This window comes from Bradyrhizobium sp. 2TAF36 (genome assembly GCF_052114925.1).
In the GTDB taxonomy this organism is placed as follows: domain Bacteria; phylum Pseudomonadota; class Alphaproteobacteria; order Rhizobiales; family Xanthobacteraceae; genus Bradyrhizobium; species Bradyrhizobium barranii.
This window is the reverse complement of sequence record NZ_JBFRFR010000014.1, coordinates 57,672-110,696: the sequence shown is the minus strand read 5'-3', so window position 1 is coordinate 110,696 and position 53,025 is coordinate 57,672. Positions and strand designations below refer to the sequence as shown.

Genomic DNA, 53,025 nt, shown 5'->3' with positions numbered 1-53,025 from the left:
AAGAACGGCATCAGCCAGCGTTCAAGTTCGTCTTCCCATCCCGGCATGGTCAGCCCTCCAAGAGCCGACCACCCATGAATCATTGAAAAATTGATTCGGGAATCCTATAAAACGCGACAAAATCAAAAATCTGCCAAAGTAGTGCTAGTCTTCATCCGGCTCGCGTACGACCGCCGGTTCGTCGGCTTCATCCTCCTCTTCGTCGCCCTCTTCGTCCTCCTCGTCTTCATCAGGATCTCGGGGCGGCATCGCGGTGCCCATAGCTACGAGCGGCGTCCAGACGGTGGCTGTGATGAAAAATGCTTCGAAATCGTGTTGCCTCATGTTGTTACTCCTCGAAAAGCATGAGCAGTCGAATATTCCTGACCGACGACATCCGGATGTCCAGGGCGCGATCGCCCCTGCGCGACGGCGATCAGATCCACAGCAGTGGCAGGGGCCGGCACCCCACACAACTGGCGGCGTTTACGAGTACTTCATGCCGAGGACGCATCAGGTTCCATATTTACCAACACTTCGCCGGCAGTGATTTCGGGATCCCCAAGATCGAGGTCATGCAGACTTGCTTGAATAAACTCCATTATCCTGGCGTTCGCTGCATTCGCGCTTTCGCGGTCCTCGAATATCATCACGGCGACACCGACGCCGTCGCCCCCATCCAGCACGTAGTAAGATCTGAATCCGGGCGATTGCCTCAGGATCTGACCGACGCCACTCTTGGCGCGACGAGCAGCGTCCGCAACCGAACGAACCTTGGTGTACTTGCGAATGACGATGTACATGAGGTCACCGCGCGTTACAGTTCCCGCCCCACGCATCAAAGCATACCGGGTCCCGGTTGGACCAGAGCGCTGCTTCCCGGACGGCCGCGCGCCTTTCTCCAGCGAGCCAACCTCGCCCCGCAAGCGGGGGCGAGGTGCCGAGGCTCAGGACCCCTCGAACTTGAACGAGACGTTGAGCTTGGCGCGATAGGACTCGACGTTTCCCTTCTCATCCAGTTGCATATCGAGCTTGACGACCTCTGCAATGCGAAGATCCCGGAGAGTTTTTGCAGCTTGCCCGACCGCATTGGCGGCCGCCTTCTCCCATGAGTCGCTGCTGGTACCGATCAGTTCAATGACCTTGTAGACGCTATCAGGCATATCGTCCTCCTGTTCGGTCTGAAGCAGGAAGCAGGTGCTCCCCACCGTTGTGAAATCTAGCATCAGGATGTCGGCGCTGATACGACGCGATACGGTCCCGGACGCCGCCCGGGGGCCCGATAAGGACAAACCGCATTTGGCGGGGATGGCGGCTTTTGGCCCATAGCCGCAGTGCGATCAGGTCGTCCTCAGGCGGTTCTCTAAGGCCTAGACCTGACCACCCGCGCCAGCATCGGAAAATGCTTGTTGCCGCCCGCGAATGGCGGGAACTGGACGAAGTCCGCGCGCATGCGCTTGATCACGTCGGAGCCGAGCGCGTGCGCGAGGGCTTGCGGGCTGTCGAACACCAGCTTGTTGCGCTGCATGTGCTCGACGCGCTGCGACGGCAGCCGGTCGACCCAATCGATCCGGGTGTAGATCTCGATCTGGCGAACATCAGGGAAGGTTCGCATGATCGATGGATGATGCTCGAGATAGTGCAGGTTCCAGGCGTTCATGTCCTCCGCCGGGCCGGGATAGTGCACGAGGTAGCTGCACGGAGTGGTCGTGCCTGGCGGATGTTCGGCGGCATCGACGGGAAACGCGCGTGTCAGCATGACCTGGTGCGTGACGTCCAAGCCGGTGAGGCTCGCTAGTCCGGCCCCCGTCGCGAGACCGGCAAGGATACCGCCGCGATCCATCGCCGCCTCGCAGGCGAGCAGGTCCGGAAACCGGAGTTGAAGCGCAAACACCGGGCCGGAGCCATCGGCCTTGTAGGGATGATCGACCGACTGTTCGAGCGGCGTGAACAGCAAGCCCTCGGTCATGTCAGGGATCGATCCGACCAGCTCCGCCACGGCGTCAACCTCGTCGGGATGAATTCGTCGTTCGCCTGCCGGATCGGAGAATGTCATGAAGAGCGAGATCATGCGGGCGTTGCCTCGGTGCCCTCGCCCACGCTCACATGCGCCATCAGCGCGGCGCGAATGTCATCCGGCCACGGGATCGCATGGTGATCCACCAGCGACGTCGCGGCCAGGATCTGGCGCGCGCGCCAGCGCATGCCGTTCGCGCCGGAGACGACATGCTCCAGATGGAGCGACGATCCGCCGACCCGGCTGATATGCAAGTTGAACGTCAGGCGATCRCCGAACATCGACGGCCGGGAAAAGTCGCAGGACAGATGCACCGTGGGTGTCCCGATCTTCCGGACCGTGATCAGCTCCGGCCATGGAAATCCAATTCTCGCCCAGAAGTCTTCGACGACCCCGTTGAGGATGTTCAGGTAAGACGGGAAGTACGCGATCCCAGAAGGATCGCAGTCTCCGAATCTGAGCTCGCGATCGAACGAGAACGTCGTCATCAGATCGCGACGACCGGATGCCTGATGACACCGACCCCGTCGACCCCCGCTTCCACCACGTCACCCGGCCACAGCCATTCCTGGGGAGTCCTGCCGGCGCCGACGCCTTCCGGCGTTCCGGTCGCGATGATGTCGCCCGGCTCGAGTGTCATGCCCGACGAAATGTCGGAAATTAAAACCGGGATGTCGAAGATCATGTATTTGGTATTAGAGTCCTGCTTCATGACCCCGTTCTTCGTCAGCCACAGCCGGAGGTCATGCGGGTCGGGGATCTCGTCCGCGGTCACGATGCAGGGGCCGAACGGCGCATAGGTGTCCATGCCCTTGGAGAAGATCCACTGGCCGGCGCGGCGATTGTCGCGCGCRGAGATGTCGATCATGACCGAATAGCCGAAGACGTGGTCCATCGCCTTGTCGGTCGCGATGCGGGTTGCGGTCTTGCCGATGATGACGGCGAGCTCGACTTCCCAGTCGAGCTGCTGCGTCATCTTCGCATTGTGCTGGATAGCGCCGCCGGGGCCGATCACCGACGTCGGCGGCTTGGAGAAGACGACCGGCTGCTTCGGCAGGTCTTTGTCGGTATCCAGGCTCTTGGCGGACTCCGCCACATGCGCACGGTAGTTCAGCCCGATGCCGAAAATGTTCTTGCGGGGCCGCGGGATGGGCGCCTGCAGCTTCACGTCCTCGAGCGGAACGGCGGAGCCGGCCGGCAAGCGTCCATCGGCATCGTCCAGACGCTCCTTCAGTGCCGGCAGCAGCGTCACGCTGTTGTCGATGAACGACAACATGTCGCTCGGCCATGCAAAGCCATGCGACGCACCGAGGTGCTCGACGTCCACGACCAATCCGTCAACGAGGACCCCGAGGCGGGCACCACTGGAGCCCAAGGTGTAGGTAACAAGGCGCATGAAGCTTTATCCGGCTCTTTCGGTTGAATTCTGTGCGGGGACGTCAGGCCGCGACTGGCTGATGGCCGGCGTTGTCGCCATAGGCCTCTTCCCGGTAGAAGCCGAGACTCTCGATGACGGGCAGATCGTTGAAGCAGAACAGGCAGGCGTCCTCGCTGCCCGAGGCATTGCCGTGCTCATGCCAGGCCCAGGAGGGAACGCAGAAGATGTCGCGCTCCTGCCACTCGAAGCGCTGGCCGGCGATGATCGAATAGCCGCGCCCCTTGGCGACCTGGTAGATGAAGCTGCCGGTATGCCGGTGCGACTTCGTCTTCTCGCCCGGCCGCAGAAGCTGCATGCTCGCGCCGATCGTCTGCATCACGTGTCCGCCGGAGATCGGATTGACGTAGTTCATGAGAATGCCGTCATAGGGCGAACCGTCGGTCGCGGCGGCATATTTGCGCAAGGACTCGTAGGTCGGCTCCCACTCGTATTTGAACATCGGGGAATAGCCCTTCGACCATTTCGAATCCGCTGGCCGAAGCCCGGGATTGCCCCAGGTCTTGGTCATGTCGTCCACGGGATAGCCGGAATCTTCCTGCTGCACCTTGGGATGGACCGCGAAAAAATTCGCCTCCAGCGCGTTGACGAGCGGGATGTCCAGGCCATCCTGCCAGATGCAGACCGAGCCGTTGCCTTCGACGCCATGCTCGTGCCAGGTGCCGTTCGGCGTGAGCACGAAATCCCGCGCCCCCAGCGTCATCTTGTGCCCGTCGACGATGGTGTAGGCGCCCGAACCCTCCATGATGAAGCGCAGGGCTGAAGCCGAGTGCGCGTGCGCTGTTGCGACTTCGCCGGGATGCATCACCTGCAATCCCGAATAGAGCCAGCCGACCGCGGCCGACACATCGCGGCGGCCGGGATTGTTGAGATAGATCACCCGTCGCCCCGCCTTCTCCGGCGAGACCAGCTCGACCGAGCGCAGCACGTGCTCGCGCAGATCGTTGTAGCGCCAGAGCACGGGAACGGACGCCGATTGCGGCGCCCACGGCTCGATCTTGTTGGCGACCGTCCACAGCGCGCCGGCTTCGTACTTTTCGAGGTCCTTGTAATAGGCCTTGAGCTCGGGGGTATCTTCGACATTGGCCCGGCCGACGACGTTCTCGCGCATCCTATCCTCCAAGTCCTGTCTCGTGGCGCCGCTTTATCGACGCGCCCAACCACTATTCCGATCTCAGCGGGATCGGCGTGAAGCCCTGCCCCGCGTCATCGCCCTCACCGTCTGCGAGGCCCAGCGGCGCCAGAGGACGTCGGTTGACTCGCAAATCGAAAATATCGAACCGGTTGTAGTGCCCGACGATGTCATGCATCTGCTTCGGCTGGATGCAGCGGTCGAGATCGATGTCGGCGTAGACGATGCCTTCATCGTCGATCAGGGGATCGCCGACCACGCGGCCGTCAGGTCCGATGATGCCGGAGAACGCGCTCGACTTCCGCTGCAGGCGCGCACGCGCGTCGGGGACGACCGTTTCCATCGCCGTGATGATCTCCTCCGACACGGTCGAGCAGGAGACGATCGTAAAAATCTTGCCCTCAAAGGAATGGGCGATCGCGCGCAACTTGATCGCCTCCGCCATGTCGTAGTCGGGCGGCGCGACCGGAAGCGAGATGTAGCTGGCGACATGCACGAGCTCACCCTGACCCAACAGCGCAAAGCGCGCGAGCGTGTTGGTGTTCTCGCCGCAGGCGAGCCCGCCGAGACGCCCGATCTCGGTATCATAGACGCGCAGGCTCGATCCGTCACCGCCGGTCCAGGTCAGCTTCTCCGCCCAGGTCGGCACCAGCTTGCGGTGCTTGCCAAGCACCGCGCCGTCCGGCCCGATGAAAACCAGGGTATTGTAGATCGCGCCCAGCGACACCGGGCTGCGCTCGTTCACGCCGAGCACGACGTAGCATCCGGTGTCGCGCGCGGCTTTCCTGACGACATCGACCTCCGGACCCGGCACCAGCACCGATGCCTTGGCGAGCTTCTCGAACCATGCGCTGCCCGTGACGGGGTCGGTGATCCAGTTCCAGTAGGGATAGCCGGGAACGAACACTTCGGGGAACGCGACGAGCTTCGCGCCATTGGCTGCGGCTTCACGGACCAGTGAAGCCGCCTTGTCCGCTGTCGCGCCCGGGTTGAGATAGACAGGTGAAGCCTGGACGGCGGCGGCTCTAAAGCGAGGCAGCTTCAGCATTGGCCCTACCCTGCCGCTGGCTCATGATCGCCTTGCCGGAGCAGAGGTCCGCAAGCGTGATAGCATGGCGCGGCGTTGACTTACTTCACATGTAAACGTATGCTATCGCATATTTCTGGAGGGTGCAATGGCTGAACGGTCTTTTGCTCGCGAAGTCGAGGATCTCCGGCTCGGCGATGGCGATACGTTCCGCGGCGAAGGCATCCTCGCCATCACCAAGGCACTGCTGCAATCCGGCGTCGCCTATGTCGGCGGCTACCAGGGCTCGCCGATCTCGCACCTGATGGACGTGCTCGCCGACGCCAAGGACGTGCTCGACGATCTCGGCGTCGTGTTCCAGAGCTCCGCCAACGAAGCGGCGGCGGCGGCGATGCTGTCGGCCTCGGTGATGTATCCCCTGCGCGGCGCGGTGGCGTGGAAGTCGACGGTCGGCACCAACGTCGCCTCCGACGCGCTCGCCAATCTCGCCTCGGGCGGCGTCACCGGCGGCACCATGATCATCGTCGGCGAGGACTATGGCGAAGGCTCCTCCATCATGCAGGAGCGGACCCACGCCTTCGCGATGAAATCGCAGATCTGGCTGCTCGATCCCCGTCCCGATCATGAGTGCATCGTCAATCTGATCGAGAAGGGTTTTGAGCTCTCCGAATTCTCCAACACGCCCGTGATGCTCGAGGTTCGTGTCCGCGCCTGTCACATGCACGGCAGCTTCGCCTGCAAGGACAACGTCAAGCCGGCGCACACCATCAAGGACGCCCTCAACAACCCCAGGCGCGACGTCAACCGCATCGTGCTGCCGCCGGCGGCCTATGAGCATGAGCAGGAGAAGATCAAGACGCGGATGCCCGCGGCGATCGGCTTCATCCGGGACCACAAGCTGAATGAATGGATGGGGCCGAAGCAGGGCAAGGTCGGCATCATCATGCAGGGCGGCATGTACAACAACGTGATCCGCGCGCTGCAATATCTCGGGCTGTCGGATGCCTACGGCAACACACAGGTTCCGCTCTACGTCATGAACGTCACCTACCCCGTGATCGACACCGAGGTCGCGGAGTTCTGCGTCGACAAGGACGCCGTCCTGATCGTCGAGGAAGGCCAGCCGGAATATCTGGAGCAGGCGATCAACACCGTGCTGCGGCGCAGGGACATCCAGGCGCGCATCCATGGCAAGGACGTGCTGCCGATGGGCGGCGACTACACCGCGCAGGTCCTGCTCGGGGGCGTCAGGGACTTCCTGGAGAAGACCGAGCCGCGGCTGCTCGGCAACCGGCCGCCGGCGCCGGACGCCGTTCCCGTGCTCAATCACCCCGCGGTCGAGAAGCTGAAGCAGGTTGTGCCGGCGCGCCCGCCCGGGCTCTGCACCGGCTGCCCGGAACGGCCGATCTTCGCCGCCATGAAGCTCGTCGAGGAAGAGCTCGGCCAGCATCATGTCTCGGCCGACATCGGCTGCCATCTGTTCTCGATCCTGCCGCCCTTCAATATCGGCGCGACCACCATGGGCTTTGGCCTTGGCCCGGCCTCGACCTCGGCCTTCAACGTCAAGGCCGACAAACGCTCGATCGCGGTGATGGGCGACGGCGGCTTCTGGCACAACGGACTGACCAGCGGCATCGGCAATGCCGTGTTCAACAAGCACGACGGCGTGTTCGTCATCGTCGACAATTTCTACACCTCGGCGACCGGCGGTCAGGACATCCTGTCCTCGCGCGCGACCAACAAGCGGCGCGACACCAACAATTCGATCGTCAAGGCCGTGAAGGGCATCGGCGGTCAGTGGGTGCGCCAGCTCGACCGCACCTATGACGTCGGCAAGATGCGCGACACGCTGAAGGAGGCGCTGACGACCAAGGAGGAAGGCCCCAAGGTCATCGTCGCGTCCTCCGAATGCATGCTGAACAAGCAGCGCCGCGTGAAGCCGCAGATCAACAAGGCCATCAAGGACGGGTTGCGCACCGTCAAGGAGCGCTTCGGTGTCGACGAGGACGTCTGCACCGGCGACCATGCTTGCATCCGCCTCTCGGGCTGCCCGTCGCTTTCGGTGAAGCAGCTGGACGACCCCTTGCGCGACGATCCCGTTGCCGCGATCGACAATTCCTGCGTCGGCTGCGGCAATTGCGGCGAGGTCTCCGAGGCCGCCGTGCTCTGCCCCTCGTTCTATCGCGCGGACGTCATTCACAATCCGACCGGTTGGGACAGGTTCAAATCCAGGGTTGCGATGGCCGTGATCGGCTGGTTGCAACGGCGGCGTGATCGCCGGCGTCCGGCGCTCGAGGCGTTGGCATGAGAGACGAGACGGTCCGGCTGGCCCTCCCCGCCGCCGGTGAGGCGACCGAGCGGCCGATCTCCATCGCGATCGTCGCGATGGGCGGCCAGGGCGGCGGCGTGTTGACCGACTGGATCGTTCAGCTTGCCGAGAACCATGGCTGGGTCGCGCAATCGACCTCGGTGCCCGGCGTCGCCCAGCGCACCGGCGCCACGATCTACTATATCGAGGCGATGCCGCCGCTCGACGGCCGCAAGCCGATCCTGTCGTTGATGCCGACGCCCGGCGACGTCGACGTGGTGATGGCGGCGGAGTTCATGGAGGCCGGCCGGTCGATCCTGCGCGGCCTCGTGACGCCGGATCGCACCACGCTGATCGCATCCAACCACCGGTCGTTTGCGATCGGCGAGAAGATCGCACCGGGCAACGGCATCGCGGACGGCGGCGCCGTCACCGGCGCCATCGGGGTTGCCGCCAAGTCCGAGATCATCTTCGATCTGAATGCGCTGGCGATCGCGCATGGCAGCGTCATCTCGGCGGCGATGTTCGGCGCGCTCGCGGCGGCCGGTGTGCTGCCGTTCAGCCGCGACAGCTATCTCGACGTGATCCGCGCAGGTGGGAAAGGCGCCAAGGCTAGCGTGGAGACGTTTGAAGCCGCGTTTGACCGGGTCAAGACCGGCGCACCCGAGGTCGCAGCGCCAGCGCCATCAAAGCAGGCCGATCACGTCCCCTCTCCCGCAACGCCCGATCCAGATCTTGCCGGGCTCATCGCAAAACTGAAGCAGGAGCTGCCCGAGCCTGCGCTCACTATGGCCCGCGCCGGCTTGAGGAAGGTCGTCGACTTCCAGGACGTCGCCTATGGCGCCGAGTATCTCGACATTCTCAAGACGTTGCACGCGGCCGACCGAAGCGCCGGCGGTGGTGCGCACGCCTATACCTTCACGGAGACCGCGGCTAAGTACCTCGCCAACGCCATGAGCTATGACGACGTCATCCGCGTGGCCGACCTGAAGACGCGCGCTGGTCGCCGCGCGCGCATCGAGAGCGAGCTCGAGATGTCCGAGGGACAGGTGCTCCAGACCACCGAGTTCATGCATCCGCGCATGGAGGAGGTCATGGGCGTGCTGCCCGCGGGCTTCAGCCGCTGGCTCGGGGCGCGGCCGCGCCTGCTCGGCTGGCTCGATCGCCGCGTCAACCGGGGGCGCAGGGTGCGAACCTACTCGCTGCCCTGGTTCCTGACCCTCTACGTCGTGGCCGGACTACGCGGCCTGCGACGCCGCTCGCTGCGTCACGCCGTCGAGACCGCGCATCGGAACGGATGGCTCAAGGCGGCAACCGATGCGGTCGCCACCAACTACCAGCTCGGTGTCGAGATCCTGCAATGCCGACGCCTCGTGAAAGGCTATTCCGATACCCACAGCCGGGGGCTGTCGAAATTCGACAGGACGCTGGCGGCGATCAAGCTGGTCGAGCGACGCGAGGATGCCGCCGATTGGGCGCGCCGCCTGCGCGAGGCCGCGCTGAAGGACAGCGCAGGCAAGGAGCTCGACGGCGTGATCCAGACCATCAAGACTTTTGCATGATTCCATCGGAGGGGAACGCCGGAGTGGATTGCCGTTCGACCCCCAAGACGTCAGGATCAGGCGACTTGACTACGATACTCAAATTGTTAATCGGAGCGAAAGACCCGCGATAATCCCTCCAATCGACGAGACATCTTGTACTCGATGGTCATGCAATGCCGGCAGCACTCAAAGAGAACATTGTTCCCGTCCCTGGGCAGATCGAAACCCGGCTCTGGCTCCAATTGCTGTCGCTGCATGGCGAGCTGTTCGCGTCGCTGAATTCGATGCTGAACTCCGAGTTCGGCCTGTCGCTCGCAAAATTCGACGTGCTGGCCCAGCTCGATCGCTACCGGGATGGCCTCGCGCTCGGGCAGCTGTCGCAAAATCTGAAAGTCACCGGCGGCAACGTCTCGGGCCTGGTGCAGCGTCTTCTCGCCGACGACCTCATCAGCAGGGAAATGTCGAGCGAGGACCGGCGCTCCTTCATCGTGCGCCTGACGCCGAAGGGCGAGGCGCTGTTCAGGAAGGCAGCCGACGTCCACAAGAAGCATCTCGGCAAACGGCTCGAGAATGTTTCGGCCCGGGAGCTGGACGGTGCGCTGTCCGTGCTGAAATCCCTTTCTTCAAAACTTCATACCGAGAGCAAGAAGCAAAGTCGCAAGAGATAATGGCCAGAGAATCCAAGAGCAGATGGAAGTCGGGTCCGCCGAGGACGCGGGACCAGCTGCAAACCTACATCCCGTATCTGTTCAACCGGCTCGCCAATCGCTGGAATCTCGATCAGAACCGCGACCTGAGCGACCACGGCATCAACAATGTCGTGTTCCGGACTCTGTCGGTCCTGTTCATCTACAAGACCCTCACGGTCAACGAGGTCGCCGTTCTCGCGGTGACCGAGCAGTCGACGGCGAGCCGCATGGTCGAGTCCATGGTGTCATCGGGCCTCGTCAAGCGCGAGATCGCGGAGGAAGACCAGCGCCGCCGCGTCGTGGGTCTGACGGCGGACGGCGAGGCGCTGCTGCGCAAGATCTGGCCGATCATGGCGAGCAACTACGACAAGCTGATCGAAGGCATCGAGCCCGACGACATCGAGGTCTGCGCGCGCGTGCTGGCCAAGATGGTCGAGAACATCCGCCAGAACCAGATCTGATCTTGTTTATTGGAGCATGATCTTTTCGGAAAACCGCTTCACACTTTGCGCTAACGCGGCCCTCCGGGTCCGGATCATGCTCTACGGGCCAAGGCCGACCAGGCTGGTGCCGCCGCAGACATAGAGCACCTGGCCGGTGACGAAATCGGAACGTTCGTCGAGGAAGAAACTGATGGCGTGCGCGACATCCTCGCGCGAGCCGAGCCGCCCGACCGGCACGTTGCGCGCCATCCGCTCCTGCTGCTCGGAGCCCTTGGGAAAGATGCCCCAGAAATTGTCGGTCAGGATCGGCCCTGGCGCCACGACGTTCACGGTGATGCCGCTCGCGGCGAGCTCCAGCGCCCAGGTGCGCGCCATACCGTGCACGCCGGCCTTGGTCGCCGAATAGGCCGACCGCGTCGCCGCGCCCATCGCGGCGCGCGAGCTGACGAACACGATGCGCCCGAAGCGGCGCGCACGCATCCCCTCCAGCGCCGCCTGGGTCAGCAGCATCGGCGCGCCCAGGTGCAGCTGCGCCAGCATCAAAATATCTTCCGGCTTCGCATCGGGCAACAGGTTCGGCAGGATCACGCCGGCATTGTGCACGAGGCGATCAACGGCGTGATCACGGCAGATCTTCTGCGCGATCGCGCGCGTCTCCTCGATATTGGAGAGATCAGCGCGATAGGCCGCGAGCAGATCATGCGTCCAGTCCGGCTTCTCCAGCCCGACCGAGACCACGCGCTGCCCGCTCTCGACGAGCTTTTTCGCCAGCGCCTCGCCGATCCCCGAATTGCCGCCGGTGATGAGTGTCGTACGGATCTCGCTCATGATCAAACCTGCCGCCGCTTGAGGTCGCGAAGGTCGAAGAACGCACCGTCAGACATCAGCCTGGCGACGAAATCCTTCAGGCCGCCGCGCTGGATCTTCTCGGTCGCAGTCAACGGCAGGCTGTCGACGAAACAGATCCAGCCCGGCGCCTTGTAATAGGCCATCTGCTCCAGGCTCCAGCGCACGATCTCCTCGGCCCGCGCGCGGTCCGCACCGGCCTCCTCGGCGATGATGACCGCCGCAACCTCGTCGCCGCGCACCTGATCGGGCGTCGCGGCCACCGCGGCCTGCCGGATCGCGGGATGGCGATTGAGTACGGACTCGACCTCGACTGCGGCAATGTTCTCGCCGGAACGGCGGATCACGTTCTTCTTGCGGTCGACGAAATGGAGGTCGCCGTCCGCATCGCGCGACACGATATCGCCAGTGTGCAGCCACCCACCGTCCCACGCCTCGGCGGTGGCGGCCTCGTTCTTCAGGTACTCGCGGAAGAACCCGTAACGCGGGTCCGCACCTGCCCGCCGCACCAKGAGCTCGCCCGGCGTCCCGACCGGCGCGTCGTTGCCGCTGTCGTCGACGATACGAACGTCGACCTCGGCGGCCGGACGTCCGAAACAGCTCGTGCCGATCTTGCGCGGCTCGATACTGGCGGCGATGACGCCGCCGCTTCCCGTCTCGGTCATCGCCCAGGCCTCCAGCAGCGGAAAGCCGAAGCGCTCCTCGAACGGCGCATGCAGGAGCTTGTCGACGCCGGCGCCGAAGCCGAAGCGCACGGTGTGGGCGCGGTCCTGCTCCGATTGCGGCGCGCTCATCAGCATCGAGGGCATCACGCCGAGATAATGCAGACAGGTCGCGCGGCTGTCGCGCACGGACGCCCACCAGGTACGCGGATGGAAGCGATCGAGCATGGTGAGGCTGCCACCGACCGACAGCATCGCCATCAGCGACACCGCCATCGCGTTCATGTGAAACAGCGGCAGCGGCGTGATCATGCGCTCACAGTCGGGCCTGAGATCGATCAGCCCGCCGACATCGCGATACCAGTTTCCGGAATGCAGGAAATATGTGTTGGTGAGCACGCAGCCCTTGGGCTGTCCCGTGGTTCCAGACGTATAGAGCAGCGCGCATTCGCTCGCCTCGGTTCCGGCGGTCGAAGGCCGCGCACCTCCGAAGGGTACGGGAACGTCGCCCTGATCAGTCACGACCGGGATCGGCCGGCCGGCCTGGCGCGCCGCGGTCTCGACCTCGTCGCGCCGCTCGGCGAGGACGAACGCCGCATTCATCTCGGAATGCGCAATGATGTATTCGAGCTCGCTGAGCCGCAAATCGGGATTGATCGGCACGACGGACACGCCGAGCGCGTTGAGCGCGAACCACAGCTCGACGAACACCGGCCTGTTCTGGAGCAGCAGCCCGACCCTGTGGCCTTCGCCATAGCCCCGGCTTGCAAAAGCCGAGCGCCAGCGCTCGACCCGGTCGAGCATGGCGTGGTAGGAAATCTCGCCTGCCGCGATGCCATAGATATCGGCGGTCTCCGGCAGCACGTTGAGGAAGCCCGCCTCCTYCCGGCGAAGGGCGGTCTCGCGAAAGCGGGCGTAGACTGTGGTCGCAGCGGTCAAGGCGTACTCACATGAAAAGCTGGATGTTGCCGAACGGCGCGTCGAAATTGACGAGATCGACCCGCTTGAGCTTGATCTTCAGGGCATCGCCGACCTCTACGAATTCGTGCGACGCCCAGCCCGAATACCGCTCCAGCAGATCACCGCGGGTCTCGGTGTAGATATAGGACGTCCGTGCCTTGTAGATGCCCGCAGCCGGGTCGCACGCCACGATCCGCGGAGCCTGGAGAAGATGATGGCAACGGCTCTTCGGCTTCTGGCTGAAGGTCCGCTCGCCGGCGAGCCGCTCGACCCGCACCTTCAGGAGCAGCAGATCCTCGTACATCAACGAGGGCTGGAGCACCGGATCCTGCTGCTGCCATTCGAGCGGCATCCAGTAGCGCCCTTCGGGGTGAAACAGATCGAGCCAGGCCTGCCATTGCATCGTGTCGAGCAGCTCGGCTTCCAGATAGATCAAGTCCGTGATGGCCTTCTCGTCGATCATTCCGCGGCCTCGACACGCTTGTCCATGTCCATGGTCATGAATTTCGACCAGGCGTGGAACTGGTTTCGCATCTGTCGCTCGGACGTGCCGTTGATTACGGCCGTGACGTCCTGCTCTTCATGGCTCTCGTAGAGGCGCCGCAGATTGACCCATTGATTGCCGTTGGACTTCAGTCCTTCCTGCGCCCGCTCGTACATTTCGAGATCGTCGTGCCCGACGATCGAGGTCGGCGCATTGATGAAGCGGTTGTACATCAGCGCCCGCTCGTAGAGCTTGTCCGGCGCGCCGACCAGGCGATAGACCCAGCTCTCGACCAGCGTCTTGTCGACCGCGATCGGGATGAAATTGCGCAGGATCTGCACCGCGCCCTTGACCATGATGTTCGGGAAATACACCGTGTTGTGCCTGACCTCGCCGAGGATCTCGTGCGCCCGCTGCTCGCCATAGGCCGCGACCATCTGGCCGAGATAGCCTTCAATGTCCGAATAGTTGGAATGGATGGAGTTGGCGACGCCGGTATGGCCGTGGCCGTTCGGCCAGATCCTGATGCCGCTCTGCTCGTAGAACTCGTACGGGCTCATGAAGGGACCATAGAGCTGCACCGCCATCGGTGTCTCCGTGGAATCGCCCTGCTCGCGCTTCCAGACCTTGACCGCGGTGCCGGCCGAGCTCTCATGCGCCACCATCGGATGGCAGGTGTCGGTCTGGTTCTCGACCAGCATCTTCCAATTGCAGGTGTGCATGTAACGGATCGGCGTCGCCTGGACTGCGAGCTTCCCCTCCGGCGAGCGGTCGACCATGTTGTCGATGGTCGAGAGGCTCTCGCCGAAATAATCCTCGAAGGACACGCCGTCGTCGCTCAGGCGGGCGAAGATGAAATCGCGATAGATCACGACGTTCCTGACCTTCGACAGTCCCTCATTCGCCTGCGTGTCGCCAAAGCCGGTGCCCTCGTAGCCTTTCTTCAGCGGGATCGCGAGCAGCGAGCCGTCGGTCTTGAACGACCAGGCGTGATAGGGGCAGCGGAAGAACTTTCCGGTGTTGCCGCAGGGCTCGGAGGCGATCTTCACGCCCTTGTGCGGACAGCGGTTGTAGAAGACGTGGATGGAGCCGTCGGTGTGGCGGCTCGCCAGCACCGGCTGACGGCCGATATTGGCGGTGATGAAATCGCCGGGCTTTCCCAACTGGCTCGCGTGCCCGACATAAATCCAGCTGTTCGGGAACAGGTGCTCCATCTCGAGCTCGAATATCTCGGGGTCGACATAGACGTCGCGATGCACCTCGGCCTCGCGCACCAGCGCCGCGATCGCGTCGGCATTCTGTCCGTATTTCGCCATGACGTCCCTCGCCTCCCCTAGAGATCCAGCACCAGACGTTCCGACTTCGCGCGTGACACGCAGATCTGCATGACCTTGTTGGACGCCTTCTCGTCGTCGCTGAGGATGATGTCGCGATGGTCGGGTACCCCTTCGATCACGCCGCACTGGCAGATGCCGCAATCGCCGCGCTGGCAGTCGTAGAGCACGTCGAGACCCGCGGCCTCCAGCGCCTGGATGATGGTCTGACCGGCCGCGACGCTGACGACCCGCCCGGTCGATTTGAGCTCGACCTCGAACGGCAAGTCGGGCGAGGACGATTGCTCGGCCTTGAAGAGCTCGTAGTGGATGCGGTCGGCCGGAATGCCCCTGCCGAGCGCAGCCGCCTTCACCGCTTCAATCATGCCGGCCGGACCGCAGGCGTAAATGTGGGCGTTTGCGGCGGCATCGCCGAGCGTCGCTGCAATGTCCAGGCGGGACTCGTCGCTGTCGTAGTGGATGGACAGGCCCTTGGCGCATATCTCCTGCAGGTGCGGCAGGAACGCGAGCAGGCCTTGCGTGCGGCCCGCATAGTGCAAGCGATACGGGCTTCCTCGGGCCGCGAGATTCGCCGCCATCGACAGGATCGGCGTGACGCCGATGCCGCCGGCGAACAGCAGCGCGGGCGCCGCTCCCTCATGCAGATGAAAATTGTTGACCGGCGCACTGGCCTTCACGACATCGCCGATCTTCAGCGCATGCATGAACTGCGAGCCGCCGGTCGATGCCTCCTCGCGCAGCACCCCGAGCGCCAGCGTACTCTCGGGAAGGCCCGGCAAAGCCATCAGCGAGTACGGCCGGTCGCCTCCATTCGGGAGCGCCACGCGGATATGTGCGCCCGCCTGCCATCGCGGCGCGACGCCGTCCTCCACGCCAAGCACGAGGCTCCGTATGAACGGCGTCTCCGCGGCATACGATCTGACCTTGAGCTTGAGCGGATGCGTGTCCATTCAGGCATCTCACGAATTATATGAATTTGCATATTTTTAGACATGTAATAATTAGCTGTCAATCGCCGGCGCGGGCTCAGGCTCGGATGGCAGTCCCAGGCACGTCTCGTTGGTGCAGGGAGGGAGGTTGCCCGCGCCTCAGCAGATGACGGATCACTCCGAAGAACGGCCGGCCGTGCTTTCAATGGACTTTGCTGCCCGTGCACACGCCGCCTTTGAGCGCCCGCCTCGATCCATAATGGGCCGTGGGAAGATTTCAACTCAAGCTATTAATTTTGCTGAGGTATTTTATCACCGACGGCCCGCCGGCGCCGCGTTCAGTGCCCTGGTGACCGCGCAAGAAGACAGCAATCACGCTGCAAGCACAGCAATCGCTCTGGAGCGGGGAAGCATCCACGCCGCTAACGGTTGAGGGGAGCAAATCCAAGACCAAGCCATGTCCCTGTCCCCGAGCGGCACCGCCACACCCGCCTCCATTGTCGAGGCTCAGAAAGCCGTTCTGGGCAATCCACCCAAGGCACGCGCGAGCTTTGCCAAAGGCCGCTGCGTCCGGGGGACCTACATCCCTTCGGATCGGGCCGACGAGGTCACGAAGTCGCGGAGCTTCACAACACCATCGCGCGTGCTGGCGCGCTTCTCGGTGGACGGCGGTCCCCGCGAATCCGAGACCAGGGATCTCACGCCGCGCGGCTTCAGCTTCAGGCTCGGCAACGACGAGCATCGCTCCGACATCCTCACACAGAGCGCTCCGGTTCATTATGCGAGGACGCTCGATCAAATGCTGGCATTCCTCACCTCGCGCATGCCCGGTCGCGACGGAAGGCCGGACCTGGAGAAGATCAAGGCCTTCTCCACCGCCAATCCCGAAACGCTGCGTCAGGCGAACTACATCGCCGCGCATCCGCCTCCCCCGAGCTTTGCCGGCACGACCTACTGGGCCGTCCATGCCTTCCCTGCAACGAATTCGAAGGGCGAGACGCAGTTCATCAAATTCAAGGTCGTCCCGGTCGGTGGCGAACTTGCGATGATCGAGGGCAAGGGCAGGACGACGTCCGCCGACGTCCTGCACGACGATCTCAAGGGAAGGATCGCGACGCGCGATATCCGGTTCAGCCTGATGGCGCTGCTCGGTCGTCCCGACGACCCGACGCAGGATGTCACGATCCGGTGGCCGGATGAGGACAACCGGGAAGCCGTACGGCTCGGAACGATCGTGATCACCGCGATCGAAGCCGACGAGACGTGCGATACTTCCGGCTTCGATCCGGCGAATCTTGCGGAGGGCATCGGTTATCCGCCGGATGAGATCTTCGCGGCGCGCCGCGCCGCCTACGCCAATTCACTGGCTCAGCGCCGCTGATCGGACGATCACGTCTCGCTGTCTCTGATGCCAAGCGCTTCGCGGCGCCATGCCGCCGGGCTGACGCCCACCTGCGCCGAGAACACCTTCGTCAAGTGGCTTTGATTGGCGAACCCGACCGAGATCGCAATCTCGGACAGCGGCAGGTCGCGCAGGGTCATCAACTGCTTTGCCGCCTTTACACGCTGGCGGAGCAGCCACTGGTGAGGCGGAAGGCCGGTCGAGATTCGAAACGCGCGGGAAAAATGGCTAACCGAGAGACCAAACTCGGCCGCGATCTGTTGCAGTGAAAGCGTCCCGCCAAGATCCGAGTCGAGCCTTTCGCAGGCTCGCCTCACCTGCCATGGGGAAAGACCGCCCCGGGCCGCATCCGCGACGCGCTCCCATCCGCCATAGGTCTGGGCAATGTGGGCCGTGAACGCGAGCATCATGTGGTCGATGAAGAGCTGGTTGGCCTCCGCCGGACGACGCAGTCCTTCCAACATCAGGGCACCGACATGGCGCATGATCTCGTCGTCATGGCCGAAACCATACCGGCACGCGAGGTCGCCAATGGGCGGCGTGCGGGCTTCTCGCGCGATTCCGTCGAGCGTCAGACGGGGAAGATAGAAATGGACGGAATGGAACGGCTTGTCGATGACGAAGCGCGGATCGTGCCGGAGATCGTACAGATAGGTCGTACCGGCTCTGACATCCGTCTTCGTAAAGCACTTGCCGTGCTCCCAGAGCTCGCAGTCAGGATAATCCTGCAGCTTCAGGCTGACGAGATAGGCGTCGTCGGCAAGCGAGCCGGAAAGACCCTCTACCGGCTCACTGTTCAGGGTTTCGGTGACCGCAACGTCGACGCCTCGCCGCGACCGCGTGATCAGCGAAGGAGGTGCATCCGCCAGGCTCAACTGCCGCTTGACCCTCTGTCCGAAGGTGCCAGCCAGTGCCATTCGATCGACCCATCCGTGGAATTCTGACCAGGCAACCCATCTGACTGCCGTCGCCCTGGAGGTCGGTAGCATTATCCGCTTCGGAGTACGGCGGTCCAGTCGCGTCGCGGCGTGATTTGCGATTGCGACGGGCCGCCGCTGTCGATTGTGGCAAAGCCATTTTCAGAAGCGATTTCAATATCTAATGCGTAAATCGTGAGCTTGATTCTCCGCAGTCGTCCGAGGATCGCCGATCACAAGATCTCGCGTCCGAGTGCTTTGAGCAGAATCAGGACAAGCACCGCGGTTTCAGGAAAGACCCCGTAGTCCCACGTGCCTAGAAAACCACACCGAGCGCTCGCGGCGCGCTGCGGCACCCGTACGGGCGCAAAAGAAGCGATGGCTTCACGCCGGGCGCGCAAATCGCGCTCAGGCGCGAGTGCAAGGCCCCTGAGACGAGCACGTCCAATGAGCAAACCGATCTCGCACAATTCTGCGCGTGAAAATCCTCCGGCCGCATCCGAGCCAAGCCAAGGCCGATCGTCGTCGACCGGGCGGCGTGYCGCTGATGCCGAGATGGCGCGTGTGCTCCACACCGAACCATTTCGCGTGGCATTGGACTCCTCCGGTGCCGGGATCGCCCACTGGAAACACGAACCGTTGCACGACGTCGTCGAGCCCATGAGCCACCACGTCATCATGGCCTACAACGGCGCGGTGCAGCACATGGAGCGGCGCTCAGGACGGTCGGTTGCGATTGGAACGTTTCGTCGCGGGGCTGTGATCATCATTCCCGAAGGATCGAGCTCCCGATGGGATATTCCGAAGCCCGTCGACGTCGTTCAGCTCTATCTCCCCCACGCAACGCTGAAACGCGTCGCCGACGAAGCCGCGAGCGGCACATCGAGCGAACTCCTGGAGCGAACGGCGCATCCTGATCCCATTACGTCCCGATTGATCCTGAGCGCGGTCAACACGCTGGAGAGCAATGGGGCCCTGGACACGCTGTTCAGGCATCAGTTGATCGACCTCCTGGCGATGCGTCTCCTGGTTGCCCATACCGGCTCGCAAGCCCCATTCCAGCCGACCATCGGTGGGCTTTCGCCCAAGGTCCTGGCCCGTGCCATCGAACGCTTGCGCTCGGACAGCGATACCGACGTCTCCCTCGATGCCCTCGCCTCCGATGCCGGCCTGTCGCGTTTCCACTTCTGCCGCGCATTCAGGGAAAGCACCGGGCTCTCGCCTCACGCCTGGCTGCGCCAATACCGGCTCGAGCAGGCCATGAACCTGCTTCGCGATACCGACGCATCGATCGCTCTGGTTGCGGCAGAGCTTGGTTATGCTTCGCAAACGGCCTTCGCCGCGGCGTTCAAGCGATTGAACGGCGAAACGCCGAGCGATTGGCGACGACGCGTGCGTTAGCAGCAATCGCTCCGCGGGTCCCGAAGTGCCTTCCGAACGCGAGACTAACTCCATGGACAAGCCAATCGTGCACGATCCTTTGGGGGCTCTGCTGGCCGCACCCGGTGCGCGCCACAGCGACTCGCCGAACGTCGAGCGGCGGCGTGCCGATGTGGAGATGGCGCGCATCCTGAAGACCGCGCCGCTCCAGATGGCTTCGGACCCCTCCAATGGCGGCATCGCGCATTGGAAGCACGGCGCTCTTCACGACGTCGTCGAGCCCATGACCGACCACGTCATCATGACGTACCCCACAGGCGTTCAGCGCCTGGAGCGACGCGCCGGAAAATCGGTTGCAATCGGAACGGCCCGCTCCGGAGTCGTGACGATCATTCCGGCTGGTTCGAGCGCCAGATGGGATATTCCCGGTCCTGTCGATGTCGTCCAGCTGTATCTTCCGCACGCAACGCTCGAACGCGTCGCCCGCGAAGCCGACGCGCCCATTCCAGGTGATCTTCTGGAGCGAACCGGGCATCTCGACCCTGTCACATCCGGATTGCTGATGAGTGGGGCGGATGTGTTGGAGGGCAACGCGGTTCTGGATGCACTCTTCAGGCAGCGACTGACCGATATCATCGCCACGCGCATCCTGGCCGCGCACATCGGCGAGCCAACCGCCATCGAGCCGATCATAGGCGGGCTGGCTCCCCAAGCTCTGCGACGCGCGATCGAACGCTTGCGTTCGGACAGCGATTCCGACGTCTCTCTTGCGGCGCTCGCTTCGGACGCCGGCCTGTCTCGCTTCCACTTCTGTCGTGCTTTCAAGGAAAGCACCGGTCTTTCGCCGCATAGCTGGCTACGCCAGCACCGGCTCGAGCAGGCCATGAACACGCTGCGCGGCACCGAAATCCCGATCGCCACGGTGGCGGCTGAGCTTGGCTATGCCTCTCAAACCGCCTTTGCCGCCGCGTTCAGGCGATTGACGGGAGAAACGCCGAGCGATTGGCGACGTCGCATGCGCTAAGCAGCAATCACTCTGCAGGCAGAGCAATCGCTCTGGCGCAACTGCAGGTCCGCTCCGCTAAATGATCAGGGTGCCCTCGATCCAAGAGACGGAGACGAACAATGACCTGGAAGAACTTCGTTAGTCCGGTCAAACTCGTGCCGCGACGAAGGATGGCCGCAAGCGCCATCATGTACGGACTTTCATTGGCCGTTCGCTTCACCTCGGCAACCGGCGAGGAAGTGGAAATACCGCCGCAGTCCGTACACGACGCAAGTCCGGTGATGTCCATCATCGACAGGGATGGCGGCCAGCTCCCTTACGCCGACTGGCGTCCGAACGCCATCGAGCCAATTTTCTTTCGTCACCGCCGGCCGCCGCCGATGGCTTCGATGCCAGGCTGCCCCTCTCCCTGAGAATTCGCGATCTCACTTCACGTCTTCGCGTCATCGGCCTCGACGATCCGCCACGAGAGTGGCGGCGGCGGTGACGCGCCCATGCCCGGAAAGCTCAATCCACAGGAGATCATCAAATGCGACTCGTCATTATCGGCGCCGGCTTTGCCGGCATGTACGCCGCACTTTCTGCCGCGCGCCTGCGGGACATTCAGGGCGCTTCGCCCGAACAGCTCGAGATCGCGCTTGTTGCACCGGAGCCGACGCTCGTGGTCCGGCCCCGCCTCTACGAAAGCAAGCCGGAAACCCTGACGGCACCTCTGCAAGACGTATTGAAGGCCATCGACGTCGTCTACGTGAAAGGCAGCGCCGGGACCATCGATACCAAGTCTCGTGCGATCGAGCTCGTCACGGCCGATGGCACGAAGCAGACTCTCTCCTACGATCGGCTGGTCGTTGCCACCGGCAGCCGGCTTTTCCGACCGAACATCCCCGGCATCGCCGAGCACGCTTTCAGCGTCGACAAGCTCGACGATGCGATTGCGCTGGAGCGGCATCTCCATGATCTGGCCGATCGGCCTGCAAGGAACGGACGCGATACGGTCGTCGTGGCCGGCGGCGGGTTCACCGGTATCGAGACAGCGACGGAGATGCCGGCGCGGCTGCGTGCGGTCCTCGGCAAGAACGCCAAGGCGCGCGTCGTCATCGTCGATCGCAACAGCACAATCGCTCACGATATGGGCGCAGATTCCCGCCCCGTCATTGAGGATGCGCTGCGCAAGCTTGGCGTGGAGACCCGCCTCGGCACCGGTGTCGCCTCGCTCGACAAGTCTGGCGTCACGCTTTCCAGCGGTGAACACATCGAAGCGGAGACCGTGATCTGGGCCGCCGGCATGCGCGCCGCTCCTTTGACCGCGCAGATCCCGRCCGAGCGCGACAATCTGGGCCGCCTCATTGTCGACCGCGACTTGCGCGTCCCTGGTGTCGCCGGCGTCTTCGCCACCGGCGATGCCGCCAAGGCAGCGTGTGATGACGTCGGCAACCACGCGCTGATGTCGTGCCAGCATGCCACGCGAATGGGCGCGTTTGCCGGCAACAATGCCGCTGCCGAACTTTTGGGTGTCGCGACCAGGCCTTATCACCAGAAGGCCTACGCCACATGCCTCGATCTGGGAGAAGCCGGCGCGATCTTCACGCGAGGCTGGGATCGGAAGCTCGAACTCGTCGGCGACGAGGCGAAGCGGACCAAGCAGCAGATCAATACTGTCTGGATCTATCCGCCCCGACCGGAACGTGCGGCCGCGCTGGCCTCGGCCGATCCGGAGCACGTCGGCGAGGTCTAGCTGCCTCACGCGAAGCCGGGCCGCGCCGACCGTGCGCGGGCCCGGCCCGATCACCCCATACCAACCGGAGCCGACCATGATGAAACACGAGACCGTGCGCGCGAGCGCGTTCGCCATGCCGCTGACCAGCCCGGCTTTCCCGCCCGGCCCCTATCGCTTCATCAATCGCGAATACTTCATCATCCAGTACCGGACAGATCCCGAGGCACTGCGCCGGATCGTGCCGGCACCACTCGAAATCACCGAACCGGTGGTGAACTATGAGTTCATCCGAATGCCGGACTCGACCGGATTCGGCGACTACACCGAAAGTGGGCAGGTCATTCCGGTGTCCTATCAGGGCAAGGCCGGCAGCTTCGTCCACCAGATGTTCCTCAACGATCATCCGCCAATTGCAGGCGGGCGCGAGCTCTGGGGCTTTCCCAAGAAGCTGGCGCAGCCGAAACTTGAGGTCGAGACCGACACGCTGGTCGGCACCTTGAACTACGGCTCGGTCCGCATCGCGACGGGCACGATGGGCTACAAGCACCGGGCCCTCGACGCCGCGGCCGAAGCAAAAAAGCTCGCCGCACCGAATTTCCTGCTCAAGATCATTCCGCATGTCGACGGCACGCCGCGCATCTGCGAGCTGGTGCGCTTCCATCTCGAAGACATCACCGTGAAGGGCGCCTGGACTGGGCCCGCTGCGCTCGATCTGTACTCGCACGCCCTCGCCCCCGTCGCCGAGCTGCCGGTCCTCCAGGTGCTCTCGGCGAAGCATATCGTTGCCGACCTGACGCTGGGGCTCGGCACCGTGGTCCACGACTATCTGGCCTCGAGCGAAATCGTGCGGCGGCGCGGATCCTCCGAGACCCTGGTCGACGCCAATGCCGGCTGATCGACATTATCCGTACCATCGGGAGTCCTCAAAATGCTGAACGTGATGCGCGAGCAAACCAATCCTGTGCCGCAGCGGAGCAATTCGCTGCCCTACGATGTCGTCGCCCTGGTGTTGCAAGGCGGTGGCGCACTCGGCGCCTATCAGGCCGGAGTCTATGAAGGCCTGCACGAGGCCGGCATCCGGCCGAACTGGCTGGCCGGCATTTCGATCGGCGCGCTCAACGCCGCGATCATCGCGGGCTCGCCCGAAGGCGAGCGTGTTGCACGGTTGCGCGAGTTCTGGGAAACCATCTGTGCGTTTTCGATCGAGTGGCCCGCCGGCGAAGGGCTCGCCAACGCACTGCCCTTTGCGTTCGACATCAACTCGGTACGCAACGCAATGGCAGCGGCGCGGGCCTTGATCCACGGCCAGCCAGGCTTCTTCAAGCCACGCTTCCCCTCGCCGCTCTGGTCACCGTTCTCGGGCGACTCCGCAACCAGCTTTTACGATACGGCACCCCTGCACCGGACGCTGGAACGGCTCGTCGACTTCGACCGGCTGAACTCCGGCGACGTGCGCGTCAGCGTCGGCGCGGTCAACGTCCGCACCGGCAACCTGACCTATTTCGACACCGCCGAGCGCCGGCTGGGACCGAAGCATTTCATGGCATCGGGTGCGCTGCCGCCGGGCTTCCCCGCCGTCGAGATCGAAGGCGAGCACTATTGGGATGGCGGCGTGGTTTCGAACACGCCTTTATCTCGCGTGCTGTCCGGCGAGCCGTGTGACACGCTGACGTTCCAGATCGATCTCTGGTCGGCCAAGGGCCACGTTCCCCACGACATGATGGAAGTGTCGAGCCGGCAGAAGGACATCCAGTATTCGAGCCGCACACGCGCCGTGACCGACCAGGTACTGCGGATGCAGAAGATGCGTCAGGCCTTGCAGCGCACGATCGCGAAATTGCCGGACGCCGCCAGGCACGATCCCGAGATCCGCGCGATTGCGGAGATGGCGCGCCATCGTTGCTACAACATCGTGCACCTGATCTATCAGACCAAGATCCACGAGGGCCATTCGAGGGATTACGAGTTCGGGCTGAGCGCGATGCGCGCTCACTGGCAGAGCGGACTGGACGATATCCGCCGCACGCTGGCCGATCCGCGACGCCTGGACCCGCCGGCTCCCGAGCTCGGCATCGTCACCCACGACGTCCATCGTCGCGACTGAATCTCACCGCCCACCTCGTTTCGGAGAATACCATGTCTTCCATTCCCTATGCTCCCGAGCAGGGCGCCAAAACCAGCCTTCGGCCATCCGGGCAGGCGATCAGGCGGGCCGCCCTCGCCTTGGCACTGGCCCTGGGCGTCGTCGCCGCAGCCGAGTTCGGCCACCACTATCTCACCATCGGCCGCTATCTGGAGACCACGGACGACGCCTATGTGAAGGCGGATTCCACGATCATCTCGCCGAAAGTGTCGGGCTATATCGCGCAGGTCCTGGTCGGCGACAACGAAGCCGTGAAGGCCGGCCAGTTGCTGGCAAAGATCGACGATCGCGATTTCCGCGCCGCGCTCGACCAGGCCGGCGCCGACGTCGCCGCATCCGACGCCGCTGTCCGCAATCTCGATGCACAGCTTGCCCTGCAGCAGCCGATCATCGAGCAAGGCACGGCCGATGTCGCGGCCGCCACGGCCAATCTGAACTTCGCGCAGGAAGAGCAGGCCCGATACGACGGGCTGATGAAGACGGGCTCCGGTACGGTGCAGCGCGCGCAGCAGACCGACGCGGCACTGCGCGCCGCCGCCGCGCAATTGCAGCACGCGAAGTCGGGCCTGCTCGCGGCCGAGCGCAAGGTCGACGTGCTCTCCACCGAACGCGCCAGGGCAGTCGCGCAGCGCGACCGCGCCCGCGCGGTCGAGCAGCAGGCGGCATTGAACCTCTCCTACACCGGCATCATCGCGCCGGTCGACGGCACCGTCGGTGCGCGCTCGCTCCGGGTCGGGCAATTCGTCCAGGCCGGTACGCAGTTGATGGCCGTCGTCCCGCTCGATGCCGTGTACATCGTCGCCAATTTCAAGGAAACCCAGCTCACCCATGTGCGCGGTGGCGAGCCCGTCGAGCTGACCATCGACAGCTTCCGCGGCACCAGACTGCAGGGCCATGTCGACAGCCTGTCCCCGGCAAGCGGCCTGGAGTTCGCGCTGCTGCCGCCCGACAACGCGACTGGCAACTTCACCAAGATCGTACAGCGCATGCCGGTGAAAATCGTCCTCGACGACCGCAGCCTGACCGGCCTGCTCCGTCCCGGCATGTCGGCCGAGCCGACCATCAACACCAGATCGGTGGCGATCGCCGAACGCGAAAGCAAAAAGCGTCTCGCATCGCAGCGCCCCGAGCCTCGCAGTTGAATGAACACGCGTCCCTGGCGGTTGTCTCCTCCCGGACAGTCCGTTCAGCAATGCTTCTCTCGCAAGCGACGAGCAGACAACCATGACCACACTGCAACCGGCCATCGATGCCGTGCCCGCCGGCGAAGACGAGCGGTCCGTCACCACACCGGCCCCGGCGGTCTCCGCCAAGACCTGGATCGCCATCGCCGGCGCCACGCTCGGCGCCTTCATGGCGGTGCTCAACATCCAGATCGTCAACGCTTCGCTGGCTGACATCCAGGGCGCGATCGGGGCCGGTATCGATGATGGCGGCTGGATCTCGACCTCCTATCTGATCGCCGAGATTGTGGTGATTCCGCTGTCCGGCTGGCTCGCGCAGGCGTTCTCGATCCGCATCTATCTCCTGACCAATGCGACGTTGTTCCTGGTGTTCTCGGCGGCCTGCGCGCTGGCGCAAAACCTGTCGCAGATGATCGTGTTGCGCGCCGTTCAGGGCTTTACCGGAGGCGTGCTGATCCCGATGGCGTTCACGCTCATCATCACGCTGCTGCCAAAGGCGAAGCAGCCGATCGGGCTGGCGCTGTTTGCGATCTCCGCGACCTTTGCGCCCGCGATCGGGCCGACCATCGGCGGCTATCTCACCGAGAACTGGGGCTGGCAGTACATCTTCTACGTCAACCTGGTGCCGGGCGCGGTCATGATCGGCTTGCTGTTCGTCTCGCTCGAGTCGCAACCGATGAAGCTGTCGCTGCTGCGCGAGGGCGATTGGGCCGGGATCGCCACCATGGCGATCGGCCTCGCCGCGCTGCAGACCGTGCTCGAGGAAGGCAACAAGGACGACTGGTTCGGCTCGCCGTTCATCGTCAAGCTGTCGATCGTCGCGGCGATCGCGCTGTCGGCCTTCCTGTGGATCGAGCTGGCGGCGAGGAAGCCGCTGCTGAACCTCCGCCTCCTCGCGCGTCGCAATTTCGGCTTCGGTATCCTCGCCAATTTCCTGCTCGGCATCGCGCTCTACGGCTCGGTCTTCATCCTGCCGGTCTATCTATCGCGCATCCAGGGCTACAACGCCGAGCAGATCGGCATGGTGCTGGCGTGGACCGGGCTGCCGCAGCTGTTGCTGATCCCGCTGGTGCCGCAACTGTTACGGCGCTTCGACGCGCGGCTCATCATCGGTGTCGGCTTTGCGCTGTTCGCAGCCTCCAACTTCATGAACATCTCGATGACCAACGACTACGCCACCGACCAGCTCTTCTGGCCGAACGTCGTCCGCGCCTTCGGTCAGGCGCTGGTGTTCGCCCCGCTGTCGGCTGTCGCGACATCGGGCATCGAGGCGGAGAACGCGGGTTCGGCCTCGGGCCTGTTCAACATGATGCGTAACCTCGGCGGCGCCGTCGGCATCGCGCTGCTGCAGACGCTGCTCACCAAGCGCGAGCAATATCACTCCAACGTGCTGACGCAGTCGGTCTCGCTGCTGGAACAGGCCACACAAGCCAGACTCGATAAACTGACGCAGTATTTCATGAGCCACGGCGTGACCGATCGCATCGACGCCGCTCACCGCGCCTATGTCGCGATCGGCAAGATCGTGCAGAAGCAGGCCTTCATCCTGGCTTTCGGCGACATGTTCTACCTGCTCGGTGTCGCGCTGATCGTCGCACTCGCCGCCTCCATGATGCTGAAGAAACCCGGCCAGATCGAGGCCGGCGGCACCCACTAGTCCCCCACCCCACCTGACGTCGAAAGGAACTGCCATGTTGAAGGATAAGGTCGCTGTCGTCACCGGATCGACCAGCGGTATCGGGCTCGGAATCGCCAGAGAGTTGGCCAGGCTCCGCGTCAACCTCGTGTTGAACGGCTTCGGCGACCCCGGCGAGATCGAAGCCATCCGCGGCGGGATCGAGCGCGAGCACGGCGTGCGCGTAGTCTACGATGGCGCTGATATGTCGAAGGGCGACACCGTGCGCCGATTGATCGCCGCGACAATCGAGACGTTCGGACGCCTCGACATCCTCGTGAACAATGCCGGCATCCAGTTCACCGCGCCGGTGGAAGAATTTCCGTCGGCCAAGTGGCATGCGATCCTGGACATCAACCTGTCGGCCGCGTTTCACGGCATCGCGGCGGCAGTGCCCCAGATGAAGAAGCAGCGCTGGGGCCGGATCGTCAACATCGCCTCAACCCACGGCCTCGTCGCTTCGACGCACAAGGCGGCCTACGTCGCCGCCAAGCACGGGTTGATCGGCCTGACCAAGGTGGTTGGCCTGGAGACCGCCGGCAGCGGCGTGACCTGCAACGCAGTCTGTCCCGGCTGGGTGCGGACGCCCTTGGTCGAAAAGCAGATCAGCGACACCGCCGCGCAGAAAAACATCAGTCAAAAGGACGCCGCCAAGGCACTCCTGGGCGAGAAACAACCGTCATCCGAGTTCGTCTCTCCGGAGCAGCTTGGAGGCACCGTGGCGTTCCTGTGTTCGCCTGCGGCGGACCAGATCACGGGCACCGCGATCGCGGTCGATGGCGGATGGACGGCACAGTAGCCGATAGTCAATTAGCGGCCCATGTGGACGGCCGGCATCGGAGTAGCCAAAGATGTCCCTGCTCGCCAGAGACCTCCTCGTGCTGCAAAGGTCCGCGGACTCAGCGGATGACGCTGCGGAGCTGTCGCGCCTGGAGGCGCGGCTGCCACCGCTGCTCAGCATCATCGCCGGAATGGTCGACTTCACCGGCTTCTTCACGCTGGGTCATATCTTCACGGCTCACGTGACCGGCAACATCGTGCTGGCCGCCGTCGTTGCCGTCGATGGCGGCCCGTTTCATTGGGCACAATTGTTGGCGATTCCCGTTTTCATGCTGACCCTGGCGACCGTCTGGCTGATCGCCCAAGCTTCCGGCCGGCACGGTTCGAGCCTGGCGCGACTGTTGCTTCGGGTTCAGTTCCTCGTGCTGGCCGCGCTGTTGATCTTCAGCGTCATCACAAGGCCATCTGCCGATGCGGCTGGATCCCGGGCCGGCGCGGCCGCGATGATCGCCGTGTCGGCCATGGCCTGCCAGTACGCGCTCCTTCGCCTCGCTCTGCCGGGCGCGATCTCGACGGCGGTGATGACCGGCAATCTGGCCAATGCCGTCTTGTCGACGATGGACCTGCTCGCTCCACGCACCCCTCTGCTGCCGCATGATTCAACGCCGCTGGGTCGCTCGCTCCATCGTTTGCTCGGCTTCATCTTCGGCTGTGTCGCCGCCGCGGCGGCTGTTTCAGTACTGGGAGACTGGGCCTGGTCCCTTCCCGCAGCCTTGTCTGCCGTTGCGGTCGCAGTGCGTTAGCGGGTCTGTTTCAATATGCGTACCGCAGCCGAAGCGCGGCATGATCGACCAGCGACCTATGGCTTAACCGGCAATCCGGCCATCCACGCACGTAACGCAAGCGCCGCCAACGCTGATCTCGCCGTCCGCCTCGATCGCCAAGGCGATGCGGCCGTCGCGCCCGACGCAGCGCCCCTGCGCCGCCGTGTAACTCGTCCCGGCCTTGAGGAGACCGCGGTCGCGATGGAACACGGCGATGGCGCCGTTTCCACTGCCGCATACCGGGTCCTCCTCGACGCCGCATGATGGTGCAAAAGAACGCACCTCGATAGCCGCCTCGCCATCAGCGTGACGGCCAAAAAGCGAGAGCCCGGTCACACCGAGTCGCTTCTCGAAGGCAGCCGAGCGCTGGAAGTCCGGCGTCAGCGCGAGAACGCTGTCCGCGTCGGCAAGTTGCGCGACGACCCAGATGGCCCCGACATCCACGATCGCTGGAGCCACCTCGCGAACGATCCGATGCCCGATGACTGCCTCCAGTTCATCGACGTCTGCGGCTGAAAGAGCCGTGACCTTCGCTGGCGGCAACGTAAGCGTCAGACGCCTCTCCGCGCCATCGCCCTCCACGGCAATCCGCACCAGCCCGACACCGCATTCCTGGACGAGACGGCCGCCCCGGGGCATCACGCGGCCCGCCTCCAACACGGCATGGGCGCTGCCGAGCGTCGGATGCCCGGCAAACGGCAGTTCGCTGCGGGGGGTAAAAATGCGCAGGCGGTAGTCCGCCTCGGAACTCGTGGGCGGCAAGAGAAATGTCGTTTCCGACAGGTTCGTCCAGCGGGCAATTGCCTGCATTTCGGCCGTCGCCAGCCCCTCAGCATCAAGGACGACTGCGACGGGGTTTCCCAGGAAGGGTTTGGAGGAGAAGGCGTCGACGACTTTGTAGGCTCTCATGACTCTCGCTCTGCGGTTTGCCATCGCAGTGTTAACGCTTGACCTGCCCCGCTTGTAAAGGGCTCGAGGCTATCGCGCGACAACCGTGACGATGGTTCGGCAGAAATCGAAAATGAACCGGCCATAGAGAGCGCCGGATCCCGGATCTGACGATGCCAGGCGATAGGAGTTGCCGAGAGCACGGGCGATCTCCAGCACGCCCGTGACTTCATGCTGCGTCATCGCCAGGTGAATGCCGGCCAGCGGCAGCATCAGGGCCTCAACGCCAACACTGCTCATGACGGCCCAACTTCGGCGCGAGGCAGCGGCAGGAATTGCGCAAGGTAGGCGCTCCTCCATTGATAAGGCGTATCGCCGGCGAAACGCTTGAATACCGTCGTGAAATGCGCCTGGGTCTGGAATCCGACGGTCAAGGCAACGTCGACCAGCGAGACGTCGGCGCGCCTCAGCAGTTCCTGGGCGCGTTCGATCCGCCGCTTCAGCAGAAAGTCGTGAGGCCGCATGCCGACGGCCGCGCGGAACTGCGCGGCAAAGTGCATGCGGCTGAGGCCGGCGACCGCCGCCAGATGCTGCAAGGTGATCTTGCCAGCCAAATTCTCGTCGACATATTGCAGCACGCGCTTGAGGCGCCATTTCTGTAACGACCGCACAGACCGGCACCGCTCGTCGGCCTGATCGGTCTCGTCGCGCGCGACGGCCGTCGGCCGGCTGGCTCTGCGGGTCAGGATGGCAAGACGCAAGGCGTCCGCAAGGATGGCGGAGTGAGGATGATGGGCCGCTTCGGTTGCCGCGAGCGCATCGGAGAGGCTTCGCATCACCGGGTCCGGGAACTCGCCTGCACCGGCCTCCCGATCGGTCTCGACCGAGGCACGCGCGAGGCGTTTCGCCGATACCCTGAAGCTGGGCCCGTCGCCGGCGCATCTCCGCACGCCCGGCGGGGGCGTCTCGATGGCCAGGGCAACATCGAGGTGAACGAGGGACAGCGTCATCGCCTTTTCGCCGGCGCGATCCGGACGTTCCGCAAGCCCGGACTGGCAACCATCGATGGCGGAGACGCCGATCGAGCCGACGACATGATCCTTCGCGCCTAGCGGGTGTGACATCTGTAGCGACATCGTCGAACTCCTTGTCCCATTTTCGATCCGGCGAGACCCAATGGCTCGTCCGAATGTGGGAGCAGAGTAGTTCGGCGGTCCCCGCGCTCCATTCTACGCGCGGGTGCACCGGATAGGTTCTCGGGTTGATCGCGTCATACCTAGGTATGACCGCGGCGTCGCCGGCCGCACGGGCGTCCCGTTCGCCGCGATGGCGGAACTGATCTCGCCCTGCGGTAAGTTGACGCGCTCGCCAATGGTCGGAAACTCACRCAAAACCCCGTTTTTGCCGGGGAATGTGCCTCATCGGCACGCGCGCGGGATCAAACCGCGGCAACGTCTTTCAAGAGAGCACGAAAATCATGTTGCCGCATGTTGTCGGCCCGATCAAATCGCGGCATCAACGTGACYGAAAATGAGCAGAGCGACCACCAGCGACGATGACCAGTCTTGATCGGGCCACGGGTTCATCGATGAGCCGCGCCGGCTTGCGGTTCTGGTCTGCCGTCCTCGCTTTCGCGGTTTTCCTGGTCGATGTGCTGACGCCGCTCGAGGGCGCGGTCGCAGTTCTCTACGTCGTTGCGATCCTGCTCGCGGCGAGGACGCACCGGCGTAACGACATCATCGCCGCCGCTGTCGGCTGCAGCGTCCTGACCATAACCGCCTATCTACTGTCGCACGATCTGGAGGCGATCGCCTCGCCTGCCCTTCGTGCGCTGGTGAGCCTCGCAGCCATCGGAATCACGACCTTGCTGGCGCTCCAGAATCAGGCGGCGACGAAGCGCCTCGCGGCGCAGGCGCGCTTGCTCAATCTCTCGCATGACATGATCTTCGTCAGGGATCGCGGCGGCGTGATCAGTTTCTGGAACAGGGCCGCGGAACAGGCCTACGGCTGGTCGGCCGACGAGGCGGTCGGGCAACTCGCCGACGCGCTGCTGAGAACCAAATATCCCGACCGGCGAGAGGCCATCGAGGCCGGCCTGCTCGACATCGGCCGATGGGAAGGCAGGCTGGAGCAGCGGACGAAGGCCGGCGGCGCACTCACCGTCGATGCAAGATGGGCGCTCCAGCACGACCATCTCGGCAAACCCGTTGGAGTCCTTGAAACCCACACCGACGTCACGGACCGCGTCGCGGCACATAACGCGCTGGTGCAGAGCGAGCAGCGATACCGCCGGATGTTCGACGCAAGCCGGGTCGGCGTCGTCGAGGAGGATTGGAGCGCAGTGCGGACCGCGCTGAATTCGCTGGAGACCGGAGGCGCCACGTTGCGGGACTACCTTGCACGAAATCCTGAATTCGTGCGGCATGTCCGCCGGCTCGCCAGAATTACCGACGTCAATCCGGCCCTCCAGAAGATGGCGGGAGCAAGCGACTCTGCGGCCTTCATCGCGAACGTGGACAGGCTTCTGGACGAGAACCACCGCCGTTTCCTCGGCGCGCTGATCGCATTCGCGGAAGGAGAGCGGTTCCACGAAGGCGAGACCGATTTCGTGAGTCTCGACGGACGCAAGGTTCCCGTCATGTTTACGATCACCTTTCCGGCCGAGCCCGACGGAGATCGCAACGTGCTCGCCTTCGTCATCGACATCACCGAGCGCAAGCAGGCACAGGATGCGCTGCTCGCGGCGCAGGCGGAACTGGCGCATGCCGCGCGCGTCGCCACCCTCGGCGAGCTCAGCGCGTCCATTGCCCACGAGGTGAATCAGCCTCTGGCAGCGATCGTCACCAGCGGCGAGGCTGGCTTGCGGTGGCTGCGCCGCGACGTGCCCGATCTCAAGGAGGTTGCGGCGACGATCGGTCACGTCGTTGCTCAGGGCCGCCGCGCCAGCGAGATCGTGACCCGCATCCGGACTTTCCTGAAGAAGGCCCCTACCCAGCAGGATCTGCTGCAGATCGACGAGATCATCGAGGAAGCGACCCTCCTGGTCGCGCGCGAGCTCGTCAAGGACGACGTCACCCTCATCGTCGAGACGGAGCATGGCCTGCCGCCGGTTCGCGGCGACCGGATCCAGCTTCAGCAGGTCCTGGTCAATCTTCTGATCAATGCCGGCCAGGCCATGTCAGGCCGGCCTGGTTCCCGCACCGTTACGCTGCGCGCCGGAACCGTGGACGGCGAAAACCTCGCCATCACGGTCGAGGACAGCGGCCCGGGCATCCAGCCTGACGACTTGCCGCGCCTGTTTGATCCGTTCTTCACCACCAAGGGCGGCGGCATGGGCATGGGACTTGCGATCTGCCGAACGACGGTGGAAGCTCACGGCGGCCGATTGTCCGTGGAGAGCTCTCCGGGCTCGGGCGCGACATTCCACCTGACACTGCCATTTAGCCAAGAACACGCCTTGCCATGACACGACCAAACCAAGTGCAACCGCCGGCCCAATCCTCCAGTTCAGTCGTCATCATCGTTGATGACGACGCGAGCATCCGTGCCTCGCTCGACAGCCTGTTCCGATCCGTCGGCCTCGAGACACGCCTGTTCGGCTCACCGGCCGAGCTGCTTGGCGGCGTCATGCCCGACAAACCGGCCTGCATCGTGCTGGACGTCCGGCTCCCGGGCGTGAGCGGCCTCGATCTCCAGGGGCAACTGACCCGCCAGGGCATCAGATATCCGATCATCTTCATGACCGGTCATGGGGACATTCCAATGTCGGTGCGCGCCATGAAGGCTGGCGCCGTGGATTTCCTGTCCAAGCCGTTTCGCGATCAGGACATGCTCGACGCTGTGACGGCAGCGCTCGAGCGTGATGCGCAGCGCCGCGCGGAAGCCGCGACGAAGGAGGATATCCGCATCCAGTATGAGAGCCTGACGGCGCGCGAGCGCGAGGTGATGGGCCATGTGACCGCCGGCTTGATGAACAAGCAGGTGGCAGGCCTGATCGGCCTCAGCGAGATCACCGTCAAGATCCACCGCGGCAACGTCATGCGCAAGATGGAGGTCCGATCGCTGGCCGACCTCGTTCGCAAGGCCGAAGCGCTCGGGATTTCTCAGAACCGAAAGACTACGGACCAAACCTGAGTATAATTCCGGCGGGACTGCCGCACGGTGCATAAGGCCCCATCGGCCGCCCAATGGGAGATATCCTCCCTGCGGAACACAGCGGTCAGGATGTGTGCCAATGGCCAAAACCCCGGTGATTGCGATCGTGGACGACGACGAAGGCGTGCGCGCGTCGCTGGCGAGCCTGGTGCGTTCGCTCGGCTATGAAGCCCACGCCTACGAGTCCGGCGTCGCCTTCCTGCGGGAACCGGCGGGAGAAGATCCGGCCTGCATGATCGCCGACGTTCAGATGCCGGTCATTCCCGGCGATGAATTGCAGGCGCGCCTGGTTGCCTCCGGCCGCCATTTCCCGATCATTTTCATGACCGCTTTCCCTAGCGAACCCGTGCGCCAGCGCGTCATGGCGGCTGGCGCGCATTGCTATCTCGGCAAGCCGTCCAGCGGCGACGAGATCATTCGCCGCCTCGAAGAGGCCCTGGCGGGCCACGCGCCGCAATAGTCGGGCCCCGGCTCGGGCAAACTGCGCCTTCCCGGCGTGCGTTCCCGAAAGCAGGTTGATGGACCGAAAATACCGGCCCCCGCAGCTCATGCTCCCCTTTGATTTCGCGACGCCGGCAGGCCGCACGCTTTGCCGCGCATGGAGGGAGCATAATTGCCAGGTGACGCCACCAGCGCTGCCGATGACATCCGCCCGCGGGTCTTCGCCGGCTTCCCGGTGAGTTCCTGGGCGTTCGCGCTGCGCGTCCTGCTGGCAATGCTCCTCGCACTCTATGTAAGCTTCTGGCTCGAACTCGAATCCCCCTCGTCGGCAGCCGTCACCGTGGCAATCCTGGCGCTGCCCACGCGCGCGCAGGGCATGGAAAAGGCAGGCTACCGGCTGCTCGCAACCGCCATCGGCGTGATCGCATCGATCGCCATCGCCGGCACCTTTTCCCAAACCGGCGCGCTCCTGCCCGCAGTGTTGGGGATCTGGGTCGGGCTCTGCGTCTACGTTGCCGGGATGCTGGACGGCAATCGCGCTTATGCGGCGGCTCTCAGCTGCATCACCGTTGCCCTGATTGCCATTCAGCAGATCGACAGCCCGTTGCAGGTGTTTCCGACCGGCGTCGCCCGGGGCGCCGCCATCGCCATCGGCGTCCTCGCGGTCGCTCTGGTCAACGAGGTGCTCGCCGCGCCGGACTATCATCCGGTTCTGGCGAGCCGCCTCGAAACACTGCATCGCCGGGTCACGGAGTTCGCGCAACGCGCCGTCCGCGGTGAAGCTTCATCCGCGACCGCTGCTGCGGACATGTTGCGCGATGTCGCGGCCCTGCATCCGGAGATCGCGAGCCTCGTCACGGAGTCGATCAGCGGCCCGGCCAGAACCGCAGCCGCACGCTCCGCGATGGTGGGCCTCGTGAGCGAGCTCGCGCTCTCCCGTACGCTTGCCGCGCTGCCGGCCGCATCCGCGACGTCCCGGGACGACCGAAACCCCGACGCCTCCGGCCTGATCGCGATCTGCCGGACCCATCTGCGCGATCAGATCATCCGCAGGAATGCAGACGTGCGCGACAGCCTCGAGGCACTGCGGGCCGGAAACCATCCACTCCGGCAATGGCGCGCGCCGCTTTACCGCTCGCCTCGCATTGCAGCGGAAGCCGGCGTCAGGGCCGCGATCCACTTCATCCTCATTGCAATCATCTTCGTGATGGCGGGATGGCCGACCACCGCGCTCTGCCTCTCGCTTGCCGCAGTCATCATCGGCCTGAGCGCGACGGCTCCGGATCCGCGCGCCTTCACGACACTGGCGGTTTTTGCCATGCCGATCGCATGCCTGCTCGCCGGCATCCTGAAATACCTCGTCTTCAACGGCGTATCCGAGTTTCAACTGCTGGCGATCGGCCTTGCGCCTCTCGTGATCGGCGCAGCGCTGCTGATCACGCTGCCGAGCGGCATCATGCCGCCGCTCGGCCGGCTCTCCCTCGTGTTCACGCTTGTCATTCTCGCACCGAGCAATCCGCAGAGCTACGACCCCGACGTATTCCTTGTGACGTGTCTGTTTGCCCAGCTTTCCTCGGTTCTGGTCTTCGCGGCGCAACTCCTGCTGCCGTCCTTGTCCGGCGAACGGAGGATCCGGCTGCTGCTGGACGACGCCCATCGCGAGCTGAGCCGCCTCGATTCCGGGCGAGCCCGGCACCTCGCGCCGGAGGAAGCCGCGTTTCGCGATGCCGCCCGGATCGAGCAGATCCTGACGACGAACGGCGCCACGGCACCTCCCCCTCGGGTCGTCGCGGAAGCGCTGCGCTGCTTCGACGAGGCCGTGGTGCTGCGACGGTGCCATGCCGAACTGGACCGCCTGGCCGAGACCTCACTCGGCAACGCGGTGCGCGCCGCGCGAGCCGCGCTCACCCTACGAGATGGAGGCGCAATCCTGACTGCCGCCGAGGCGCTTCGACAGACGGCTGCCCAAGGCAACCTGGCCGTCGATCCGGTGCTCGCCGCGCTCGTTCCGGCCAGCATCGTCCTCGAAGCAAGGCAGAGTTTCGCCGGTTCCGGCCAGGGGACGCATCCGTGACGAATACTTATCGTGAACTCGTCGTGGGCGGCGTGCTGATCGCCCCGATCGTGTCCTATGCGGCAACGGCGCTGCTCGCATTCCTGCTGCTCCGCCCGGTGCTGCGCTTCGTTGGATTTACAAGAATCTTCAGYAACCCGTCGCTGGCCGAGCTCTGCCTCTACGTGTCGATCTTCGGCCTGCTCGCGCTGTTTTGCTAGGGAGAAAGTCATGGACGCGGCTCTGCCTCGAGATGCGGCCTTTCCGCCCCGCCCCGAATCTTCAGCCGAAGCACGGGCGGACGCAGCCGACGCCGTCGCGTGTTCCAGCCCGACGGAGGCCGCGGCGCGCGCGACCAGCGACCGCGCCGCGAACGATGGCGAAGCTTCCCGGCAGGCGACGCCATTGACGCGGTCGCTGCGCAAGGCCGCCGGGCGTTTCATGGCCGGCGTCGGCAAGCATTTCGCCACTCTTGCCATCGCCCTGGTCGCCATCCTGATATCGGTTGCAACCTGGCAGCACTATGTCACCGCGCCCTGGACGCGCAATGGCAGCGTGCGCGTGCAGGTCGCCAATGTCGCGCCGCAGATCGCGGGCAAAATCGTGGAGCTGCGGGTGGCCGACAACCAGTTCGTCCACAAGGGTGACGTGCTCTACGTCATCGATCCCTTCGACTTCGACGTAGCCGTCCGCATCGGCAAGGCCCTCGTCGACCAGCGGGCGGCGGACCTGGAGGTGAAGCAGGCCGAGTCCGACCGGCGCCGGCGTCTGTCCGACCTCGCGACGACGCCAGAGGAGCAGCAGATCTTCGCCGGCAACGCCTCGCAGGCGAAGGCCGCCTACGCAGCGGCCGCTCACCAGCTTGCACAGGCGGAATTGAACCTGAAGCGCACCAATGTGCTCAGCCCCGTCGACGGCTATGTCACCAATCTCCTGCTACGCGTCGGCGACTATGCGCTGACCGGCGTCACCAACGTCTCCATCATCGATTCCAACAGCTTCTGGATCGACGGTTATTTCGAGGAAACCAAGATGGCGCATGTCTGCGTCGGCGATCGCGTCGAGGCACAGCTCATCGGTTACTCCAAGCCGATCCTGGGACACGTGAAAACCGTGACCCGCGGCATCAGCCCGTCAAACGCCGCGGCGGGCACGCAAGGTCTGCCCAACGTGGACCCGATCTACACCTGGGTGCGGCTTGCACAGCGCATACCGGTTCGTGTCGCCATCGACACGGTGCCGCCGGGCGTGCCGTTGGTCTCCGGCATGACGGCCACGGTGACGATCCGGCAGCCCGATGCGGTCGATCGCCAGACCTGGCCTCATCGGCTCCGCACGACCTTCGTGGACCCAATGTTCGATGTGTTCGGCGCAGGAGATCCGCCGCGCCCCAACTGCCTCCAATCCCCATCCCAGCAGCCTCCCGAGGTGACGGCGCTTCCCTACGCGCGGGTGCCCGCAATTCCGCCGGCGGAGAAGATCGCGCCCGGACTCACCCCCGGCATCGATGCCTCGCCACGCCTTCCCTGAATCCGGTCAGATCGCCCGACCTGAAGAGAGCTGCATCGCGCCGCAACATCGGAACTCACAGCGCAGGCCTTTGATTCTTCTTGCTTAATTCGGAGTATCGCGACGTTCCGACGCACCTGCAGCTTTCGCAAAATCTAACACGATTTCAGCAACGCTAACGGGCCTTGTGGCGGCATCAGACATATCGTTCGAGCGTCAACCAATGGCATTCAGCAGCCGTCACGGCGGCAGCGGAATCCAAAAGACGGGACGAACGATGCTCACCGATATGCAAGCGGCCGGCGCCCGATTGACACATCAACCCGGCGCCCGCGAACCGGATTTCTCTCAGGGGGCACGGGCATTCCCCCACGAACGAAAATGGCGCCAGCCCGAGCAACGCGCGGGCGTCGCGCGCGAGGACATCACGATCTCGCGCTTTACCTATGCGCAGACGGCCGTCAGGCGCGAGGATGCAACGACGCCTCCCGACCGGTACTTCTTCTCGATCGCCCTGAAGAGCACACGTCTCAAGCTGACCAGAGGCAGTCAGACCATTTTCGACGGCGCCATGCCGGCGGGCACGCTCTATGTCGGCGCGCCGTCGAAGCCGCTCCGCGCGCAGTTTCTTGCGCCGTGCGATTTCCTGCACTTCCACATCTCGGCCAATTGCTTTCCATCTCCACAGCAGGGAACGGAGCCGCTCGCGCCCGAATGCCTGAACGATCTCCTTCTGTTGCGCGACCCGTTCGCCGAGCAACTCGCGAAGGCGCTGACCGAACAAGGCCATTCGGCCGATCGCGAATTTGCGTGCTGCATCGCCCAGACGCTGGTGATGCACGTCGCTCGGCGCGAGCCCCCGCGTACGAAAGTCAACGCCTTGCCGAAATGGCGGCTCCGACGCGTCGAGGAGTATGTCAGGGCGCGCTTCGACCACTCCATCAGCCTATCCGACCTCGCCGGCGTCGCGGGATTGTCCCGGATGCACTTCGCAGCGCAGTTTCGCGCCGCGACTGGATACCGGCCGCGCGAGTATCTCCTGCAACAGCGCATCGAGCATGCAAAATCTCTCCTGTCGAATACCGAGACGCCGCTGGTCGAGGCGGCGCTGGCCGTCGGTTTCTGCACGCAGGCGCATTTCTCGACTGTCTTCAAACGTCTGACAGGCGACACGCCGGCACGTTGGCGATGCACCAGCCGGAACGCATTGGCGTCACCCAGGCTAGCCGAATGCGACCCGGTTCCGTCACGCGAGCCGGTGTCTCATGTCCTGCCGGCGGACCTTCGTGAATCATGCGAAATGAGAAACAGCGTGGGGACGTGAAATACTTTGCACGCCGGATCGGCGATGCTGGCAGTGTTAGTGACTGAGACCCCCAAGTCACGGCTCGAGCCTTCTCCTCCCAGGCATGCGAGCATTGGGCCGTCCTCCCCACAAGGACGGCCCCTTTTTTTGCCTCGCCGCACGTCGATCCGGAGCGCACCGTCCGTCCGATTCCAGAACGAAGCTGTTGCCATTTCAGTCGCTGAGATGCCGCGCAAGCCAGTTGCGTACGCCCTGAAGACTCCTGAAATCGTCCAGCGACCGCACCGGAAGGCCGGGCTCGATGCTCGCAACCATCCGGCTCAGTGCATGTCCAGGTCCAAATTCGAGAAATGCCGTGGCACCCGCTTCGAGACAGCTTTGCAGGCAATTTCCCCACTGCACGGTTTGCGAGATCTGCGCGGCGAGCTTGTCGTGGCCCGTCTCGGCGGAGACGACCGAACCGCCGTCGATGCCGCTCAGGATGCGCGCACCGGCGGCCGACGGGAACGCCACCGGCGCCGACCGCAAGACTTCGCGAAACACGACCGACGCCTCGGCGAGCCGTCCGGTGTGGGAGGCAACCCGAACCGGCAGATCGACGATCCTTGTGGCACGCATCGCCCTCGCCTCTCCGGCAATCCCGTTCAATGCCTCCCGGCCACCGCCGATCACGAAGGCRTCGCCTGGATTGACGATGGCGATCGCCGCACCGTGGCGCTCGCAAAGGCGCTTAATATCGTCATGTGAAAGACCGCGGACAAAGATCAGCCCGTCACCGGCGCAGGTGGCGGCGTCCATCGCTTCCGCGCGGCGCACTGCGAGGTCGAGCGTGAGGACCGGTTCGAACAGATCTCCCACGCCCCATGCCGCCACCTCACCGACGCTGTAGCCTGCGATGATAGCGCCATGTGGAATGATGTCCCTGAGCCCGGCAGCGGCGGCCAGTGCCTGCAACGTGCATAGAATCTGGCCGGACCGGTTGCGATGCAGAGCCTCGTCAGATTCGCTGCGCACGAAATCGCGCGGATCCCAGCCGCCCAGCAACGTTGCCGCGTGTGCAAACAGGTGCGTCGCTTCCGGCGCAACGCCCGTCAGGGCGAACATGTCCCGATGCTGTCCGCCTTGTCCCGAGCACAGGATCGCAAGTGTCATGATTGCCGCCTAGTGCGGAAAGAGCACGGCGATCGCGACCGCCATGGTCGCGACGCTGAATCCGGTGCTCGAAATGACCATCGATCCGACCGCTGCCGAGTCCAGCCGGTAGTTGACCGCAAACAGGATGCCGAAAAAGCCGGAAGGCACCGCGGCGAGCAGAATGGCCGTCCTCGCTGTGTCGGGAGCGATTGGAAAGACGTGAGTGATTGCAACGGCTGCGAGCGGCCGAACCACGTCCGCGGCCACGGTTGCGGCCGCGATCTTCCAGTTCAGGCGGAACGACTGTGCCGACAGGATGGCTCCGGTCAGGAACAGCGCGACGCCGGCGGCCGAACTCCCGATCAGGGCGAGGCAGGCATGAGCGAGCGCGTCGAGGCTCAGATCCGACACGGAAAACAGGATGCCGAAGACGGGCGCGAGCACGACCGGCTTGGTGATCGCACGCCCCACTGCCGTCAGCATCTGCCGCGCCGCCATTTCCTCGCCACGGGACCTGGCGGCGTCCATTTCCGCCATGATCAGGGTCACCGGGCTGATGAGGACCGAACCGGTTGCCAATGCGACGGCGACCGGAACGGCGCCCGCCTGTCCCGCGACGGATGTCAGGATTGGAAGACCGACGCCGGCAAGATTTGGAAAGCCAACCGTGAGTGCCTGAATCGACGCATCGGGCCGCGACACCTTGAACAACCTGCGCGCGGCAAGATACCAGGCGGCATAGAGCAACGACATCGTTATGCCGAGCACCAGAAACAGCGGAACCTGCTCGATCATCTCACTGCGCGACGCTGAGGCGGTCGCGGCGAACAGGGACGCCGGCACGGCGAAATCCATCACGAGTGCGTTGAGAGCATCGACATGGAGATTGTCGACGACATGAAACCTTCCGGCGGCGTATCCAAGCAGCAAGACAAAGAACACCGGCACCAGCGCCATCAGGATTGCATTGGACATCATGGCCCCGGCGCGTCGTGGGCATCGACGAAGAGCGACATCGCAAGCAGGTCAGCCGAGCCACCGGGACTGAGACGACGGGCGACGAAGCTTTCATGGATCCATCGCGCGCTGACGCGCCAGCCGGGAGCGCGCACGCCGCCGGCGTCGATGAAACGACGTGCCGCGCGACGCGCAAAACGAAGCCCCTCGAGCCCGCCACGATGCAGCAGATTCGTGTCTTCCACGGACGCAATCAGGGCAAAGCACGCTTCGACCCGAGCCGCTTCCGCATCCTCGGGCGTGGCAGGCATTGTTCTCCGCAGGGCCGGCAAGCCGATCCGGTAGACGCTGGGAAACCCGCTCGCCGCCTCGATACGGGCTCCGCCTGCGCGAAAGCGGCGGCGAGCAGCGCTGCCATGGCTGTGCAGCAACACCGGACCGTCGAGTATGCTGGCGCCCCAGAGGCGTGCCACGACGTCGCCGAGCGGAAGTGCCGGATCGACCAGCCCGCCGGCCCTCGCACCGGCCGCCGCGCACAACAGGCCAAGACCGAAGATCGCGCCGCGATGCGTATTAACGCCCGCGGTCGCCTCGAGCATCGCCCGTTCGGCCTCCAGGCCGATGACCCGCAGCACTCCCATGCCGCAGCCAAGCGCGCCCGCTTCGGCAAGACTTTGAAGGTAAGGCCTGATGGCCGCGGCGCTGCGACGAAACGTGCCGGCATCCATGTCGACGTGACTACCATTGTCGACATGGCTCACGAGCCCCGGCTTGGGCCAGGTTTCCAGCTCCATGGCGAGGCAATCGGCAGCGAAGCCGCCGATGGCCCGGATACCGGACGGCGTCTGCCCCCGGCTGGCAACAAGCGGTTCGATGTTTCGCGCGGCCGCTGTGATCATGATCCCATCGCTCCCGAAATGAATCGATCCCTGTCGAGCAGGGCCACGCACCCGATGGTCTTGACCAGAAGCTGGTCCGTGCCGGCATGGAATTCGCGCCAGTTCACCGCTGCACCATCCGCGCGCATCAATTCGCCATCGAGCCGCATCGGCGCATCGGTCTCGATCGCAGCCAATTCGGCGGCGAGACGATCCAGATCGGTTTCGCGGGGGAACGCGAACAGGACATCGAGGTCGGAACGAGCGGTCACGTAATCGAGCCCGGTCAGCGATTGCCATGCGAGGCTGCCGAACACGCGCAAATCCACCGAATGACGGAGCGCGAGCCCGTCGAGCCGATCGAGCGTCGGCCACCAGTTGCGCGGCGCCGAGGCGCGCACCTGCCGCAGCGCGGGCGGCCTCGCGACCGAGGTGACGTGGTTGATATCCGCGAGAAACGACAGCCGCTTCTTGCCGGCGGAGGGCGGCAACGGCAGGCCGAGCGCAAGGCCGGTCGCTTCGCTAGGCAGAGCGCGCCGCCTGATCGTCGGCCATCCCATTTCGGACCAACGCGAAACCAGCGGGTCGGCTGCGAGATCGCCGCGCATCCCGATCATCGCGCGCCAACCCTGCGGGCTGACAAAGACAAGGTCGTGGCGACCGACCGGCGGTTCAGCGGGTTTGCAGGGCAAGGTCACGAACGCGCTCCGCGATATCGGCGGCCTTCGGCCGGCCACCGCGCTCCTTACCGAGCGCATCTCTTCGATCCCGCGCAGCCGGCATGTCGGCGAGCAGCGCCTCCAGCTGGTCTGCGAGTGAGGTGGCATCGCTCCATGTCATATGAACGGCACCCATCTGCTCGAGATTGGAGAGCCCCGGCGCGAAAACCGGCGTCGATTTGGCTTTCTCCTCAAGAGCGGTCATCGACAATTTGGTGACCTTCGCCATCGACGGCAGATCCATCACCGCGGGAGAGGCGCCGGGCAATCCGACCAGCACGCGCGTCGCAAGGCCCGTCGCAAGCAGGGCCCCCGCCGCCGAGTGGCCGTAGAGAAGACCGATGGTCGGGCGGCCGTGCATGTCCGCGTGGATCAGCACTTTCGCCAGATGCGCGAGGAATTCGTTGAGCCCAAGCAGCTCGTCACGCTTGCTCATGCGCTGGCTGTCGCTGTCGACGAGCACCAGGATCGGTCCGCTCCCCCGGTCGATCGACTCCAGAACATGCGCGGAAAGCCTGATCGCCTCGTCGACGCCGAGCGCAGTCCGATCCGCAACACCAATCACGAGTATCCTGCCGCCGGACCGCAGCGTCGCCGCGCCGGCAATGACGCCATTGTCGTTCCTGACCTCATGGCCGTCGGGAAACAGCGAGGCGAGAATGTCATCGAGCGTCACGGCTGCTCCTCCCGATCCTGCTAGCGAGCGCAATGAACTGGTCGGCCGGCAATTCCGGAACCGTTTCCGCATGCGCAACACCTTCCACGGTCCAGATATCGACGGCGTCCTGGCAAGCGCCGAAGCGGCGCAACCTGTCGGCCAGACGCCCCTGCTCCGCCCTGAGCCGGTCGAGGCCGAAGGGGCCGATCAACCCGATCAGCTCGAGTGCGGCCTCGCGAAAATCCTGCACAGTGTCATCGGCGAAGACGTCGGCTGCACCGAGCAGCCGCCGGTGCTTGCCGCCCATGGTGCGCCAGACCAGGGCACGGTCACGGGAGTCGAACTCCTCGACGCCGCGATTGGTCTCGATCACCTCGGGGCCCGAAACCGCGATCCGTCCCGCCTCCGACACGGCGAGCGCGGAGCAACAGCCTGCGATCAGACCGCCGCCGCCGTAGCAGCCGGAGCGCCCGCCGATCAGGCCGATGACCTTCACGCCAGCACTGCGCGCCTCCATCACCGCACGCATGATCTCGGCGATGGCGAGCTCACCGGCATTGGCCTCCTGCAGCCGGACGCCGCCGGTATCGAGCAGGATCAGAACGGGGATCGATCCGATCTCGCGCGCTGCGCGGAGCAGACCCAGCAGTTTGGCGCCGTGCACCTCGCCGAAGGCGCCGCCCATGAAACGTCCTTCCTGCGCGGCGACGAAGACCGGCGCGCCGCCGAGCCGGCCATGGCCGACGACGATGCCGTCATCGAACTGCTCGGGAAGGCCGAATATCTCCAGATGCGGACTGACCTCGCGCTGTTCCGGCCCGATGAACTCGACCAGGCTGCCGGCATCAAGCAGCAGATCAAGCCTCGTCCGCGCCGATGCCTCGTTGAAGCTCGTGCTGCGGGCCCGTTCGGCCGGGGCGATGTGCGGGAGCGGCGCGGTCATTGCTCGCTCCCCGCGATCAATCGCACCGCCTGCGCCAGCCGAAGCGAGACCGTGTCGGGCCGCGCGCCGCCGTCATTGATGGAAAATTTCAGCCCGCCGGGCGAATAGCGCTCGACGAAATCGCCAATGACGGCGCTCCAGACTTCGCCGAAGCCCATCGCCGCGGTTTTGATCTCGACCGCGCATTCCGCATCCGGCAGGACGCGCTCGACCAGGACTTCCAGATTGCCCGAGGCGACCACGCCCACGATCGCGCTCTGCCTGATACCGCCCGCACGCTCGCGAACCGGATGATGAAAGCTGAGATCTTCCATGGCCTGTCCTCACCAGTTCCTGAATTTCGACGGCGGCGCGTAGAGCCCGCCCGACCAGCGCACGAGATCCTTGATCGAGCGCGCCGCCAGCATGTTGCGATCCGCATCGAGCGGATTGATGCCGATATCTTCCGGCCGCCGGATCACGCCGCGCTCGCGCAGCTGCGCGACCATGCTGCGATCCCGCCCGCGACCGACATCGGTGTATCCGGCGACGCCGCGGATCGCCTGCTCGCGCTCTTGCGCCGTACGGCACAACAGGAGGTTTGCCACGCCCTCCTCGGTGACGATGTGCGTGACGTCGTCGCCGTAGATCATCACCGGCGCGAGCTCGAGGTTGAGCTTCTCGGCGAGCTCGATCGCATCGAGCTTCTCGACGAACAACGGGACGTTCTTGTCGCCGAAAGTCTCGCCAATCTGCACCACCAGCTTGCGGCCCCGGCGCAACGGCGCCGGGCTGTCCGGATCGGCCTCCGCGCCGGCCTTCAGCCAGGGCTCGCTCGGATGCCTGCGCCCGCGCGCATCCGCGCCCATGTTCGGCGCGCCGCCGAACCCGGCGATGCGCGAGGTGGTGATGGTCGAAGAATTTCCCTGGAGATCGATCTGCAGTGTGGAGCCGATGAACATGTCGCAGGCATAGAGTCCGGCGGTCTGGCAAAACGCGCGGTTGGAGCGCAGCGAGCCGTCGGGGCCGGTGAAATAGACGTCGGATCGGGCCCGGATGTATTCGTCCATGCCGACCTCCGAGCCGAAGGAGTGGATCTGCCGGACCCAACCGGACTCGATCGCGGGAATGAGCGCGGGATGCGGATTCAGGGCGAAGTGGGTTGCGATCCTGCCCTTCAGGCCCAGCCTCTYGCCGAACGTCGGCAGCAGAAGCTCGATCGCGGCCGTGCTGAAGCCGATCCCGTGATTGATCCGCTGCACGCCATAGGGCGCATAGATGCCCTTGATCGCGAGCATCGCGGTCAGGATCTGCCCCTCGGTGATCGCCGCCGGATCGCGCGTGAACAGTGGCTCGACGAAGAACGGCTTGTCGGACTTGACGACGAAATGGACGCGGTCCGCCGGGATATCGACCCGCGGAACCGTCTCGACGATCTCGTTGACCTGGGCGATCACGACGCCGTCCTTGAACGCCGTTGCCTCCACCACGGTGGGCGTGTCCTCGGTGTTCGGGCCGGTGTAGAGGTTGCCGTCACGGTCGGCGCTGACGGCGGCGATCAGGGCGACGTGCGGGGTGAGATCGATGAAGTAGCGCGCGAACAGTTCGAGATAGGTGTGAATTGCTCCCAGCTCGATCTTGCCGCCGAACAGCATGCGCGCGATGCGCGCCGATTGCGGCCCGGAATAGGCATAGTCGAGCCGCTTCGCGACCCCGCGGTCGAACAGGTCCAGATGTTCGGGCAGAACGACGCCCGACTGCACCATGTGCAGATCGTTGACCTTGGACAGATCGACCGCCAGCAGCGCGCGGCTCAAGAGATCCGCCTGCTTCTGGTTGTCGCCTTCGAGGCAAACCCGGTCGCCCGGCCGGATCACGGCCTCCAGCAGGCGCGTTGCGTCGGATGCTTCCACGACCTTGCCGTGGGCCAGGCCGGCACCGGCCGCAATGCGGGCATCGCGCGCGGCGCGGTTGTTCTGCCAGCTCGTCATGACCTTGGCCCCTTTGCGGCGTTGGCTCCGCTCCAGAGCGATCCCGGATTGGCACGGTCGGGATGAAGCGCGAGCATCGCCTCGTAGAGTTCGCGCGGAGAAATCGTCGCCTGGTCGAGGCGGTTGAAATCGAGCAGATATTGCCGGGTCTCCGCGATGCTGCGCGGATCGTCATCGTTCTCCGGCTTCTTGTGTCCGGCCACCACGAAGCGGGGCTTCAACGCTTCGAGCCGATCGAGCGCGGCGATCCATTCCAGCCGGCTCTGCGTGTCGGTTTCGGCGAGATAAGGATGAATGCCGTTGTACACGGTGTCGCCGGCGACGATCAGATCGAGAGACGGGACATGAAGGGCGGTGGAACGCGCCGTGTCGGTTCGTCCCATGTCGATGACGACGAGCTTGTGTCCCTCGAGCGTGAGCTCGCCTTCGAGAGGCTCTGCAGCGACCAGGCGCTGTGCGATCTCGCCCGGAAAGCGCTTGCGCCAGAAACCGTCGAGCGATGCCGGCGAAAGCTGCGTCTTCATCTCGTCGACAACCTCGGGAACGGCAACGGCCCGTGCCCGCGGAAAGCGATCGAGCAGCGGCGCGAGGCCGAAGAAATGATCACCGTGGCCATGCGTGACGTAGATCGCGGTCAGATTTCGTTCCCGCGACACGACCCAATCCAGCAACGTCTTCGACTGCCCGGCGGTGAGGAACGTGTCGACGAGGATGGCATCCCGCTCGCCGTAGATCAAAGTCGACGAATTCGCGACCCACATCAGGTCCGGATTGCCGGACGGCAGATCGCGGCTCAGTCCAGCCCGCTTCACCGTCGTCACGTCCCAGTCCAGGATCGTGCCGGTCGTCTCGATCATGCTCATGGAATTCTCCGGAGGGGCAGTCGGGCCGGCGGGAGTGCTGTCTCTCCCGCCGTCCTTCCTTCTGCCGGCCGTGCGTCAGGACCGGCAAAACGCGTCAGCGGGTGGCCGGTTGATCGATGCTGCGAGCGGCACGGGTGATGATCTCCGCCACTTCCTTCGGATGCGACTCGTAGACCGAGTGGCTTGCACCCGGGATCACGGTGGTGTGGCTCTTGGCGCGCTCGTAATACCAGCGCTCGAGATCCGGATTGATGATCTGGTCGTTGCCGGCAACGATGCCCCAGCTCGGCTTGGTCTTCCACGCAGCCGCCGTCAGCGGCGTGCTGAACACCTGCGTCGCGGCCAGAACCTGGGAGCGTGATTCGAACTCCGCCTGCTCGCGCGGCAGATCGGGGGCGAACAGCTTGGGGAATTGCACGGGATCGAGATAGGTGAATTTGTCGGGCGTGACCTTGATGGCGCCTTCGGTCTTTCCAAGTACGCTCGGCGTCTTCTTGCCCAGCGCCGCTTCGTCCTCTCCGACGTCGGGCGCATGCGCAGCGACGTAGACCAGGCCGACCACGTTGGGATGAACACCCGCCTCGGTGATGATCGAGCCGCCATAGCTGTGGCCGACCAGAAGCGTCGGGCCATTCTGGAGATCGAGCAGCCGCTTCGCCGCCGTGACATCATCGCCAAACGACGTCTCGGGCTCCTGCAGCATGCTGACGCGGAAGCCTTCCTTGACCAGGATCTCGTAGACCGGCTTCCAGCCGGACGCATCGACCCAGGCGCCGTGCACCAGGACGATGTTCTTCGGGGGTTCAGCGCGCGCCGGGGCGACGGTCGCGAACAGGGAGAGAGTGGCAGCGAAGGCGAGGCCAGCGTTGAGGTGTTTCATGTCGGGATCACTCCAGGTTGGAATGGTGCGACAGTAGTGTCGACACTCGCCGGCGTATTTCGGCAAACAACGGCCCTTGCCACTTCGCACGTCGGGACATGCCGATCGAGACAACGGCTGCTCGTGCATCCTCGGGACACTGCCTAGCTAGGGCGCGCACTTCAAAGCGCAGCGCATATGTCAGGCGTACAGACCTCTCATTACTGTGAACGGCCGGCGTTCATACGCGAAAGACGAACGATCCGCTTTGGCATTCAAGAGGTCGCATCTGATGCTGATTGAACTCCATGCATGGGATCGGACACATGACATCCACAGCAAATCTCCAGATCGCGCTTCTCATCCTGTTGTGCGCAGCTTCGCCCGCGCGTGCAGGCACTTGTGCGGACGACATCGCGAAAACCCAGATCCAGCTGGATCAGGCCATAGAAAAAGACGCGGGCGCCCACGGCTGGCAGCGGGAGAGCCTCAGCGCGCTGCGCAGTCATCAACCGACGCCTCGCTCGATTGCAGAGGCCGAAGGCGGCCGCGGAGCGGTTTTCGCGGATGCGCTGGATTCGCTTGACCGCGCACGTACCGCCGAACAAAACGGCGACACAGGCACATGCAGCCGGGAACTCGCGCATGTGCGGGCCATTCTGAAATAGCGAAAGCGAGCCGAAGCCAAAGCCGGCCAACGGCGCTGTCATCGGCGAGGCAACTCGGCGACGCGGCCGAACGAAGACGAATGCCCGCTTACGATGCGTCGAATGCCCGTTGTCGTCGTGCTGCCGGGTAGCGGGACGTGCGTTCTGGAAATACCCCACCGTTCCGCACCTCTCTAGTGCTCGACAGCATTCAGCCGGAGCATTTTTCATGCGAGAGCAGCACCCATCGAACGACGTCGGCTCGGGAAGATCCAGCTCGCGCCGGTTCACCCTGATACCGCTCGCCGTGGCACTCACGGCCGGCATGCTGTGGCTCGTCCCGGCTGCGACGTCCGCTCAAACGACCATGCCGGGAATGCAGCCTTCCACCGGCATGCTGGCGACGTCGCCGCTCAACCCGCAATCCACGCGGCCCGTCGGCGTTCCGCTGGGATCGACCGAGATCGCAACACCCGGCATTTCGCCGCTCAATCCGGCGCAAAGCACGGCGGGTTGTGCCGGATCCGGCAATACCGCCTCGTCCGGAGCCTTGTTCGACGGCGGCGGACTGTCCGGGGGCTCATCCGTCACCTGCAACGGCAGCATCACGGCGGCGCCTCCGCTGCCTTCAGCATCGACGGTCGGACGCGTCGGGATACCGCTCGGAGCCACCGAGCTCGGCGGCGCCGGAATCAGTCCGTCCGTCCCGGTGCAAGGCCCTGCCGCAACGGGCAGCACGACTTCGATCAGCGGCTCAAGCAATCCCTGACATCCAGGACGGTCTCATGAAACGAAATCTCGCCATCGCGCTTGTCGCTCTCGCCGCGATTCTCGTCGGAGCCGGCCTCTGGTTCTTCGCCGCGGACCGGAAGCCGGTCGTCGCCGCCGCGCCAGTGCCCGCGGCCGTACCGGTGGTCACCGCGGCGGTCATCGGCAAGGACGTTCCGATCTATCTGCGCGGCATCGGCACCGTGATCGCCTACAACACCGATGTCGTGCGCAGCCAGATTCAGGGACAGATCGTCAAGATCGCCTTCACCGAGGGACAGACCGTCAAGGCCGGAGATCTGCTCGCCCAGATCGACCCGCGTCCCTACGAGGCCCAGATCGAGCAATTGACGGCCAATCGCGACCGAGATCAGGCCCAACTCACCAATGCCGAAGCCAATCTCTCCCGTTACAGTAAACTCGGTGACAAGGGTTATGCGACCCCGCAGCTGATCGAGACGCAGACCGCGCAGGTGGCCCAACTCAAGGCCGCCGTGAAAGCGGACCAGGCGCAGATCGACGAGGCCAACGTCCAGCTCAGCTACACGCGCCTGACATCGGCCATTCCCGGCATCACCGGCGTCCGCCAGATCGATGTCGGCAACGTGATTCATCCGACCGACCCGAACGGTCTCGTCGTCGTCACCCAGATCGAGCCGATTTCGCTGCTGTTCACCCTTCCGCAGACGGATCTGCCCGTGATCCAGGAACACGAAGCAAAAGGCCAGTTGAAGGTCATCGCCTACAGCCAGGACAACAAGATTAAGCTCGGCGAAGGCACGCTGCTGCTCGTCAACAACGAGATCGCAGGGACGACCGGCACCGTCCAGCTCAAGGCCACATTCGCCAATCACGAGCACCGGCTGTGGCCGGGACAGCTGGTGAATGCCCGGCTGCTGCTGAAGATTCAGAAGGATGCGCTGACGGTCGCCGGCTCCGCAGTCCAGCAGGGCCCGAACGGCAGCTATGTCTATGTCGTCGCTCCCAACCAGACCGCTTCCTTGCGTCCCGTTCACGTCGCACAGATCAGCGACGGGCAGGCCCTGATCGACCAGGGACTGAAATCAGGTGATACCGTCGTCGTCGACGGTCAGTATCGGCTGACGGAAGGAAGCCAGGTTCGGGAACTGCACGGCAAGGCCGCGCGCGAAGCCGACCTGCAAAGCTCCGTGCAGGACGCGCTCCCATGAACCTGTCCGCGCCCTTCATCCTGCGGCCGATTGCAACCGCTCTGCTGATGGCGGGCCTGCTGCTGTGCGGCCTCGCGGCCTATCCCCTGTTGCCGGTCGGCGCGCTGCCGAACGTCAACTACCCGACGATCCAGATCTCGGCGCAACTGCCCGGCGCCGACCCCGGAACCATCGCCTCGTCGGTCGCGACGCCACTCGAACAGCAGCTCAGCCAGATCCCCGGCGTCACGCAGCTCACCTCGTCCAGCGCACTCGGCGTCGCCCAGCTCACGGTGCAGTTCGAGCTGTCGCGCACGGTGGACAGCGCGGCGGTCGACGTGCTCTCCGCGATCAACGCCGCGAGCCCGTACCTGCCGCAGAACATCCCCTACCCGCCGACGATCAGGAAGGTGAATCCGGCGGAAACGCCGATCATGCTGATCGCGCTGACGTCAGAGTCGATGCAGCAGACCACGGTCGATGCCTACGCGGAAAACATCCTGCTGCCCAAGATTTCCCAAGTGCCGGGCGTGGGCCTGGTCGGTATCGGCGGCCAGCAGAAGCCCGCCATCCGCATCCGCGTCAATCCGCAGGCGCTTGCCGCCCGCGGCATCGGCCTCGAAGACGTCCGCACCGTGATCGCCGGCGCCAATGTCGACCTGCCCAAGGGCACGCTCAACAGCCCGCGCGTCACTTATACGCTCAATACCAACGACCAGTTGCTGAAGCCCTCCGCCTATGAAGCCCTCATCATCGCCTATCGCAACGGCTCGCCGGTGCGGCTGCGCGACATCGGCTCGGCGATCGAGGGGCCCGAAAACGATCTGCTGGCCGGCTGGTACGGCAAGGACCCCGCCGTCATCCTCGCCGTCCAGCGCGTCCCCGGCGCCAACGTCATCGAAACCGTCGATCGCATCAAGAAACTGCTGCCGCAGCTGCAGGCTTCCGTTCCGCCGGCGATCAAGGTGACGATCGCCGCCGACCGCACCGCCACGATTCGCGCTGCGGTTTCCGATGTGCAATTCACGCTGATGCTGACCGTCGCCTTGGTGGTGATGGTGATATTCCTGTTCCTGCGGAACTTCTGGGCCACCATCATCCCGGCGATCACTGTTCCCCTGGCGCTGATCGGCACCTTCGCGGTCCTCTATGTGCTCGGCTACAGTCTCGACAACCTCTCGCTGATGGCGCTGTCGATCGCGGTGGGATTCGTGGTCGACGACGCCGTGGTGGTCATCGAGAACATCGTGCGCCATCTCGAGCAGGGCATGACGCCCATGGAGGCTGCGCTCAAAGGCTCCAGCGAAATCGGCTTCACGATCGTCTCCATCACCCTGTCGCTGATCGCGGTGTTCATCCCGCTGTTCCTGATGGGCGGCTACGTCGGAAAGCTGTTCCAGGAGTTCGCCGTCACGATCACCGCATCGCTGCTGCTGTCGCTGGTGATCTCGCTCACCTTGACGCCGATGATGTGCGCGCGCCTCCTGAAGGACGAATCGCGCAGGAAGCATGGCCGGCTCTATCTCATGTTCGAGCGCGGCTTCGATGGCCTGCTTGCGCTGTACGCGCGCGGCCTGCGAATCGTGCTGCGCCATCGTTTCGTGACGCTGCTCGTGATGCTCTCGACGATCGCGCTGACCGGCTATCTCTATGTGATCATCCCGAAAGGCTTCTTCCCGCAACAGGATACCGGACAGATTGTCGGCATCACCGAGGCTGCCCAGGACATCTCCTTCCCCGCCATGTCCGAACGCCAGCAGGCGGTCGTCGACATCCTGTCAAAGGATCCGGCGATCCAGTCGGTGGCGAGCTATATCGGTCCGGGCGGCCCGACCGCGACCCTCAACCAGGGGCGCATCTTCATCGTCCTGAAGCCGAAGCCGGAACGCAAGGCCAGCGCCGACCAGGTGATCGCGCGGCTGGAACCCCGGCTCGCCCATATCCAGGGCATCAAGCTTTACATGCAGTCGGCCCAGGACATCACGATCGGCGCGCGCCTGTCGAAGACGCAGTATCAGTTCACGCTGACGGACGCCGATTCCAACGAACTCAACCACTGGTCGGCGATCTTCCTGGAGAAGATTCGCGCGCTCGACCTCGTCACCGACGTCGCGAGCGACCAGGCCAATGCCGGCCCGAGGCTGCAGGTCACCGTCAATCGCGAAGTCGCCTCGAGCTTCGGCATCCTGCCCACGACGATCGACAACACCCTCGACGACGCGTACGGTCAGCGCATCGTCTCCACCATGTTCACCTCGCTGAACCAATACCACGTGGTCATGGAGGTCGAT

The 53,025-nt window shown here is 64.4% G+C and carries 53 protein-coding genes (1 of these 53 cut by a window edge); 25 read left to right on the top strand and 28 right to left on the bottom strand.

What is annotated here, in order from left to right:
• Positions 1-144: 144 nt before the first annotated feature.
• From AB4Z51_RS10785 to AB4Z51_RS10750, 8 genes are all read right to left on the bottom strand, one after another.
• Positions 145-324 carry a hypothetical protein gene (locus AB4Z51_RS10785; RefSeq protein WP_063984236.1) on the bottom strand — a complete coding sequence of 60 codons (180 nt, stop codon included), beginning with the start codon at positions 322-324 and terminating at the stop codon, positions 145-147.
• A 152-nt stretch (positions 325-476) separates the two neighbouring features.
• Positions 477-782, bottom strand: coding sequence for a hypothetical protein (locus AB4Z51_RS10780; RefSeq protein WP_071917568.1), 306 nt, complete (start codon positions 780-782; stop codon positions 477-479).
• 144 nt (positions 783-926) lie between these two features.
• Entirely contained in the window at positions 927-1,142 is a 216-nt protein-coding gene (locus AB4Z51_RS10775) for a dodecin family protein (protein WP_063986511.1), read from the bottom strand.
• A gap of 200 nt (positions 1,143-1,342) precedes the next feature.
• Complete coding sequence (locus AB4Z51_RS10770) at positions 1,343-2,050, bottom strand: hypothetical protein (protein WP_441268448.1); 708 nt, start codon at positions 2,048-2,050, stop codon at positions 1,343-1,345.
• Positions 2,047-2,484 (bottom strand): acyl-CoA thioesterase, encoded by a 438-nt coding sequence (locus tag AB4Z51_RS10765; protein ID WP_231144522.1) that lies wholly within the window; start codon positions 2,482-2,484, stop codon positions 2,047-2,049. The genes AB4Z51_RS10770 and AB4Z51_RS10765 overlap by 4 nt, the downstream gene beginning before the upstream one ends.
• Positions 2,484-3,392 (bottom strand): fumarylacetoacetate hydrolase family protein, encoded by a 909-nt coding sequence (locus tag AB4Z51_RS10760; protein WP_063984241.1) that lies wholly within the window; start codon positions 3,390-3,392, stop codon positions 2,484-2,486. The genes AB4Z51_RS10765 and AB4Z51_RS10760 overlap by 1 nt, the downstream gene beginning before the upstream one ends.
• Positions 3,393-3,435: 43 nt before the next feature.
• On the bottom strand, positions 3,436-4,542 hold the full coding sequence (locus AB4Z51_RS10755) for a cupin domain-containing protein (protein ID WP_028153098.1): 1,107 nt from the start codon (positions 4,540-4,542) through the stop codon (positions 3,436-3,438).
• 52 nt (positions 4,543-4,594) lie between these two features.
• A complete protein-coding gene (locus tag AB4Z51_RS10750) occupies positions 4,595-5,611 on the bottom strand; it encodes a carbon-nitrogen hydrolase family protein (RefSeq protein ID WP_441268449.1) in 1,017 nt (338 codons plus the stop codon).
• Positions 5,612-5,738: 127 nt separating this feature from the next.
• Here AB4Z51_RS10750 and AB4Z51_RS10745 point away from each other — a divergent pair, with 127 nt between their 5' ends.
• The 4 genes from AB4Z51_RS10745 to AB4Z51_RS10730 all read left to right on the top strand — a co-directional run bounded on the left by AB4Z51_RS10745 (position 5,739) and on the right by AB4Z51_RS10730 (position 10,592).
• Positions 5,739-7,898: a thiamine pyrophosphate-dependent enzyme gene (locus AB4Z51_RS10745; RefSeq protein WP_441268450.1), complete on the top strand. Its 2,160-nt coding sequence runs from the start codon at positions 5,739-5,741 to the stop codon at positions 7,896-7,898.
• On the top strand, positions 7,895-9,460 hold the full coding sequence (locus AB4Z51_RS10740) for an indolepyruvate oxidoreductase subunit beta family protein (RefSeq protein WP_441268451.1): 1,566 nt from the start codon (positions 7,895-7,897) through the stop codon (positions 9,458-9,460). The genes AB4Z51_RS10745 and AB4Z51_RS10740 overlap by 4 nt, the downstream gene beginning before the upstream one ends.
• A gap of 155 nt (positions 9,461-9,615) precedes the next feature.
• Positions 9,616-10,110: a MarR family winged helix-turn-helix transcriptional regulator gene (locus AB4Z51_RS10735; protein ID WP_085401716.1), complete on the top strand. Its 495-nt coding sequence runs from the start codon at positions 9,616-9,618 to the stop codon at positions 10,108-10,110.
• Positions 10,110-10,592, top strand: a complete 483-nt coding sequence (locus AB4Z51_RS10730; RefSeq protein WP_028153094.1) for a MarR family winged helix-turn-helix transcriptional regulator — start codon at positions 10,110-10,112, stop codon at positions 10,590-10,592. The genes AB4Z51_RS10735 and AB4Z51_RS10730 overlap by 1 nt, the downstream gene beginning before the upstream one ends.
• Before the next feature lie 81 nt (positions 10,593-10,673).
• On the opposite strand, the gene AB4Z51_RS10725 is transcribed toward AB4Z51_RS10730, so the two are convergent.
• Genes AB4Z51_RS10725 through AB4Z51_RS10705 form a run of 5 tightly spaced genes read right to left on the bottom strand, consistent with a single transcriptional unit; the run spans position 10,674 to position 15,810 of the window.
• Positions 10,674-11,402 carry an SDR family NAD(P)-dependent oxidoreductase gene (locus AB4Z51_RS10725; RefSeq protein ID WP_441268452.1) on the bottom strand — a complete coding sequence of 243 codons (729 nt, stop codon included), beginning with the start codon at positions 11,400-11,402 and terminating at the stop codon, positions 10,674-10,676.
• Positions 11,403-11,404: 2 nt separating this feature from the next.
• Positions 11,405-13,021, bottom strand: coding sequence for an ATP-dependent acyl-CoA ligase (locus AB4Z51_RS10720; RefSeq protein ID WP_441497390.1), 1,617 nt, complete (start codon positions 13,019-13,021; stop codon positions 11,405-11,407).
• A gap of 7 nt (positions 13,022-13,028) precedes the next feature.
• Positions 13,029-13,505 carry an aromatic-ring-hydroxylating dioxygenase subunit beta gene (locus tag AB4Z51_RS10715; protein WP_441268454.1) on the bottom strand — a complete coding sequence of 159 codons (477 nt, stop codon included), beginning with the start codon at positions 13,503-13,505 and terminating at the stop codon, positions 13,029-13,031.
• The gene (locus AB4Z51_RS10710) at positions 13,502-14,842 is read right to left on the bottom strand and encodes a Rieske 2Fe-2S domain-containing protein (protein WP_441268455.1); all 1,341 of its coding nucleotides are present in this window, start codon (positions 14,840-14,842) and stop codon (positions 13,502-13,504) included. Before AB4Z51_RS10710 ends, AB4Z51_RS10715 begins: the two co-directional genes overlap by 4 nt.
• 17 nt (positions 14,843-14,859) lie before the next feature.
• On the bottom strand, positions 14,860-15,810 hold the full coding sequence (locus AB4Z51_RS10705; protein ID WP_441268456.1) for a PDR/VanB family oxidoreductase: 951 nt from the start codon (positions 15,808-15,810) through the stop codon (positions 14,860-14,862).
• 436 nt (positions 15,811-16,246) lie between these two features.
• Here AB4Z51_RS10705 and AB4Z51_RS10700 point away from each other — a divergent pair, with 436 nt between their 5' ends.
• On the top strand, positions 16,247-17,170 hold the full coding sequence (locus tag AB4Z51_RS10700; RefSeq protein WP_441268457.1) for a catalase: 924 nt from the start codon (positions 16,247-16,249) through the stop codon (positions 17,168-17,170).
• A gap of 8 nt (positions 17,171-17,178) precedes the next feature.
• Here AB4Z51_RS10700 and AB4Z51_RS10695 read toward each other — a convergent pair whose 3' ends face one another.
• Entirely contained in the window at positions 17,179-18,108 is a 930-nt protein-coding gene (locus tag AB4Z51_RS10695) for a helix-turn-helix domain-containing protein (protein WP_441268458.1), read from the bottom strand.
• Between the two features lie 447 nt (positions 18,109-18,555).
• On the opposite strand from AB4Z51_RS10695, the gene AB4Z51_RS10690 reads away from it, so the two are divergent.
• From AB4Z51_RS10690 to AB4Z51_RS10645, 10 genes are all read left to right on the top strand, one after another.
• Positions 18,556-19,509 carry a helix-turn-helix domain-containing protein gene (locus AB4Z51_RS10690; protein WP_441497389.1) on the top strand — a complete coding sequence of 318 codons (954 nt, stop codon included), beginning with the start codon at positions 18,556-18,558 and terminating at the stop codon, positions 19,507-19,509.
• Between the two features lie 52 nt (positions 19,510-19,561).
• Positions 19,562-20,512, top strand: coding sequence for a helix-turn-helix transcriptional regulator (locus AB4Z51_RS10685; protein ID WP_441268460.1), 951 nt, complete (start codon positions 19,562-19,564; stop codon positions 20,510-20,512).
• Between the two features lie 101 nt (positions 20,513-20,613).
• Entirely contained in the window at positions 20,614-20,907 is a 294-nt protein-coding gene (locus AB4Z51_RS10680) for a hypothetical protein (protein WP_441268461.1), read from the top strand.
• A gap of 116 nt (positions 20,908-21,023) precedes the next feature.
• Entirely contained in the window at positions 21,024-22,229 is a 1,206-nt protein-coding gene (locus AB4Z51_RS10675; protein ID WP_441497388.1) for an NAD(P)/FAD-dependent oxidoreductase, read from the top strand.
• 79 nt (positions 22,230-22,308) lie between these two features.
• Positions 22,309-23,106, top strand: coding sequence for an acetoacetate decarboxylase (locus tag AB4Z51_RS10670; RefSeq protein ID WP_166353821.1), 798 nt, complete (start codon positions 22,309-22,311; stop codon positions 23,104-23,106).
• A 33-nt stretch (positions 23,107-23,139) separates the two neighbouring features.
• Positions 23,140-24,315, top strand: a complete 1,176-nt coding sequence (locus tag AB4Z51_RS10665) for a DUF3734 domain-containing protein (protein WP_441268463.1) — start codon at positions 23,140-23,142, stop codon at positions 24,313-24,315.
• 32 nt (positions 24,316-24,347) lie between these two features.
• A complete protein-coding gene (locus AB4Z51_RS10660) occupies positions 24,348-25,496 on the top strand; it encodes an HlyD family secretion protein (RefSeq protein WP_441497387.1) in 1,149 nt (382 codons plus the stop codon).
• An 82-nt stretch (positions 25,497-25,578) separates the two neighbouring features.
• Positions 25,579-27,195 (top strand): MDR family MFS transporter, encoded by a 1,617-nt coding sequence (locus AB4Z51_RS10655; protein WP_441268465.1) that lies wholly within the window; start codon positions 25,579-25,581, stop codon positions 27,193-27,195.
• Positions 27,196-27,229: 34 nt separating this feature from the next.
• Complete coding sequence (locus AB4Z51_RS10650; RefSeq protein ID WP_441268466.1) at positions 27,230-28,012, top strand: 3-hydroxybutyrate dehydrogenase; 783 nt, start codon at positions 27,230-27,232, stop codon at positions 28,010-28,012.
• 52 nt (positions 28,013-28,064) lie between these two features.
• Positions 28,065-28,796: a YoaK family protein gene (locus AB4Z51_RS10645; RefSeq protein ID WP_441268467.1), complete on the top strand. Its 732-nt coding sequence runs from the start codon at positions 28,065-28,067 to the stop codon at positions 28,794-28,796.
• Positions 28,797-28,859: 63 nt separating this feature from the next.
• Here AB4Z51_RS10645 and AB4Z51_RS10640 read toward each other — a convergent pair whose 3' ends face one another.
• From AB4Z51_RS10640 to AB4Z51_RS10630, 3 genes are all read right to left on the bottom strand, one after another.
• Positions 28,860-29,726, bottom strand: a complete 867-nt coding sequence (locus AB4Z51_RS10640; protein ID WP_441268468.1) for a PhzF family phenazine biosynthesis protein — start codon at positions 29,724-29,726, stop codon at positions 28,860-28,862.
• A 69-nt stretch (positions 29,727-29,795) separates the two neighbouring features.
• Complete coding sequence (locus tag AB4Z51_RS10635) at positions 29,796-29,978, bottom strand: hypothetical protein (protein ID WP_223153619.1); 183 nt, start codon at positions 29,976-29,978, stop codon at positions 29,796-29,798.
• 23 nt (positions 29,979-30,001) lie between these two features.
• The gene (locus AB4Z51_RS10630; protein ID WP_441268469.1) at positions 30,002-30,841 is read right to left on the bottom strand and encodes a helix-turn-helix domain-containing protein; all 840 of its coding nucleotides are present in this window, start codon (positions 30,839-30,841) and stop codon (positions 30,002-30,004) included.
• A 452-nt stretch (positions 30,842-31,293) separates the two neighbouring features.
• On the opposite strand from AB4Z51_RS10630, the gene AB4Z51_RS10625 reads away from it, so the two are divergent.
• The 7 genes from AB4Z51_RS10625 (at position 31,294) to AB4Z51_RS10595 (ending at position 39,187) form a co-directional block, all read left to right on the top strand.
• Entirely contained in the window at positions 31,294-33,171 is a 1,878-nt protein-coding gene (locus AB4Z51_RS10625; protein WP_441268470.1) for a PAS domain-containing sensor histidine kinase, read from the top strand.
• On the top strand, positions 33,168-33,839 hold the full coding sequence (locus AB4Z51_RS10620) for a response regulator transcription factor (RefSeq protein WP_038944749.1): 672 nt from the start codon (positions 33,168-33,170) through the stop codon (positions 33,837-33,839). Before AB4Z51_RS10625 ends, AB4Z51_RS10620 begins: the two co-directional genes overlap by 4 nt.
• 100 nt (positions 33,840-33,939) lie before the next feature.
• On the top strand, positions 33,940-34,320 hold the full coding sequence (locus tag AB4Z51_RS10615; RefSeq protein WP_441268471.1) for a response regulator transcription factor: 381 nt from the start codon (positions 33,940-33,942) through the stop codon (positions 34,318-34,320).
• A gap of 153 nt (positions 34,321-34,473) precedes the next feature.
• On the top strand, positions 34,474-36,375 hold the full coding sequence (locus tag AB4Z51_RS10610) for an FUSC family protein (protein WP_441497386.1): 1,902 nt from the start codon (positions 34,474-34,476) through the stop codon (positions 36,373-36,375).
• The gene (locus tag AB4Z51_RS10605; protein ID WP_028155834.1) at positions 36,372-36,575 is read left to right on the top strand and encodes a DUF1656 domain-containing protein; all 204 of its coding nucleotides are present in this window, start codon (positions 36,372-36,374) and stop codon (positions 36,573-36,575) included. The genes AB4Z51_RS10610 and AB4Z51_RS10605 overlap by 4 nt, the downstream gene beginning before the upstream one ends.
• A 10-nt stretch (positions 36,576-36,585) precedes the next feature.
• The gene (locus tag AB4Z51_RS10600) at positions 36,586-37,884 is read left to right on the top strand and encodes a biotin/lipoyl-binding protein (RefSeq protein WP_441268472.1); all 1,299 of its coding nucleotides are present in this window, start codon (positions 36,586-36,588) and stop codon (positions 37,882-37,884) included.
• Positions 37,885-38,140: 256 nt separating this feature from the next.
• Positions 38,141-39,187, top strand: coding sequence for a helix-turn-helix domain-containing protein (locus AB4Z51_RS10595; RefSeq protein WP_063986513.1), 1,047 nt, complete (start codon positions 38,141-38,143; stop codon positions 39,185-39,187).
• A gap of 195 nt (positions 39,188-39,382) precedes the next feature.
• Here the strand turns inward: AB4Z51_RS10595 and AB4Z51_RS10590 are convergent, their stop codons facing one another.
• From AB4Z51_RS10590 to AB4Z51_RS10545, 10 genes are all read right to left on the bottom strand, one after another.
• The gene (locus AB4Z51_RS10590) at positions 39,383-40,321 is read right to left on the bottom strand and encodes an acyltransferase domain-containing protein (RefSeq protein ID WP_441268473.1); all 939 of its coding nucleotides are present in this window, start codon (positions 40,319-40,321) and stop codon (positions 39,383-39,385) included.
• Positions 40,322-40,330: 9 nt separating this feature from the next.
• The gene (locus AB4Z51_RS10585; protein WP_208086004.1) at positions 40,331-41,281 is read right to left on the bottom strand and encodes an AEC family transporter; all 951 of its coding nucleotides are present in this window, start codon (positions 41,279-41,281) and stop codon (positions 40,331-40,333) included.
• Entirely contained in the window at positions 41,278-42,159 is an 882-nt protein-coding gene (mdcB, locus tag AB4Z51_RS10580; protein WP_441268474.1) for a triphosphoribosyl-dephospho-CoA synthase MdcB, read from the bottom strand. The genes AB4Z51_RS10585 and mdcB overlap by 4 nt, the downstream gene beginning before the upstream one ends.
• Positions 42,156-42,836: a malonate decarboxylase holo-[acyl-carrier-protein] synthase gene (mdcG, locus tag AB4Z51_RS10575; protein ID WP_441497385.1), complete on the bottom strand. Its 681-nt coding sequence runs from the start codon at positions 42,834-42,836 to the stop codon at positions 42,156-42,158. The genes mdcB and mdcG overlap by 4 nt, the downstream gene beginning before the upstream one ends.
• Positions 42,811-43,533: a biotin-independent malonate decarboxylase subunit gamma gene (gene mdcE / locus AB4Z51_RS10570; RefSeq protein ID WP_063984273.1), complete on the bottom strand. Its 723-nt coding sequence runs from the start codon at positions 43,531-43,533 to the stop codon at positions 42,811-42,813. The genes mdcG and mdcE overlap by 26 nt, the downstream gene beginning before the upstream one ends.
• Entirely contained in the window at positions 43,520-44,458 is a 939-nt protein-coding gene (locus AB4Z51_RS10565) for a biotin-independent malonate decarboxylase subunit beta (protein WP_441268476.1), read from the bottom strand. Before AB4Z51_RS10565 ends, mdcE begins: the two co-directional genes overlap by 14 nt.
• Positions 44,455-44,772 carry a malonate decarboxylase acyl carrier protein gene (mdcC, locus tag AB4Z51_RS10560; RefSeq protein ID WP_063984275.1) on the bottom strand — a complete coding sequence of 106 codons (318 nt, stop codon included), beginning with the start codon at positions 44,770-44,772 and terminating at the stop codon, positions 44,455-44,457. Before mdcC ends, AB4Z51_RS10565 begins: the two co-directional genes overlap by 4 nt.
• A 9-nt stretch (positions 44,773-44,781) precedes the next feature.
• On the bottom strand, positions 44,782-46,428 hold the full coding sequence (gene mdcA / locus AB4Z51_RS10555) for a malonate decarboxylase subunit alpha (RefSeq protein WP_441497384.1): 1,647 nt from the start codon (positions 46,426-46,428) through the stop codon (positions 44,782-44,784).
• Positions 46,425-47,291: an MBL fold metallo-hydrolase gene (locus AB4Z51_RS10550; protein ID WP_441268477.1), complete on the bottom strand. Its 867-nt coding sequence runs from the start codon at positions 47,289-47,291 to the stop codon at positions 46,425-46,427. Before AB4Z51_RS10550 ends, mdcA begins: the two co-directional genes overlap by 4 nt.
• A gap of 94 nt (positions 47,292-47,385) precedes the next feature.
• The gene (locus tag AB4Z51_RS10545) at positions 47,386-48,171 is read right to left on the bottom strand and encodes an alpha/beta hydrolase (RefSeq protein ID WP_063984278.1); all 786 of its coding nucleotides are present in this window, start codon (positions 48,169-48,171) and stop codon (positions 47,386-47,388) included.
• A 305-nt stretch (positions 48,172-48,476) separates the two neighbouring features.
• Here AB4Z51_RS10545 and AB4Z51_RS10540 point away from each other — a divergent pair, with 305 nt between their 5' ends.
• Complete coding sequence (locus AB4Z51_RS10540) at positions 48,477-48,818, top strand: hypothetical protein (RefSeq protein ID WP_166351901.1); 342 nt, start codon at positions 48,477-48,479, stop codon at positions 48,816-48,818.
• 336 nt (positions 48,819-49,154) lie between these two features.
• Here AB4Z51_RS10540 and AB4Z51_RS10535 read toward each other — a convergent pair whose 3' ends face one another.
• Complete coding sequence (locus AB4Z51_RS10535) at positions 49,155-49,559, bottom strand: hypothetical protein (RefSeq protein WP_085401748.1); 405 nt, start codon at positions 49,557-49,559, stop codon at positions 49,155-49,157.
• Positions 49,560-49,582: 23 nt separating this feature from the next.
• Between AB4Z51_RS10535 and AB4Z51_RS10530 the strand changes: the two genes are divergently transcribed.
• The gene (locus tag AB4Z51_RS10530) at positions 49,583-50,755 is read left to right on the top strand and encodes an efflux RND transporter periplasmic adaptor subunit (protein ID WP_441268478.1); all 1,173 of its coding nucleotides are present in this window, start codon (positions 49,583-49,585) and stop codon (positions 50,753-50,755) included.
• Positions 50,752-53,025, top strand: the 5' portion of a protein-coding gene (locus AB4Z51_RS10525) for an efflux RND transporter permease subunit (protein ID WP_441497383.1). Its footprint extends 870 nt past the window's final position; only the first 2,274 of its 3,144 coding nucleotides appear in the window; the start codon lies at positions 50,752-50,754; its stop codon lies beyond the right edge, outside the window. Before AB4Z51_RS10530 ends, AB4Z51_RS10525 begins: the two co-directional genes overlap by 4 nt.

Coding starts and splice junctions, on each gene's coding strand:
- AB4Z51_RS10785 (WP_063984236.1), bottom strand. CDS start 324: ATGAGGCAACACGATTTCGAAGCATTTTTCATCACAGCCACCGTCTGG.
- AB4Z51_RS10780 (WP_071917568.1), bottom strand. CDS start 782: ATGTACATCGTCATTCGCAAGTACACCAAGGTTCGTTCGGTTGCGGAC.
- AB4Z51_RS10775 (WP_063986511.1), bottom strand. CDS start 1,142: ATGCCTGATAGCGTCTACAAGGTCATTGAACTGATCGGTACCAGCAGC.
- AB4Z51_RS10770 (WP_441268448.1), bottom strand. CDS start 2,050: ATGATCTCGCTCTTCATGACATTCTCCGATCCGGCAGGCGAACGACGA.
- AB4Z51_RS10755 (WP_028153098.1), bottom strand. CDS start 4,542: ATGCGCGAGAACGTCGTCGGCCGGGCCAATGTCGAAGATACCCCCGAG.
- AB4Z51_RS10750 (WP_441268449.1), bottom strand. CDS start 5,611: ATGCTGAAGCTGCCTCGCTTTAGAGCCGCCGCCGTCCAGGCTTCACCT.
- AB4Z51_RS10745 (WP_441268450.1), top strand. CDS start 5,739: ATGGCTGAACGGTCTTTTGCTCGCGAAGTCGAGGATCTCCGGCTCGGC.
- AB4Z51_RS10740 (WP_441268451.1), top strand. CDS start 7,895: ATGAGAGACGAGACGGTCCGGCTGGCCCTCCCCGCCGCCGGTGAGGCG.
- AB4Z51_RS10735 (WP_085401716.1), top strand. CDS start 9,616: ATGCCGGCAGCACTCAAAGAGAACATTGTTCCCGTCCCTGGGCAGATC.
- AB4Z51_RS10730 (WP_028153094.1), top strand. CDS start 10,110: ATGGCCAGAGAATCCAAGAGCAGATGGAAGTCGGGTCCGCCGAGGACG.
- AB4Z51_RS10725 (WP_441268452.1), bottom strand. CDS start 11,402: ATGAGCGAGATCCGTACGACACTCATCACCGGCGGCAATTCGGGGATC.
- AB4Z51_RS10715 (WP_441268454.1), bottom strand. CDS start 13,505: ATGATCGACGAGAAGGCCATCACGGACTTGATCTATCTGGAAGCCGAG.
- AB4Z51_RS10710 (WP_441268455.1), bottom strand. CDS start 14,842: ATGGCGAAATACGGACAGAATGCCGACGCGATCGCGGCGCTGGTGCGC.
- AB4Z51_RS10705 (WP_441268456.1), bottom strand. CDS start 15,810: ATGGACACGCATCCGCTCAAGCTCAAGGTCAGATCGTATGCCGCGGAG.
- AB4Z51_RS10700 (WP_441268457.1), top strand. CDS start 16,247: ATGTCCCTGTCCCCGAGCGGCACCGCCACACCCGCCTCCATTGTCGAG.
- AB4Z51_RS10695 (WP_441268458.1), bottom strand. CDS start 18,108: ATGGCACTGGCTGGCACCTTCGGACAGAGGGTCAAGCGGCAGTTGAGC.
- AB4Z51_RS10685 (WP_441268460.1), top strand. CDS start 19,562: ATGGACAAGCCAATCGTGCACGATCCTTTGGGGGCTCTGCTGGCCGCA.
- AB4Z51_RS10680 (WP_441268461.1), top strand. CDS start 20,614: ATGACCTGGAAGAACTTCGTTAGTCCGGTCAAACTCGTGCCGCGACGA.
- AB4Z51_RS10670 (WP_166353821.1), top strand. CDS start 22,309: ATGAAACACGAGACCGTGCGCGCGAGCGCGTTCGCCATGCCGCTGACC.
- AB4Z51_RS10665 (WP_441268463.1), top strand. CDS start 23,140: ATGCTGAACGTGATGCGCGAGCAAACCAATCCTGTGCCGCAGCGGAGC.
- AB4Z51_RS10660 (WP_441497387.1), top strand. CDS start 24,348: ATGTCTTCCATTCCCTATGCTCCCGAGCAGGGCGCCAAAACCAGCCTT.
- AB4Z51_RS10655 (WP_441268465.1), top strand. CDS start 25,579: ATGACCACACTGCAACCGGCCATCGATGCCGTGCCCGCCGGCGAAGAC.
- AB4Z51_RS10650 (WP_441268466.1), top strand. CDS start 27,230: ATGTTGAAGGATAAGGTCGCTGTCGTCACCGGATCGACCAGCGGTATC.
- AB4Z51_RS10645 (WP_441268467.1), top strand. CDS start 28,065: ATGTCCCTGCTCGCCAGAGACCTCCTCGTGCTGCAAAGGTCCGCGGAC.
- AB4Z51_RS10640 (WP_441268468.1), bottom strand. CDS start 29,726: ATGAGAGCCTACAAAGTCGTCGACGCCTTCTCCTCCAAACCCTTCCTG.
- AB4Z51_RS10635 (WP_223153619.1), bottom strand. CDS start 29,978: ATGCTGCCGCTGGCCGGCATTCACCTGGCGATGACGCAGCATGAAGTC.
- AB4Z51_RS10630 (WP_441268469.1), bottom strand. CDS start 30,841: ATGTCGCTACAGATGTCACACCCGCTAGGCGCGAAGGATCATGTCGTC.
- AB4Z51_RS10625 (WP_441268470.1), top strand. CDS start 31,294: ATGAGCCGCGCCGGCTTGCGGTTCTGGTCTGCCGTCCTCGCTTTCGCG.
- AB4Z51_RS10620 (WP_038944749.1), top strand. CDS start 33,168: ATGACACGACCAAACCAAGTGCAACCGCCGGCCCAATCCTCCAGTTCA.
- AB4Z51_RS10615 (WP_441268471.1), top strand. CDS start 33,940: ATGGCCAAAACCCCGGTGATTGCGATCGTGGACGACGACGAAGGCGTG.
- AB4Z51_RS10600 (WP_441268472.1), top strand. CDS start 36,586: ATGGACGCGGCTCTGCCTCGAGATGCGGCCTTTCCGCCCCGCCCCGAA.
- AB4Z51_RS10595 (WP_063986513.1), top strand. CDS start 38,141: ATGCTCACCGATATGCAAGCGGCCGGCGCCCGATTGACACATCAACCC.
- AB4Z51_RS10585 (WP_208086004.1), bottom strand. CDS start 41,281: ATGATGTCCAATGCAATCCTGATGGCGCTGGTGCCGGTGTTCTTTGTC.
- mdcB (WP_441268474.1), bottom strand. CDS start 42,159: ATGATCACAGCGGCCGCGCGAAACATCGAACCGCTTGTTGCCAGCCGG.
- AB4Z51_RS10565 (WP_441268476.1), bottom strand. CDS start 44,458: ATGACCGCGCCGCTCCCGCACATCGCCCCGGCCGAACGGGCCCGCAGC.
- mdcC (WP_063984275.1), bottom strand. CDS start 44,772: ATGGAAGATCTCAGCTTTCATCATCCGGTTCGCGAGCGTGCGGGCGGT.
- AB4Z51_RS10550 (WP_441268477.1), bottom strand. CDS start 47,291: ATGAGCATGATCGAGACGACCGGCACGATCCTGGACTGGGACGTGACG.
- AB4Z51_RS10545 (WP_063984278.1), bottom strand. CDS start 48,171: ATGAAACACCTCAACGCTGGCCTCGCCTTCGCTGCCACTCTCTCCCTG.
- AB4Z51_RS10540 (WP_166351901.1), top strand. CDS start 48,477: ATGACATCCACAGCAAATCTCCAGATCGCGCTTCTCATCCTGTTGTGC.
- AB4Z51_RS10530 (WP_441268478.1), top strand. CDS start 49,583: ATGAAACGAAATCTCGCCATCGCGCTTGTCGCTCTCGCCGCGATTCTC.